This window comes from Anaerobiospirillum succiniciproducens DSM 6400, from assembly GCF_000482845.1.
In the GTDB taxonomy this organism is placed as follows: Bacteria; Pseudomonadota; Gammaproteobacteria; order Enterobacterales; family Succinivibrionaceae; genus Anaerobiospirillum; species Anaerobiospirillum succiniciproducens.
Genome location: NZ_AXWV01000027.1, coordinates 1 through 53174 on the forward strand (window position 1 = coordinate 1; position 53174 = coordinate 53174).

At 43.9% G+C, this 53174-nt stretch carries 36 protein-coding genes, 1 tRNA gene and 1 pseudogene; 19 read left to right on the forward strand and 19 right to left on the reverse strand.

Translation table 11 applies throughout. The annotated features are described in order from the left end of the window. Nucleotides 1-237 precede the first annotated feature (237 nt). Nucleotides 238-327, forward strand: a tRNA-Ser gene (locus H524_RS0104645). Between the two features lie 587 nt (nucleotides 328-914). Here H524_RS0104645 and rbfA read toward each other — a convergent pair. From rbfA to H524_RS0104670, 4 genes are all read right to left on the reverse strand, one after another. Continuing rightward, nucleotides 915-1349 carry a 30S ribosome-binding factor RbfA gene (rbfA, locus tag H524_RS0104655; protein ID WP_027939379.1) on the reverse strand — a complete coding sequence of 145 codons (435 nt, stop codon included), beginning with the start codon at nucleotides 1347-1349 and terminating at the stop codon, nucleotides 915-917. Nucleotides 1350-1772: 423 nt separating this feature from the next. Next, nucleotides 1773-4319 carry a translation initiation factor IF-2 gene (infB, locus tag H524_RS0104660; protein WP_027939380.1) on the reverse strand — a complete coding sequence of 849 codons (2547 nt, stop codon included), beginning with the start codon at nucleotides 4317-4319 and terminating at the stop codon, nucleotides 1773-1775. 18 nt (nucleotides 4320-4337) lie between these two features. Further along, nucleotides 4338-5852, reverse strand: coding sequence for a transcription termination factor NusA (gene nusA, locus H524_RS0104665; protein WP_027939381.1), 1515 nt, complete (start codon nucleotides 5850-5852; stop codon nucleotides 4338-4340). A 37-nt stretch (nucleotides 5853-5889) separates the two neighbouring features. Continuing rightward, entirely contained in the window at nucleotides 5890-6399 is a 510-nt protein-coding gene (locus H524_RS0104670) for a ribosome maturation factor RimP (RefSeq protein WP_156907540.1), read from the reverse strand. A 1916-nt stretch (nucleotides 6400-8315) separates the two neighbouring features. On the opposite strand from H524_RS0104670, the gene H524_RS0104680 reads away from it, so the two are divergent. The 10 genes from H524_RS0104680 to H524_RS0104735 all read left to right on the forward strand — a co-directional run bounded on the left by H524_RS0104680 (nucleotide 8316) and on the right by H524_RS0104735 (nucleotide 22885). After that, nucleotides 8316-9959, forward strand: a complete 1644-nt coding sequence (locus tag H524_RS0104680; protein WP_027939383.1) for a methyl-accepting chemotaxis protein — start codon at nucleotides 8316-8318, stop codon at nucleotides 9957-9959. A gap of 966 nt (nucleotides 9960-10925) precedes the next feature. Then, nucleotides 10926-11837 carry a LysR family transcriptional regulator gene (locus H524_RS0104690; RefSeq protein WP_027939385.1) on the forward strand — a complete coding sequence of 304 codons (912 nt, stop codon included), beginning with the start codon at nucleotides 10926-10928 and terminating at the stop codon, nucleotides 11835-11837. A 439-nt stretch (nucleotides 11838-12276) separates the two neighbouring features. Beyond that, nucleotides 12277-13374 carry a YeiH family protein gene (locus tag H524_RS0104695; RefSeq protein WP_027939386.1) on the forward strand — a complete coding sequence of 366 codons (1098 nt, stop codon included), beginning with the start codon at nucleotides 12277-12279 and terminating at the stop codon, nucleotides 13372-13374. Nucleotides 13375-14767: 1393 nt separating this feature from the next. Continuing rightward, nucleotides 14768-15250: a hypothetical protein gene (locus H524_RS0104700; protein WP_027939387.1), complete on the forward strand. Its 483-nt coding sequence runs from the start codon at nucleotides 14768-14770 to the stop codon at nucleotides 15248-15250. Nucleotides 15251-15410: 160 nt separating this feature from the next. Beyond that, nucleotides 15411-16166, forward strand: a complete 756-nt coding sequence (locus H524_RS0104705; RefSeq protein ID WP_027939388.1) for a hypothetical protein — start codon at nucleotides 15411-15413, stop codon at nucleotides 16164-16166. Nucleotides 16167-16486: 320 nt separating this feature from the next. Beyond that, nucleotides 16487-17887: an asparagine--tRNA ligase gene (asnS, locus tag H524_RS0104710; RefSeq protein ID WP_027939389.1), complete on the forward strand. Its 1401-nt coding sequence runs from the start codon at nucleotides 16487-16489 to the stop codon at nucleotides 17885-17887. Between the two features lie 367 nt (nucleotides 17888-18254). After that, complete coding sequence (locus H524_RS0104720) at nucleotides 18255-19190, forward strand: flagellin N-terminal helical domain-containing protein (RefSeq protein ID WP_027939390.1); 936 nt, start codon at nucleotides 18255-18257, stop codon at nucleotides 19188-19190. Between the two features lie 16 nt (nucleotides 19191-19206). Next, on the forward strand, nucleotides 19207-20166 hold the full coding sequence (locus H524_RS0104725; RefSeq protein WP_027939391.1) for a flagellin N-terminal helical domain-containing protein: 960 nt from the start codon (nucleotides 19207-19209) through the stop codon (nucleotides 20164-20166). Between the two features lie 16 nt (nucleotides 20167-20182). Beyond that, the gene (locus H524_RS0104730; protein ID WP_027939392.1) at nucleotides 20183-21139 is read left to right on the forward strand and encodes a flagellin N-terminal helical domain-containing protein; all 957 of its coding nucleotides are present in this window, start codon (nucleotides 20183-20185) and stop codon (nucleotides 21137-21139) included. 948 nt (nucleotides 21140-22087) lie between these two features. After that, entirely contained in the window at nucleotides 22088-22885 is a 798-nt protein-coding gene (locus H524_RS0104735; RefSeq protein WP_027939393.1) for a GntR family transcriptional regulator, read from the forward strand. 679 nt (nucleotides 22886-23564) lie between these two features. On the opposite strand, the gene H524_RS0104740 is transcribed toward H524_RS0104735, so the two are convergent. The 7 genes from H524_RS0104740 to H524_RS14315 form a co-directional block, all read right to left on the reverse strand. Then, complete coding sequence (locus H524_RS0104740; protein ID WP_027939394.1) at nucleotides 23565-24287, reverse strand: GntR family transcriptional regulator; 723 nt, start codon at nucleotides 24285-24287, stop codon at nucleotides 23565-23567. Between the two features lie 368 nt (nucleotides 24288-24655). Beyond that, nucleotides 24656-25900, reverse strand: a complete 1245-nt coding sequence (gene fabF, locus H524_RS0104745) for a beta-ketoacyl-ACP synthase II (protein WP_027939395.1) — start codon at nucleotides 25898-25900, stop codon at nucleotides 24656-24658. Between the two features lie 546 nt (nucleotides 25901-26446). Further along, the gene (acpP, locus tag H524_RS0104750; RefSeq protein WP_027939396.1) at nucleotides 26447-26689 is read right to left on the reverse strand and encodes an acyl carrier protein; all 243 of its coding nucleotides are present in this window, start codon (nucleotides 26687-26689) and stop codon (nucleotides 26447-26449) included. A gap of 888 nt (nucleotides 26690-27577) precedes the next feature. After that, the gene (gene fabG, locus H524_RS0104760) at nucleotides 27578-28315 is read right to left on the reverse strand and encodes a 3-oxoacyl-ACP reductase FabG (RefSeq protein ID WP_027939397.1); all 738 of its coding nucleotides are present in this window, start codon (nucleotides 28313-28315) and stop codon (nucleotides 27578-27580) included. A gap of 124 nt (nucleotides 28316-28439) precedes the next feature. Beyond that, entirely contained in the window at nucleotides 28440-29381 is a 942-nt protein-coding gene (gene fabD, locus H524_RS0104765) for an ACP S-malonyltransferase (RefSeq protein ID WP_027939398.1), read from the reverse strand. A 466-nt stretch (nucleotides 29382-29847) separates the two neighbouring features. Further along, nucleotides 29848-30804: a beta-ketoacyl-ACP synthase III gene (locus H524_RS0104775; protein ID WP_027939399.1), complete on the reverse strand. Its 957-nt coding sequence runs from the start codon at nucleotides 30802-30804 to the stop codon at nucleotides 29848-29850. Nucleotides 30805-31041: 237 nt separating this feature from the next. After that, nucleotides 31042-32091, reverse strand: coding sequence for a hypothetical protein (locus H524_RS14315; protein ID WP_052338917.1), 1050 nt, complete (start codon nucleotides 32089-32091; stop codon nucleotides 31042-31044). Nucleotides 32092-32382: 291 nt separating this feature from the next. Between H524_RS14315 and H524_RS17285 the strand changes: the two genes are divergently transcribed. Next, complete coding sequence (locus H524_RS17285; RefSeq protein ID WP_156907542.1) at nucleotides 32383-32529, forward strand: hypothetical protein; 147 nt, start codon at nucleotides 32383-32385, stop codon at nucleotides 32527-32529. A 145-nt stretch (nucleotides 32530-32674) separates the two neighbouring features. Here H524_RS17285 and rpmF read toward each other — a convergent pair whose 3' ends face one another. Together rpmF and H524_RS14320 are read right to left on the reverse strand one after the other, a co-directional pair. Then, nucleotides 32675-32845 (reverse strand): 50S ribosomal protein L32, encoded by a 171-nt coding sequence (gene rpmF / locus H524_RS0104790; protein ID WP_027939400.1) that lies wholly within the window; start codon nucleotides 32843-32845, stop codon nucleotides 32675-32677. A 969-nt stretch (nucleotides 32846-33814) separates the two neighbouring features. Next, the gene (locus H524_RS14320) at nucleotides 33815-34366 is read right to left on the reverse strand and encodes a YceD family protein (protein WP_052338918.1); all 552 of its coding nucleotides are present in this window, start codon (nucleotides 34364-34366) and stop codon (nucleotides 33815-33817) included. Between the two features lie 576 nt (nucleotides 34367-34942). Between H524_RS14320 and H524_RS0104805 the strand changes: the two genes are divergently transcribed. The 5 genes from H524_RS0104805 (at nucleotide 34943) to uxaC (ending at nucleotide 42281) form a co-directional block, all read left to right on the forward strand. Beyond that, a complete protein-coding gene (locus tag H524_RS0104805) occupies nucleotides 34943-35704 on the forward strand; it encodes a hypothetical protein (protein WP_027939401.1) in 762 nt (253 codons plus the stop codon). A gap of 1428 nt (nucleotides 35705-37132) precedes the next feature. Beyond that, nucleotides 37133-38131, forward strand: coding sequence for a TRAP transporter substrate-binding protein (locus H524_RS0104815; RefSeq protein ID WP_027939402.1), 999 nt, complete (start codon nucleotides 37133-37135; stop codon nucleotides 38129-38131). 322 nt (nucleotides 38132-38453) lie between these two features. Beyond that, on the forward strand, nucleotides 38454-38966 hold the full coding sequence (locus H524_RS14325; RefSeq protein WP_044121513.1) for a TRAP transporter small permease: 513 nt from the start codon (nucleotides 38454-38456) through the stop codon (nucleotides 38964-38966). Nucleotides 38967-38976: 10 nt separating this feature from the next. Next, nucleotides 38977-40290, forward strand: a complete 1314-nt coding sequence (locus tag H524_RS0104825; RefSeq protein WP_027939403.1) for a TRAP transporter large permease — start codon at nucleotides 38977-38979, stop codon at nucleotides 40288-40290. 584 nt (nucleotides 40291-40874) lie between these two features. Further along, complete coding sequence (gene uxaC / locus H524_RS0104835; protein WP_027939404.1) at nucleotides 40875-42281, forward strand: glucuronate isomerase; 1407 nt, start codon at nucleotides 40875-40877, stop codon at nucleotides 42279-42281. 494 nt (nucleotides 42282-42775) lie between these two features. Here the strand turns inward: uxaC and H524_RS14330 are convergent, their stop codons facing one another. Together H524_RS14330 and rluB are read right to left on the reverse strand one after the other, a co-directional pair. Further along, a complete protein-coding gene (locus tag H524_RS14330) occupies nucleotides 42776-44536 on the reverse strand; it encodes a TerC family protein (protein WP_052338919.1) in 1761 nt (586 codons plus the stop codon). A 705-nt stretch (nucleotides 44537-45241) separates the two neighbouring features. After that, nucleotides 45242-46558 (reverse strand): 23S rRNA pseudouridine(2605) synthase RluB, encoded by a 1317-nt coding sequence (gene rluB / locus H524_RS0104850; RefSeq protein WP_156907543.1) that lies wholly within the window; start codon nucleotides 46556-46558, stop codon nucleotides 45242-45244. 883 nt (nucleotides 46559-47441) lie between these two features. Here rluB and H524_RS0104855 point away from each other — a divergent pair. Continuing rightward, nucleotides 47442-47744, forward strand: a complete 303-nt coding sequence (locus H524_RS0104855) for a cell division protein ZapA (protein ID WP_027939406.1) — start codon at nucleotides 47442-47444, stop codon at nucleotides 47742-47744. 431 nt (nucleotides 47745-48175) lie between these two features. Further along, nucleotides 48176-48778, forward strand: a complete 603-nt coding sequence (locus H524_RS0104865; RefSeq protein WP_027939408.1) for a 5-formyltetrahydrofolate cyclo-ligase — start codon at nucleotides 48176-48178, stop codon at nucleotides 48776-48778. Between the two features lie 492 nt (nucleotides 48779-49270). Here the strand turns inward: H524_RS0104865 and secG are convergent. The 4 genes and pseudogenes from secG to H524_RS0104885 all read right to left on the reverse strand — a co-directional run. Beyond that, nucleotides 49271-49585: pseudogene (gene secG / locus H524_RS17725) on the reverse strand (preprotein translocase subunit SecG); the annotation flags it as partial. A 403-nt stretch (nucleotides 49586-49988) separates the two neighbouring features. Continuing rightward, nucleotides 49989-51341 carry a phosphoglucosamine mutase gene (glmM, locus tag H524_RS0104875; RefSeq protein ID WP_027939409.1) on the reverse strand — a complete coding sequence of 451 codons (1353 nt, stop codon included), beginning with the start codon at nucleotides 51339-51341 and terminating at the stop codon, nucleotides 49989-49991. A gap of 329 nt (nucleotides 51342-51670) precedes the next feature. After that, nucleotides 51671-52534, reverse strand: a complete 864-nt coding sequence (locus H524_RS0104880) for a dihydropteroate synthase (protein WP_044121514.1) — start codon at nucleotides 52532-52534, stop codon at nucleotides 51671-51673. 317 nt (nucleotides 52535-52851) lie between these two features. Then, a partial coding sequence (locus tag H524_RS0104885; protein ID WP_027939411.1) for a flagellin occupies nucleotides 52852-53174 on the reverse strand: 323 nt, incomplete at its 5' end.

Sequence of the window (53174 nt, forward strand, 5' to 3'; positions counted from 1 at the left end):
TGCATATGATCTTATGAAGCGATCATGAGCAGCAAAATTCCTAGCCAATCATGAGCGCTTTTTTAATTATTTTTAGCTTAAAAACCATTGTTTAGCAGCATTAGACAAAAAGTTAATGCATTAGAAATTGGCTTATATAAGGCATTTGAGCGCCTGTAGCGCACTTCTTTGCAAAATGTTGTAGCTTTAGGCTTGCACAGTGTAAAAATATCGGTATAATGTGCGCACAACCTATGCGGATGGATGGCAGAGCGGTTGAATGCAACGGTCTTGAAAACCGTCGAGGATTTGCGTCCTCCGTGAGTTCGAATCTCACTCCATCCGCCATCAGGTACTCAAGCGGCTTTAAGGCCGTTTTTTTGTACCTAAATTCATAGATACAACATTTCTTTACAAGCTTCCCTCACTGCATACCATCAAGGTTAGCTAAGCTTCATCAGCTTTTTGAGCTGTAACGCCCTGCATTCTTAAAACCTAGAACCATATTTTTACAGCCTTTACCTTATCTAAGGCTGTTGCTGCAGTCCTATATCCAGCCTGTTGCCTACTTGCCTCATAGAAAGTCATTCTCTGAATATTCATAGAAGGTCATGCTCTGAATATTCTCAATCTGTAGCTTGTAGCTTATGCGTTGCTGCTCCATTAAAGAAGTCTTACATAGTTCACTCTTACCGGTGTTGCTAAGCGGTGAAGAGCGAGATCATATCGATGCTCTTACAAAACAAAAGCCCCGTTGCACAGGATTAATTGTGCAACAGGGCTTATGAATAATACTAAAAAGAGTCAGCTACTTAGAGCTATAAGATCATAGCTAGCTTTAATATCTAGCTGATGGGTGCAGCTTGAGTAGCTTTAGATAGCATGCCAGAGCGTTAGAGCCATTTTCTGGCTACCTAGCGCTTAAGCAAGCTGTGCTAGTTCTTGTCTGAGTCACGCTCGTCTTCGTAGTCCTCTTCATTGTCGTAATCGACATCGGACATACGTGCCTCATCATCCTTTGGGCCTAAGCCTTTAGCAATGAGGGCGTCGAGCTTCATGCTGTCTTTAACGAGGCTATCAAACTCAAACTCAATGTTTGGCATGTAGCGCATCTTAAGACGTGCTGCCATGGTTGAACGCACAAAGCCAGCAGCCTTATTTAAGACCTGCATAGCCTCTTTTACAGTGGTCTCATCGTCGTCTAAGAAAGAGACGAAGATGGTGGCGTTACGTAAGTCAGGAGCCACATTAACTTCGGTTACTGTAGCCAGCTTGACTCGCGGATCCTTAATCTCGGATGCAAGAATACGGGCTGCTTCACGACGAAGCGATGCAGCGATTCTTTCATTACGGCCATAACTTTTTGGCATAGTATTACCTTTAATAAATAAACCGACGTACACCTACGTTGGTTAGTGCTATAAGCTCAGCTAACTCAAGAAATTATCTTGGATTAGCGACTAGCCCATAGTACTAAGTTAAAAAACAGAAAAAGCTCTGTCTTAATCTACAAGATCTATAAGACTAGAGCTTTTTGCTACAACAAAGATTTGTATAAGCATGCCCCATGCATGGAGCAAGCTTATCTTTATTGTGACTGCCTAAGTGTCTTTTACGTGCTGAGCGATGCCTATAGATGCGATGCCTATATAGGCTTTTGCTATAGATGCGATGCCTATAAATGCTCTTGCTATAAACGCTCTCGCTCAAAAGCACTGGCTATAAACGCAGTTGCTAGAGGCGCACTTTTTTAAAAAGATCCTTAGGCAGCTTTGGCTATGAGCACATCCTTATTATAAGGTGCGCTTAACCTCAACGTTCTCGAAGACTTCGATCTGATCGCCAACACGAACGTCCTGGTAGTTCTTAACGCAGATACCGCACTCGTTGCCGTTCTTAACCTCGGATACGTCATCCTTGAAGCGACGTAAGGAGTCAAGCTCGCCTTCGTAGATAACAACGTTATCACGCAGCACGCGGATTGGGGCAGAACGCTTAACGGTACCTTCGGTAACCATACAGCCTGCAATTGAGCCGTACTTAGGATGCTTGAAGACATCACGTACTTCAGCCATACCGATAATGCGCTGCTGAACTTCAGCCTTGAGAAGACCAGACATAGCCTTCTTAACGTCATCGATAAGATCGTAAATAACGCTGTAGTAGTGCAGATCCACACCCTCAGTCTCGATAACGCGACGAGCAGGAGCGTCAGCACGTACGTTGAAGCCAACGATAATAGCTGAAGAAGCGGTAGCTAAGGTTGCGTCAGTTTCGGTAATACCACCTACACCTGAACCGATGATATTAACCTTAACCTCATCAGTTGCCAGCTTGTACAGAGCATCAGAGATAGCCTCAACAGAACCCTGAGTGTCGGCCTTAAGCACAACATTAAGCTCTGAAGCCTGGTTATCCTTGAACATGTTCTCAAGCTTAGCCTTCTGCTGCTTAGCGATCTTAAGCTCACGGAACTTGCCTTGTCTAAACAGAGCAACTTCACGTGCCTTCTTTTCATCACGTACAACAGTAACTTCGTCACCAGCATCTGGTACACCAGATAAGCCGAAGATCTCAACAGGGATAGAAGGACCTGCTTCTTCTAAGTTCTGGCCCTTTTCGTTACGTAAGGAACGAACACGACCATACTCAAGACCACAGAGAACTACGTCACCTTTGTGCAGAGTACCCTCACGTACTAATACGGAGGCAACCGGACCACGGCCCTTATCAAGACGAGACTCGATAACAACACCAGAGGCCATACCATCAGCCACAGCGGTTAACTCGAGAACTTCAGACTGCAGTAACACAGCCTCTAAGAGCTCTTCAACGCCCTGACCAGTCTTAGCGGAAACTTCAACAAACTGAACTTCACCACCCATAGACTCAGGAATAACACCGTGCTGGATGAGTTCGTTAGTTACGCGCATAGGATCTGCACCTGGCTTATCAATCTTGTTGATAGCAACGATGAGAGGAACCTTAGCAGCGTTAGCGTGTTGAATAGCTTCTAAAGTCTGAGGCATTACACCGTCATCGGCAGCAACTACCAGAATAACGATATCAGTTACCTGAGCACCACGAGCACGCATTGCAGTAAAGGCAGCGTGACCTGGGGTATCAAGGAAAGTAATACCTGAACCACGAGTATCAACGTGGTAAGCACCGATACGCTGAGTAATACCACCAGCTTCACCTGCTGCAACCTTGGACTTACGGATGAAGTCGAGTAAGGAAGTCTTACCGTGGTCAACGTGACCCATGATGGTAACAACAGGAGCACGTGGCAGAGCCTTAGCAGCGTCTGACTGACGATCAGCTAAGATTGCCTCTTCAAGCTCATTCTCCTTACGCAGAATGGCCTTGTGACCCATTTCCTCAACTACGATCTGAGCAGTAGCCTGATCGATAACCTGGTTGATGGTAACCATCTCACCAAGCTTCATTAAGCATTTAATAACCTCAGCGCCCTTAACAGCCATCTTCTGAGCAAGCTCGGCTACAGTGATGGTCTCACCAATTACTACTTCACGAGAAACTGGTGCTACAGGACGGTTAAAGCCGTGCTGCTGATTGCCCTTAGCTTGAGCGCCACGGCCATTACGTTGTGGCTGCTTCTTGTTGCCACGGCCACGTACGAAGGTGTTTTCAGACTCTTCACGCTTCTTAGCAGCAACCTTACCGCCACGCTCGTTAGTACGGTGACGACCACGATTCTCTTCTTCGCGATCACGTGCAGCTTCTGCCTCACGAACGAATGCAGAGGACTCCTCGATGCCATCGGACTCTTCTAAGCGACGACGCTCTTCTTCCTCAGCAGCCCAACGAGCCTCATTCTCCTCAGCTAAGCGACGAGCCTCTTCGGCCTGACGGCTAGCTTCAAGAGCGATCTTCTTAGCCTGTGCTTCTTCTTGAGCAGCTTTAAGCTTTTCAGCCTCCTCAGCCTCAGCCTTCTTTTCAGCAATCTTAGCAGGCTTTTCTGCAGCAGCCTTATCAGCTGCAGCCTTCTTAGCAGCATCAGCGGCCTTCTTCTTAGCTTCAGCTTCAGCCTTACGCTTAGCCTCTGCCTCAGCACGCTCTTTTGCCTCAGCCTCGGCCTTAGCCTTTGCTTCAGCTTCAGCCTTTGCCTTAGCCTCTGCCTCAGCCTTAGCACGTGCCTCAGCCTCTAAACGCTCTTTTTCAGCAAGCTTAGGATCGAACTTAATGGTCTTCTTACGAACAACCTGTACAACCTTAGGCTTACCAGTTGAGTCCTGCACCTTCACAGAAGCGTGGGCGGAACGGTTTAAGGACATGCGCTTTGGAGCCTTGTCCTCGGTCTTTATTTCATCAGCCATGTTGTTTCACCCCTCTTATTATTGCTCTGCATCAGATGCACTAGAATCACCCTGAGCGTTTTCTTCCTTGAACCAAGTCAGATTACGGGCGCCCATAATAATATCGCCAGCACGCTGTGCGTCGATATTTAAATCAGTGAGATCATCGATAGCCTGCTCAGCTAACTCTTCAAGGGTCTTAATGCCTTTCTTAGCCATAGCTAAAGCAAGCTCGGTGTCTACACCTTCAACCTTCATAAGCTCATCAGCACCTTCGGCTTTGAGCTTCTCCTCGTTAGCAGCGATTGCAGCACGAGCATTCTCTTGAAGAGCCTTCACGAGCTCATCATCTAAGCCCTCAATGTCAGAGAACTCTTCAGCTGGAACGTAGGCAACTTCTTCTAAAGTCTGGAAGCCGGCATCAGATAATACGCGAGCAAAGTCCTCATCGATATCGAGGTTCTCAGTAAAGAACTTAACGATTTGAGCACTCTCAGCGGCAAGCTCCTGATCCATCTCAGTCTCAGCCTTAACCTGTAAAGACCAGTTTAAAACCTGAGAGGCAAGGCGTACGTTTTGACCATTGCGACCAATAGCTAAAGCTAAGTTCTCGTCGGCAACAGCAACGTCAATGCTGTGGTTTTCATCATTGATAACAATGCGTGAAACCTCAGCAGGTTCCATAGCGTTGGTTACGTACTGAGCAAGGTTCTCATCCCAAAGAACGATATCAATACGCTCACCAGCAAGCTCATTGGACACAGCCATAACACGTGCGCCACGCATACCAATACATGCGCCACGTGGATCAATACGCTTATCCTTAGAACGTACAGCGATCTTAGCGCGGGAGCCTGCATCACGAGCCACGCCCATGATCTCGATAACACCCTCACCAATCTCTGGTACTTCAATACGGAAGAGCTCAGCTAAGAACTCAGGAGCGGTACGGGAACACATGATCTGTGGGCCCTTGTTCTCCTCGCGGATTTCAGTTAAGAGCACGCGAATACGATCGCCACGGGAGTAGTTCTCACGAGGAATCATATTGTCACGGCGTAACAGACCTTCAGCACCGTTGCCAAGGTCAATGATTAAGCCTTCGCGGTTGACACGCTTAACAGTAGCATTGACTACGTGTCCTAAACGACCACGCTGATCTTCAATTAACTGCTCGCGCTCGGCATTGCGTACGCGCTGTGATAAAACCTGCTTAGCAGTTTGGATGGTAATACGGTCAAAAGATACAGATGGAATCTCATCTTCAACGATATCACCAGCACTAATCTCTGGATACTCTTCGCGAGCAGCTGCAAGAGAAATCTCTTGTACTGGATTGTCCAGTGGTCCATCAGTATCTACTACAACCCAACGACGGTAGGTAGTATATGAACCCTCTTTACGGTCGATCTCAACACGGCAGTCGATATCAACAGAGTACTTCTTCTTAGTTGCACTGGCCAAAGCCACTTCCAAAGCTTCGAAAATCTTCTCCTTTGGAATAGCTCGCTCATTGGAGAGCGCCTCGGCTATCGCAATGATTTCCTTACCCATTTGGTCTAACCTCTTGTGGATGCCTCGGGCATCTCTCCTATAGTAATGCTGAATAATCAGGCACGATGCGGGCTACAGAAACGTTCTCAAACGCTACTGTAACTTCTGCATTTAAGCTCTTGTCGTGCACTACAAAAGAACCATCTTCTTGTGCACTAACGAGCTTGCCTTCAAGCTTGCGACGTCCATCAGTTGCCATCTTTAAAGCAACGCTGATCTCTTGACCGACGCTCTTTTGTAACTGCTCAACAGTAAAAAGAATACGATCAAGGCCAGGGGATGAAACCTCAAGGATATATGCTGGATCAATCAGATCTGCTGTATCAAGCAATGGGGATAAAGCTGTTGTGATATCACCACAGGCGTCTGCATTAACGCCACCATCTCCCTCGACAAACACCTGCAGATGTGCCGTATTGCGTCCGACACGGTAACGCAAGCCCCACAGTTCCATCCCGAAAGACTGAACTACTGGCTCAATGAGCTCATGAAGCTTTTGTTCAAGAGATCCCGTCATTAACACCTCATAAGTTGAATTGTTTCGCAAGCTGATACCTGAAAAGCTTTAAAGTATCAAACCTATTGACTGCCTAAACAACCTTATCCACACCATAGCTATATCTGACAATGTTCACAGATAAAGCACGTAAACCCCTCATAACCATGGTCATAACAGCGCTTATAAAACACCACAAAAATGCGCTTGCGCCTGTTGCTAAGGTAAATTTTAGGCATAAAAAAAGCCCCGATGTTGGGGCTTCTTGTAAAAGTTGCACCTATTCGCAAGGGCAACCTTGCAATCTGAAGTAGAGATAGCACTTGCTATCTTTGAGTATAAAGCCAAGCTAAGCTTGCTACTTACTCAAACGAGAGGCTATAAAAGTGCAAAATTTTGCAAACAATTTAGGCATAAGCCCAGAGGCTCTCGCAGATACAACAGATTGTTCAAATCGTTCTTGCACGTCATCGGGTGATGACGTAGTAGAAAAACTACCATGCTTTGACATTTACTCAGGTCGGAAAATACTCTAAGTAAAAGAGTCATCACAACAATGACTACACAAAGCGATGCTATTTATACCTAAAAACTAACGAAATTGCAAGCTTAATCGGCCTTTTTATCGAGTTAGCACCCTCAAACCATTCCCCTTTACATCCTCATAATTAACAAGCAGGCACCCTTAACATCGACATAGTCACTTAAATGCCCTCTTTAACCGTGCTTATCAACTGCAAAACGAAGAGTGAACTTGTAACAACTTAATTAGCATACTCATGTGAGCATCAAAAAAGATCATCACAAATGCATTCGCTATCAAGCTATTAGTAATATGCCATTGCCTGCACTTAAGCTCTTAGCAAACAAGCTCTATTCACAGCTCCAGCTCCATCCACCATCTTTCTAAGAAAGACCATTGCTACAAATCGCAAAGGGCGCTCTCCAATCTTATACAAGTAAGCCTAAGCGTATGAGTGGAGAGCCTACTGGACGCTTGGTGTTTGTCCAAGAAAGTGTACAGGTGTGTGCCACATCAAAATCATAAAAAACAAAGTAATGTAACAGCCACTGCGTAAACATCACTGCAATGCTTTAAGTCTTAACCAATCGATTCTTTTGTTAGCTAAAGTAAGAGTTTAGATGCATCAAACCAGTCTAAAGTGAAGGCAAAAAGTTGAGGATTTTACACAAATGGGCACTAATTGTATTACAAGTCAAAGCTTAGCTTTGATCACAGAAACACACTTTAAAAAGGAGCGCATTTTGATCCAAGATTTCTGTAACTATGGAATATACATGACAAGTCTTGCCTCATAACTAAGAGCGTATACTCATTAGAACTTTTCTCAAAGAGCTTGCCTAATCTGAAATTAATGTAATGTGTTAAGATCTTCTGATGACCTTAGATAAGGTGAGCTTTACACAAAAGTGCTTGTTGCTCTTTTTGTCTTAGCCATTTTTACTCTAAAGTTAGCTATGTAGTCATAACATTTTTTGAAGTGCTATATAGCCGCTACGACCGTCCCCATCATGTCAGGTCGACAACTCAATACTGTGTGGTTTTGAAAGTTAATTTAAATCTTTCGATTTCATCTTAATCTTTGCACCTAGTTTTGTGTATCCGTTTTATATCCACAAATAGCTTTGCACTCTTGACTATATCAAGATCCAGTATGGTGCTTTGTTGTCCGTAAGTGACCACTTTTTTCATGTTTTGGGAATCGTATGCACATCAGTGCGTTTGCAATCTAATATAGAGAGGCAATTGTTATATCTATGATATTAAGTACTTAAGAGAACATCTTTAATACTTAGTATCAGCTACCTACAATCCCATATATCACTTGCGCTACTGTATAGAAAGTTTTCTCAATCAATGTGGTTGTCTATTTGGCCACTTTGGTTTGTCTTAGCAACATATGCCTTAAAAAACATAGAAGTTGTCCTGAACAGGAGTTATTTGGATGAAGAAACTAGGCATTATTCAAAGCGTTTACGCAGGTTTCGGCCTGTTTATTGGCTTGATGTTTGTCCTTGCTGTTATCACCTTATTTAAGGTTATCAGCATGGATTCAGCTTTAACCGCAGTTAATGAAGACTATGCTCCGAAGCAACGTCATGCCATTGATATGCGTGGTGCATTGCACGACAGCGCAATTGCTATCCGTGATGCCGTGTTATCTAAGGACAGTGGCTCTAGACAAAGACACTTTGATGTTGCTACCAACCTGATGCAAGACTATGCTCGTGCTGACTCAGACTTAGATCAAGCCATCGCCATCGATAAAGATATTAGCGCTGAAGAGGCAAGATTGCATCAGCAATTAAAGTCTATTGCCTCAGAAGGCAGCAAGTATATGTCTGATGTACGCAATCAAATTACCAGCGGTAATTTAGAACAAGCACGCGACATCATCGTTTCTGACTTTGGCAAGTCTTCTCAGGCATGGCTTGATGCTATCAACGCCTATATTGATTATGTTGAGGCTGCAGCTGCTAAAGAAATTACCCACGTTAATAACATTACTCAGCTGCTGTTAATCATGATGATTCTTGCAACCGTCCTTTCTGTGGTTGCTGGTATTGTCATCGCTATGGGTATTATCAATAAGATCAAGCACGTTATTGGTGGTAATCCAGAAGATGCTGTGCTTATTATCAATAAGATCTCCAAGGGTGATATGACCATCCGTGCTGAGACCAACTATAAAGACTCCATCTTAGACTCCATCAACAACCTCTCTAGCGAGTTCTCTGCAATCATCAAGAGCATCTCCGACACTACTAATGGTTTAGCTCGCTCATCATCTGCATTAAGCCGTCTTGCTCAAGACAACTCTCAGATTACTATGCAGCAGCAAGAGCAAACCCGCAACGGTACTAGCAATATTCAGCACGTAACTGAGGCTGCAAGCAACGTTGCTCATAAGGCATCTGAGGCTTTAGATGTTGCTCGTAAGTCAGAAGAAGAGGCTGATCGTGGTAATCGCGAAGTTGATACCACTATCGACAGCATTAACGATCTTGCTAAGCAGCTTGCATCTGTATCAGCTTTAACCACCCGTCTTAACGACGACTCCCAAGAGATCGGTAAGGTAATTCAGATCATTGCTGACATCGCAGAGCAAACTAACCTCCTCGCTCTGAACGCTGCTATTGAGGCAGCGCGTGCTGGCGAACATGGTCGTGGCTTTGCCGTGGTAGCAGATGAAGTTCGTGCTCTTGCAGGACGAACCAAAGAATCCACCAACGGCATTATTCACCTCATTGAGTCCAACAAAGAACATACTGCCCATGCTGCAGAGGCTATGAATCTGTGCAATGAGCAGGTTGAAAAATCAGTTGCTCAATCCCGTAGCGCTGGTGATTCTCTTACCTCCTTAAACAACACTGCTCAAAGCTTAGCTACGATGTCAAATAATATTGCAGGCGCTGCTCAAGATCAGATTAGTCTCCTGCAGGACGTAAGCTCAAGCTTTAGCGTGATTAACGATATGGCAGAAAAGGCCTCTAATGACTCCCACGAGATGGCCTCGCTTGCTGCTGATCTTTCCGAGCAAGCAAACTCTCTGCAACAGAAGATCAATCGCTTTAAGATCATGCACTAATCAACATAAGCTGCACGCATACGTAATCTAGGTGCAGCTACAAAATTCAGCTAGCCTTATCAATTAAAGTAAGGCTCTTCAAGCCCCGCCATGAGATCTTGCCAAGTGCATTTATCATGAGCGGGGCTTTTTCATGGGGCACAACCTATCCAACTAAACCTTAGCAGCAGGCAGCACTATACCCCACTAATTAGCACTGTGCTTACCCAGTACACTTCACTACCCAGTACACTGTACGTCCCCTGTATCCTGCACTTACGCAGTACAATGCACTTACCCTGTACTATGTAAAAGCTACGTGCACTTCACAAACGCAGGCATCAGCTAAAGATAAGCGCAAAACTCTCGCACCTCACTAGCGCATCGAGATCAACTCTAATCACCAAGATCACTAACCCACATAAAATAGCAGGATCACCGCTCCTACCAAGATCAGGTGCTACTGCCAAGATCACCAACCCGTATGAAATAACTAAGATCACCAGCAACCCAAGCTTAAGCGCAATTGCCAGGATCATTAGCCAAAACAAAGCATCTGTCTTGGTCATGCGGACTAGCTTTGGCTGGCAGCACCGGTGGCTCTAGCATCAGCATGTTAAGATTTGAACACTATGCGAAACAGCGCCCGCTCAGAGCAATGGTAAGTTTGTTGATCCTTTTAGAACTGCCATTGGCCGTGATTGATGCTTGCATGAAAAGATTAAAGCGATACCTTAAGTAATTAATTGACTTGCATGCCATATGAAAAAGGACACACTCATATCGCTTATGAGCAGCTTGTTGTATAAGCTTATTAATCGATCTTGCTTGATTGATAGCATGCAGTAGCTGTACTAAGATACGGTTAGGCTTGATTGCTCTATAAATATGGGCCTTGAGTGAGTGGCTAAACCTGTGGCCTACACTAGGAACCCCACATTTGCGTACATCTTCAACTGTAGTTCTACTCTTCACAGAGGTGTTCTTATGCAAGATTTCCGTCTTAAGGTTTTTTATGCAGCCGCAAAGAACCTCTCTTTTACTCTTGCAGCTCAAGAACTGTATATATCTCAGCCTGCTGTTACTAGGCATATCAAAATTCTAGAAGATGAATACCAAGTCATGCTTTTTGAGCGCAATGGCAATAGCCTTGAGCTTACATATGCAGGCAAACTTATGCTGCAGCATGTTGAGCGTATCTTGCATGAGTACCATAAACTTGAGTATGACATGCATCTTTTGAACAACGTGCATGTTGGACAGCTACGCTTAGGCGCAAGTACCACTATCTCTCAGTATGTGCTACCACCATATCTAGCCAAATTTATTGAGAGCTTTCCTCAGGCAGATATCTCGCTTATTAATGGCAACTCACGCTTTATTGAGCATTCATTAGACGAGCATAATATCGACTTAGGATTGATTGAAGGTGTTACCCGTCTGCCTATGCTTACCTACACCCCATTTTTAGAAGATGAGCTCATCATCCTTACTGGTAGCAATAACTCCATTGCTAAGAAAGGCAAGTTAAGTGTAGAAGAATTTAAGCGCTTGCCTATTGTGTTACGTGAGCGTGGTAGTGGCACCTTAGACTACATAGAAAAAGACTTACAAGCATTGAATATTAAGTTTTCTGAACTCAATATCCGTATGTACTTAGGTAGTACCGAAGCTATCAAGCTTTTTATGCAGAACTCAGAATGTCTCTGCATCTTGTCAAAATCCGCTGTAAAGCGAGAGCTAGAACAAGGCATTCTTACTCATTTGACTGTTGATAATCTTACTTTTAAGCGCACCTTCTGTTTTGTCCGTACCCAAGGGCCACAAAGCCCACTAGTCGATCGCTTTATCACCTTCATTCAGCAGAGTATGAGCAATCAAAAAGCCGCATCCAACTAGCAAAGAAGCTTAACTCAAGAACCAATTGCCAACTTATTCAAGACTTACATACACAGCCACTAATCACTACTACAGCCGTCTATAAAGGCAAGTGGGCTTGTTAAAAGTTAAACAACACCTTTAACAAAGCACCAATCATCCCATTAAATCCCCATAGCTTCCTCATAACAAGCATTTATAGGAAACTTAATGCATGCCAGACCAATACGTGCAACTTCTTTGTTGTGGTTATAACATTTGGTTATAACTTATACAAAAATGATAGTGGCGTGTTAGAGGTACTGAGAGTATCTTATAAGCCGTTGAACAGAGCAATGCATACAAAACAATAATGTACATGGTTATCTTGCTCCATGCCGTTCTTGTCAGTTTACTGCATAACGAAAATTAATCGTAATACTCTGCTTATTGATTTTGGTCAACTTAGTATCGAGACAGCATGTTTACAAAAGCAAATAGAGCCAATACTTCTCATGGCCTCTTACTCATCATCTTATTCTCCATGGCAGCCTTCTACCTCTCAGAACTTGAGTGGGTCAAGAGCATGAGATTAAGTCCACTCATCGTAGGTATCATCTTAGGCACCATCTACGCAAACTCTTTACGTAAAAAACTCCCAGAAGATTGGGTTCCTGGCATTCGTTTTTGTACTAAGCAGATTCTTCGCACTGGCATTGTTCTGTACGGCTTCCGTCTTACTTTATCTGACGTATATGCTGTAGGCCTTCCTGCCGTAATCGTTGATGCCATCATTGTAGTAGTCACCTTAAGCCTTGGTATATTCCTCGGCAAAATCTTAAAAATGGACTCGCAGACTGCTCTTATGACAGCAACTGGTAGCTCTATTTGTGGTGCAGCCGCAGTATTAGGCGCAGAGTCTGTAGTTAAGTGCCCAAGCCATAAAACAGCAGTCGCCGTCTCAACTGTGGTGATCTTTGGCACTATTGCTATGTTCCTATATCCAATTATGTATCGTTACGGTTTACTCGATAACTTAGGCGATATGGGTACAGCTATCTACACTGGCGCTACTTTACATGAGGTTGCCCACGTAGCTGCAGCTGGTAACGCAATGGATCCAAATGACTCTCTTGGCATTGCTGCCACAGCTACCATCACTAAGATGATTCGTGTGATGATGCTTGCCCCAGTACTCATTGTGTTCTCAATCTTGCTCTCTTATGCAGCTAAGAAAAAAGCACAAAGCTCTAACGGTTTAGCAACACAAAACCATGAGCGCGGCAAAATCACTATCCCATACTTTGCAATTGGCTTTATTGCTGTAATCGCCTTAAACACCATGCTCCAGCAGTTCACTGGTGCCCCAACAGTTAAGGATATTCCTTTAAACGGCACCATTGAGTATATCGATACCTTTTTACTTACCATGGCAATGACTGCCCTAGGTACCGATACTAGTCTCGATAAGTTTAAGCAGGCAGGTGCTAAGCCATTCTTACTTGCCTCACTACTCTTTGTTTGGCTTTTAGTTGGAGGTTACTTCTTATCTCTGTATATCCCACAGATATTAGCCTAGCCATCCACACGCAACTTTAGGGTATTTAGACCAAATACCTAAAACTACATCATATTTGTTAGCGTCTCAGTTTGCGCATATCCATCAGCTTTAAAGAGATTGTTACAAAATTTTTAAACAAAACTCTTAACAGCAAGATGCACTGAGACGTTAATAAGTGAGTCGAGCACTGAGCCCAAATAACTCTATTTTTCTAAATACAAAGCGCTCACAGACTCTCAAGCAACAGTTCCTATCTGAGTCTAAAGCACTACAGCGACAAAACTATCCAAGTCCTAATGAGCTACTCAATAAGAACTAAATAAGTGCCATCGCCAAGAAAATGCCTAGCCGCATCTTCTACGCCATCGCGCACTAAGAAGTCATAAATATTTTTCCAATTCCATGTACTGTATGCCGTTGTGTTTGACAGCGGCTTTCCTAGTGCCTCATCCCTTCAAAAGTCCAATCCACACCGCTCCTAACAAACAAGCCCTCCCGAGCAAACAAGCCATCCCAAGCAAACGGCTTTTTCAAAGCAAAAATCTTAAGCGCAACTTCCTCTACTCATCTACACATGATTGCAATATCAAAAGATCAAAAGCTCACAAGATCTGATCAGCTAAAGAGCTGAGGATCTAAGGATCATAGCCACACATTCAGCGCCTACAAATCACCATACTTGCGTAAACCGTTTCACGAACTATTGAAAAAACACAGCCTTAAGCATCGACTAATGCACTACTGTAGTGAAAAGCACTTTGACTTAAGAACCATCATCTAAAAAATATAGACTTGAGCCATTAGATTAATAACTACGTGTAATGCTTACTTATTGTACTCAAAGATAGATTTGACCTTGCTCACGCTTGACACTGCAAGCTCCGCTCTATTGCGTAAACTATTAGCAATAATGCTAAAATGTAAGCTCGAACCGTATACCTTAAGGTGGTTGCGTTGATAGCAGATAACAGCTCCGCAGCCGTGGGATAGACTTTAAGGATACGGTTCTACTTTTTTTAGCCATCCCAAAATGCATACTCTTAAGGTGCTTACAAAAAGCTTTTGTACAGCACGACAGCACGCCCTACCTTGCTCTAACTTTTTAGCATCAACTTAGCATGCACCCATCAACAGAGCTCTTTTCTCTGCTAATTGCTCTTAAATTATTGAAAGTCCCTGCATTTATCGTTAACAATAAGCCAACCATCCCCTGAAAATCAGCTTATGTAGCTTAAAGCTCATCCAAAGATTGCAAGCATCTTCTCACTTATTGCATCAGATAAGCTAAGAGGATTCGACAAAATCGCAATTGATTGTATTATGTGTCTTTCATTAGCTTATAACCAGGCTAAGTATTTTCGTATAAGCTAAACACGTTCTAGTACTTTTACTTATTTCGTCTTAAAAAAATATGAAGAAGCTCTTCTCTCTTTTTAATGTCTGTCTGTTTGCCGCTGCTGCGCTGTTTAACTCTGCATGTAACTCACTGCCAGAGGGCGCAACTGCACCTAAACTTAAGATTGAAAGTCTAGCCTTAAGTCGCCAGGACAATAATCCAGTTTTCATCATTGCCTATACTCTGCAGCATGCCTCACCAGAGCCACTGCCAATTATTGGAATCAGCGCTGATGTGTTCATCAAAGAAGATAAGGTAGCTACCTTACATGAGGAGTATAAGAATAAGACCTTAGAACCTAATAAGCTTGAGCGTTTTGAGCTCGTTGTTCCTGCAAACTTAATGGGCTCTGCAGGCGCTGATTCTCTTGTAAACAATACCTTAATCATGCTGCAAGGTTCATGCGCTCTTACTGTCAGCGTAACCGATGATACTGAACTCAACTCTTTCAACCCAGTATCCTCATACCAAGGCCTTGTTAAGGTAATCAAAGAGTAATTAGCAACTCCTTAATCAGGTTTAAAAAATGACAAGTCCAACTTAGTCATTTTGAGCAAGATACTCGAGTTTTTGTGTGTTCATGAGTAGACTTAGCATGTGTTCATCTGCTGAGCCTCATGCTACTTTGTACTGTGAACCAAACTAAGGAATCCAGATAATGGCTTTCACTTTCACTCAGTCCTTTGATCCACGCATTGGCACAATGCAGAAGATCTTTGGCGTGATCTATGTTCTTATCACCCTAGTTGCTATTTCACTAGCTTTCTATGTTCGTTCTCTAGGCCAGGATGGTTATTTACAGTTCTTCATGGCAGCCTTATTTGGCATTATGGCCCTGAAGTCTTTTTACATCTCCAACCGCGTCAAGAACCTCTTAAAAAATGGCGTTTACTTTAAGGCTAAGGTAGATTCAGTTGAGGCTGTTCGCGGCATCACCGTAATCAAGGGTATTGTTGAGATCCCTGACTTTGGTCCTATCTATATCGAGTCACGTTTAGCTGGCGAAACTCCTGCCCGTGAATTACAGCGTTACTTAGATGAGCGCAAGCAAGAGTTCTTACCTGCTTTAGTAGTTGGTGCTCAAGGCAAACATCCACGTGGCATGTTCACCATCAAGTGCAAGAATGGTCATCTTGATGAGTCTAGCGCCGAGCTTCAAGATGAGAACGCTCAAAAGTCAGCTGATGCTGCCACCACTCAAGCTACTGAAACCTCCCAAACCCCATCAGCCGAAACTGCACAGGCAGCTGATAATGAGCCAGCAAACTCCGATGCTGAGCCAAAGGCAGAATCAGAAAATAACGCATCTGAGCAAAAGACTGAGTCTGAGACAAAGACTGACGCCGAAGATAGCGTATCTGAGCCAAAGCTAGAGGCTAAGGCACAAGATAGCGAGCAACCAAAGAAAGACTAAATCACGGTTGCAAGCTCTAAACTACAGCAGATATTAAGAGCCTACTAAATTGTCCTGCACTTAGCTTTTGCCTCTAGATGTGCACTGTATAGGTTCTTATATTGCTTATAAAACATCATTACCCATGATAAGCGAACCCTATGGTTCGCTTTTTACTTGCATAGTTGCACTTGCTTGCATATCATGGATGCTTATATTTTTGGGGTTTTCCTTAGAAATACTATATAGAGGCTCAGGCTTTAGCTGTCTAGCGCTAAGACAACGCTAGCACTTAGTATCTGCCTTAATAGCCTTCGTGAATTTTACTTAGGAGCACATCAATGTCTCTTGTCTCTATCAAAGAGGTCTTGAACCATCAATGCACCATCGGTAGCACCATTACCGTTGGTGGCTGGATCCGTACCCGTCGTGATTCTAAAGCTGGCTTTTCATTCTTAGCAGTAAATGATGGCTCCTGCTTCAATAATCTTCAGGTCGTAGCTCCTGCAGATTTAGACAACTACGAATCTGAAATCTTAAAGCTCACTACCTCATGCTCAGTTATCGTTGAGGGTGAGTTAGTTGAGTCTCAAGGCCAAGGTCAGTCTGTTGAAGTTAAGGCAACTAAGGTTCAGGTATTAGGCTTCGTTGAGGATCCTGACACCTATCCTATGTCTGCTAAGCGCCACTCTGTTGAGTACTTACGTGAGTATGCACACTTACGTCCTCGTACCAACTTAATGGGCGCTGTAATGCGTATCCGTAACTCTCTTGCTTATGCACTGCACTCATTCTTCCAAGAGCGCGGCTTTATGTGGGTTTCAACTCCACTCATTACCGCCTCTGACTGTGAAGGTGCAGGTGAGATGTTCACCGTTACTAACTTCGACCTCGATAACCTGCCAAAGAACGATCAAGGTAAAGTTGATTACTCACAGGACTTCTTCGGTAAGCACTCTTACTTAACTGTATCTGGTCAGTTAAACGTTGAAACCTATGCTTGCGCATTTAGCAAGGTATACACCTTCGGCCCAACTTTCCGTGCAGAGGACTCTAACACCTCACGTCACTTAGCCGAGTTCTGGATGCTTGAGCCTGAAATGGCCTTTACCGATTTAGACGATTGCGCCAAGGTAGCTGAGGACATGCTCAAGTACGTCTTCAAGCGCATCTTAACTGAGCGTGCCGATGACATGGCTTTCATTGCTGAGCGTGTCGACAAGGACGCTATCAACCGCTTAGAGAAGTTCATCAATGCTGACTTTGCTCAGGTTGATTACACCGACGCTGTTGAGATCTTAAAGACCTGCGGTAAGAAGTTTGAGTACCCTGTAGAGTGGGGTATCGATCTGCAATCCGAGCACGAGCGTTACCTTGCTGAAGAGCACTTTAAGTCCCCTGTAGTTGTTAAGAACTATCCTAAGGACATCAAGGCTTTCTACATGCGTCAGAACGACGATGGCAAGACCGTAGCTGCAATGGACGTTTTAGCCCCTGGCATCGGCGAGATCATCGGTGGTTCTCAGCGTGAAGACCGCTTAGAGCTGTTAGATAAGCGTATGGAAGAGATGGGCCTTAGCAAGGAGTCTTACTACTGGTACCGCGACCTGCGTCGTTATGGTTCCGTACCACACTCAGGCTTCGGCTTAGGCTTCGAGCGCTTAATCGTATACATCACTGGTGTTGGTAACGTACGTGACGCAATTCCATTCCCACGTACTCCACGCAACGCTGACTTCTAATTTATAGAAATCAATTTTTCTAGAGCATAAGCAGCCTCATCGCTGCTAAATTCCTTAAGGCCCTGCAGCTTTTGCTTCAGGGCCTTTTTCACTCCTAGCTACAAAGCCCAAAATACTGTAAACGTAACTGTCTATAAAACATAAGTAATGCACGAGCATAAATCAGTAAAAACAGATAAATAAGCCCTCATAACTAACAAACATTCATCACCAAAATTAATGTTCGTTTAGTACTAAGGCTACACAGTGCCCAGCCCGTTAGAATGGTTAGAAGAGCTCGATTCAAGCTCCACCAGAATTTATATGCCACGTGCCAATACTTCACAGGTATGAGTGCTCGTAGCAGTACTTAGTTGAGGTAGATAAAATGGCAGTATATGTAAATACAAACTACAGCGCCCTTCAGGGTCAGCGCTACTTAGGCAACGTCCAGAACCAGCTGACTACCACATACCAAAGATTATCCAGCGGTATGCGTATTAACAGCGCTAAAGATGACGCTGCCGGCCTCCAGATCGCCGATCGTTTAACCAGCCAAATCAACGGCCTCAACCAGGGTAACCGCAACGCCTCCGACGGTATTGCATTAGCTCAGACTGCTGAGGCAGGCATGGACGAGATCTCAGGCATGCTCCAAAAGATCCGTACCTTAGCTGTTCAGGCTGCTAACGGCACCAACACAGCTGACGACAAGGCAGCTCTTTCAAAAGAAGCAAGTGCTTTAGCTAATGAGATTACTCGTATTGCTAATCAGACAACATTTGCAGGCAAGAAGATCTTAGCAGGTCAGCAAGAAAACACCGACACCATCTTCTCTAAGGCTGCAACTGCAGATAAGAGCAAAGCAGGTACAATAACTCTGCAAGTGGGCTCCAATAAGGGCGATACCATTGCGTTCCAAATCGACAACATGAAGTTCTCAATTGCATCTAATCGAGCAGACGGTAACTTTAAGCTTGATGGTCAAAACAACGCAGTTGTTGAGATTAAGAATAACAATATTGCTTTCCTCTTCTCTAAGGCTGACGCATCATTAGTAATCTCTCACATGGATAAAATGATTGCTGATGTAGATGGATTACGTGCCAACTTAGGTGCCATCCAAAATCGTCTTGAGAGCTCTATCCGCAACCAGTCTAACGTCGCTGCTAACGAGGCTGATGCTCGCTCACGTATTCGTGACGCTGACTTTGCTGAAGAGTCTGCTAACCTTTCACAGCAGTCAATCATTCAGCAGGCAGCTGCTTCCATGCTGATGCAGGCTAACACCCGTCCTCAGCTTGGCCTGAGCTTATTAGGTTAATCGGAGGATCAGTACAATGGCAGTATATGTAAATACAAACTACAGCGCACTTCAGGGACAACGCTACCTCGGCAATGTCCAGAACCAGCTCACTACCACATACCAAAGATTATCCAGCGGTATGCGTATCAACAGCGCTAAAGATGACGCTGCAGGCCTCCAGATCGCCGATCGTTTAACCTCCCAGATCAACGGCCTCAACCAGGGTAACCGCAACGCTTCTGACGGTATTGCGCTTGCTCAGACTGCTGAAGCAGGTATGGACGAGATCTCTAGCATGTTGCAGAAGATCCGTACCTTAGCAGTTCAGGCCAACAACGGTACAAATACAAATGCTGATAAGCAAGCTCTTGCTAAAGAAGCCTCTTCATTAGCAACAGAGATTACTCGTATCGCTAAGCAAACAACTTTTGCAGGCAAGACCATCTTAAACGGTAAACAAGACAACTCAATTGACCCATTTGTGCAAGGTGCTGGTGCAGCTGGTGCTAAAGGTGATGATATGAGCATCACTTTACAAGTAGGCTCAAATAAGGGCGATACTATCAGTTTCGGCCTTGTAAACCTTCAGTTCTCTGCTGCTGCACAAAAGGCTGGTATTGCAGCAGGTGAGTTTGTAGATCAAGCTGCTGCTGATAAGGCTTTCGTAAAGGCTGCTAACGGCGATACTATTAAGGTAAACTTCACTGGCGCTGGCATGGCAGCTAATATTATTGAGCATATGGATAAGATGATTGGCTACGTTGATAGCCAGCGTGCCGATTTAGGTGCCATCCAAAATCGTCTTGAGAGCTCTATCCGCAACCAGTCTAATGTTGCTGCTAACGAAGCTGATGCACGCTCACGTATCCGTGATGCTGACTTTGCCGAAGAGTCTGCCAACCTGTCACAGCAGTCCATCATCCAGCAGGCAGCTGCTTCCATGCTGATGCAGGCTAACACCCGTCCTCAGCTTGGCCTGAGCTTATTAGGTTAATCGGAGGATCAGTACAATGGCCGTATATGTAAATACAAACTACAGCGCTCTTCAGGGACAACGCTACTTAGGTAATGTCCAGAATTCCCTGACCACCACATACCAAAGATTATCCAGCGGTATGCGTATTAACAGCGCTAAAGATGACGCTGCAGGCCTCCAGATCGCCGATCGTTTAACCAGCCAAATCAACGGCCTCAACCAAGGTAACCGCAACGCCTCTGACGGCATCGCGCTTGCTCAGACTGCTGAAGCAGGTTTAGATGAAGTTTCTGGCATGCTCCAGAAGATCCGTACCCTTGCAGTACAAGCAAACAACGGTACAAACACTTTAGACGACCGTAAAGCTCTTGCAAAAGAAGCATCTTCTTTAGCAACAGAGATCAGTCGAATAGCAATGAAGACTACTTTTGCTGGTAAGACAATTCTTAACGGTAAGCAGGCTAACTCTATTGATCCACTCCCAGGTGGTCAGGCTCCTGGTGGTGCCGCAGCTGGTGCAGCTCAAACCATTACTTTACAGGTTGGTTCAAATAAGGGCGATGTTATTTCATTCAATCTTGTTAACTTCCAGTTCTCAGCTGCTGCTGAAAATGCAGGCGTAGCTAAAGATGAGTTTGTAGATGCAGCAGCCGATAAATCATTTGTTAAAGGTACAGGTGGTGCAATCACTGTAAACTTTAGTACCATTGCTTCTGTAAATAACATCATTGGCTTCATGGATCAAATGATTGGCTACGTAGATAGTCAGCGTGCCGATTTAGGTGCCATCCAAAACCGACTTGAGTCATCTATCCGCAACCAGTCTAACGTTGCTGCTAACGAGGCTGATGCTCGCTCACGTATCCGTGATGCTGACTTTGCTGAAGAGTCTGCTAACCTTTCACAGCAGTCCATCATTCAGCAGGCTGCTGCTTCCATGCTGATGCAGGCTAACACCCGTCCTCAGCTTGGTTTAAGCCTCTTAGGCTAGTCAATTCTTTTTTACGACTAATTAGTTAGTCAAAAGCCCCAGAACCTTGACAGGTACTGGGGCTTTTTCGTTTTTGCGCAGTATTTAATATGCCAAGAATGGCGTACATGGTCTGCTCAACTTTTCACATGCTTAGTGAAGAGCTATTTAGCATGCAAAGAACTATTTACTACCTGAGCTTTTGGTCTTGTGTCACGAGCTTGGTGGAGGGATTTAGCATGCAAAGAATTGCTTACTACATGATCCTTTTGAAGGTGAAAGGCCTTTAACACTGTATTTCTTTGCAAAGAATTACGTACTACGTGTGCTCTTTAGGTTGGGGCACATGGTTTGCGGAGCGATTTAATTGCATTGATTGGCGTAGTACTTGGCTTGGGTGATGGGGACTGTTGCTACCGATTTAATATGCAAAGAATGTTGAGACGCTGATAAGTTGTAGTTAGGCTACGGTATGGGTATGTAGCTTTAGGGAAGAGTGGTGGTTTTTTGGATTTTTGCGAGAGGCGTTTCACAATATGCTAATATACTTGTGTAAAATATCTTAACTAAAAACTAGGATACTAGTATTCAAGTATTGTGCTATGTACGCTGTTATTTAGGGTTTACTCAGATGGCTCCTGGTTACGATAATGTCGTAATAGGCTTAATTGCGTGATTTTGCTATAATTGATAAAGTTTGTTGATGTACTAAAGAGAACTGCTTTTAATTACATTGATTGTGGTTATGTAAAAGTAAGTGAATAATCAGCTTAACTAGTAACTAGTATACTAGGCGACAGGTGTCGACATGTCGGCTTGATTCACTTTGGTAGTGTGCCATCTTCAGTTGTGGAAGCCTTTGAGATCTTAGTATTTTGAAAGGTATATAGACCTTTGTTGTACTTACTATTTGATCTTTGGCTTTGCTACACATGGTAGCTATCACTAGTAATACAAAGAGGTTTTGTAATGTCAGTTGCAGGAGTTCACAATCTTCCAAAGCTTAGACTATCGCCAAAGAAAGTCATTAGCCCACAAATTCACGACTTCCTGCGTAAGCAGATTACTGAAACCAATTTAAAGCCTGGCACCATTCTGTCTGAAAACTCTCTTTCAGAGCACTTCAACGTCTCCCGTCAGCCAGTACGTGAAGCCTTAATGCGTCTTAGCTATGAAGGCTTATTATCTGTACTGCCACAGCGCGGTTCTATTGTTGAGCACATCTGCATTAAAGAGCTCTACCAAACTGTATTTGTTCGTTGCGCTATCGAAAAAGAGTGCGTACGCAACTTTGCAAATCTTACTGATGCCGAGAAGAAGAGCCACTTAGAGACTTTAAACAAAGTCCTGAACATGCAGCGCAATGTCGTTAAAGACAGCAAGTTAAAGTCTGAGTACTTGCGTTTAGACGACCTTTTCCACAAGAAGCTTTGCTCTATCTCAGGTGCTGATATGGCCTGGGAGACTGTACAGGGCATCAAGGGGCAGATGGATCGTATTCGCTTCTTATCCTTTGACCTACGTGGCCACACTGATGGGATTACTAACGAGCATCAAGAAATCTATGATGAACTCGCTAATGACAATCTTGATAAGGCCATTGAGCTGTTACATATCCACCTGCATAAGATCTTAGATACCCACAAAGATATAATGCGCAACTTCAGCGATTGGTTTACTCCAGAGTCTATCGCTTTAGTAACTGGTGGCGCTGATTTTGAAGATGACAATACCTACGTATCTGTTGACGAGGAAGACGATATCTAGGCACTTTCGCAGCATGGACATGATACTCAAGTTAAAGTCTATGCCCTATTTATCCAAAGCCCCAGCCTCATAACCTAGTCTTTTTGGACATTCGTGCCATCATGTTGGTGGGGCTATATCTCTGCTGCGTCTCTTTGTAGCACCTCTTCGCTGCATCTCTTTACCGCATATCTTTGTATTTCTGACCATGCTATGCACTGTCATCTTTGATGCATAGCATTGGCTTTTATCCTAGCAAGTACCCTGTGCTCTTATCTTCTTGCATGCCTTAACTTCTTGCCGGTCTTATGTTCTTTGCGTTCTTTTATTCTTAAGGCTCTTATCTTCTTAGTGACATACTCTGCAATGGCGTATGACTTTCATATTTATGTCTTACTTTAGCGTTCGCATAGCGCATCATAGAGTGCGCGTATAGCGCTCTCTATTAATTTAGCTGTCAATGTACGTAAATGCTTTAACAATCGCTGTATGAGCGTCTAGGCAATATCTATGATTGTTTGACGCGAGTGTGGGCGTTTTAGTTTATTGGGGTTTTGGTGGGCATTTGTTGTTGTTTTTTGTTGTGCGTGTAAAGACAGCAAAGCCTGCTCTATGATGGCAGGCTTGGTGGCTAAGCGCTAGTGCTTGAGCGTTAGTGCTTAAGCATTTGGCTTAGGATTTGTGTTTAGCTTGATTGAGCTTAGTTTTCTGGCTCGAACCACTCTGAATACTGCTGACGAATTGAGACATGGGTTTGCATGATCTCGTGCAGGTGATAGCGTAACAGGCGCTTAGCCTCTTCAATATCACCTTTATCAATGGCCTTAACTACCTCTTCATGTTCGGCAATAAGCTTCTCAATTGGCGAGATCGGGTGATCTGAGCCCATAGCTAAATAACGAATACGATCAAGCTGTCCTTTAATCGATTGAATGGCATCCCAAGTCATAGAGCAATCAGAGAAAGAGCAGATGATTTCATGGAACTTATCATCAATAGGCAAAAATGATGAGGCTAAGTTACACGGATCTACTTTCCTACGCTGATCATCGAGGTTGTTGTGCAGTTTTCTTAAGGCTTTAGACAACTTAGCTGGTGGCAGATTGCTGATGTTATCCAAAGATGCACACTCTAAAGCTTCACGAATAAAGACTACGCTCTTGAGATTGGCTACAGAAATACGCTTAACCACAGTACCTTTTTGCGGAATGATGGTGATAAGTCCGTCATGCTCTAAAGTGGTTAAAGCCTCTCGAACTGGCTGGCGTGAAACATTGAAGTGTTTAGACAGCTCATTTTCAGAAATGCTAGTACCAGGAGAGATCGAAGCTGTAGTAATGATATGTCTCAAGAAAGTATAGATCTGTCTTGAGATAGTTACTTTGTTGTTGATCTTTAAAGAAGGAAGCTCAAGATTGCTCATTTGATTGTCCTAATAGGCTAGGCCATAGTGAATGTGCCGTACTAGGCAACACAAACCGTAAATTAAAGTTAACCTTAAAGAGCGTCTAATCCTAGGCTCTAGTACTGATTCTTAGCCCTTTCTCACAATAAAGACTCAAATAACCTTACTTTTAGCTTGATGAACATGTGTCATTAACAACTATATAGCGCTGAGCGCAAATGTTACTTTGCTAAGAAAAAAAAAGGTGGCAAAGAGCCTGATACGGGCATGGTTAAATCTTGCTGACTTAAAAACAACAAGCCCCCGATAAGTTTTTATCAGGGGCCTGTAAGTCGTAATGACTATAGGCTTGAGAAGCTTTGAATTAGCTTACTCAAACTAGTACATTAAACGCGCTTGAACAGCAGAGAGCCGTTAGTACCACCAAAGCCAAAGCTGTTGGAGATTGCATAGTTAATCTCGTGGTCGATAGCCTTGTTTGGAACTAAATTGAACTGGCCTACTTCCTCAGCTGGGTTCTCTAAGTTGATAGTAGGTGGGCACTTCTGATCACGTACAGCAAGCACAGTGATAATTGCCTCAATAGCACCTGCAGCGCCTAATAAGTGACCAGTCATAGACTTGGTTGAGCTCATTACAGTCTTAGCAGGGGCCTCACCGAAGATAGCCTTAGCTGCACGCAGCTCAGAAATATCACCAACGTGAGTTGAAGTACCGTGAGCGTTGATGTAACCAATCTCTTCTGGCTTAACATCAGCATCGCGTAGAGCGTTAAGCATAGCGCGACGTGCACCCTCACCATCTTCTGGGGTAGCGGTCATGTGGTAAGCATCGCCAGACATGCCAAAGCCAACTAACTCAGCATAGATCTTAGCGCCACGTGCCTTAGCGTGCTCGTACTCTTCTAATACGAGAACACCAGCACCATCACCTAATACGAAGCCGTCACGGCCCTCATCCCAAGGACGGGATGCCTTTTCTGGCTCATCGTTACGGGTGGATAATGCCTTTAAGGCAGAGAAGCCACCAATACCCATTGGGGTTGAAGCCTTCTCAGCACCACCAGCTAACATTACATCAGCATCACCGCAAGCAATCAGACGAGCTGACAGACCGATAGCGTGAGTACCGGATGCACAAGCAGTTACAGAGGCCAGGTTAGGACCCTTTAAGCCCTTAAGAATAGATAAGTGGCCAGAAACCATGTTGATGATGGTTGATGGAACGAAGAATGGGGAGATACCCTTAATGCCCTTCTGAGCTAAACCATTAATGTTCTGCTCAATTAAACCTAAACCACCAATACCTGAGCCAATCATTACGCCCATGCGCTCGGCATTTTCAGGAGTAACCTCAAGCTTAGAATCTTCAAAAGCCATCAGACCAGCAGCGATACCATACTGGATGAAAGGATCCATCTTACGCTCGTCTTTACGAGTAATTCCGAAATCCTCTGGATTGAAGTTCTTAACCAGGCCGGCGATCTTTACCGAAAAGGCGCTGGTGTCGAAATGCTCAATGGTTGAGATGCCACTCTTTCCTGCGAGTAAATTCTGCCAAGATTCTTCTGCAGTGTTACCCACCGGGCTTAACATGCCAAGACCGGTCACTACTACCCTGCGCTTTTGCACCGTTAATGCCTCCAAAATAGTAATTGCTAAATTGTTAGATTGCAGCGCTCCGGCCACGTCTACCAATTACGAATTGGTAGGATACCGAAGAATACAGGTTTTAGGCGCTGCCTAAAGAACCTATTTCTTTGTACAAGCAACTTGCAATGCTCTATGTTAAGACTGAAGCTTACAATCTTATAAAAGCTCTTACAGTCATAGGACATAGAATTGTACTTTGAGCAGTCAATATTGACTGCAAACATCACACATTACCACACAATGGCCTTATGCTCAATTACTTAGAGTAATGATAATACGATATCTATGCGTCAAAGGCGTATACAGCGCGTTTAATTTTGTAGAGGTAATAGACTAATCGAACAAAACCAACACATGCTGTGATTTTTAATGTGTAGCAACTTATGTATAGTTATGGTGTTGCCTTATATTTGCAAGGCCTATAAACAAAACAAGCAAGCCGAGGCTTGCTGTTTGTATGAGTAACAGACGGTACAGCTAGGCTGTACCGCTGCTAATACTTAAGCTGCTAGAGCAGCGCAAGTATTACTCCTGGTGTGACTTGATGTAGTCGATAGCTGCTTGAACAGTGTTGATCTGCTCAGCTTCCTCATCAGGAATCTCGGTCTCGAACTCTTCTTCCAGAGCCATTACGAGCTCTACAGTATCTAAAGAGTCAGCGCCCAGATCATTGACGAATGATGCCTCAGGAACGACATCCTCGGCCTTTACGCCTAACATGTCAACAATAATCTTCTTTACGCGTTCTTCAATGTTGTTATCGCTCATTTTTTCCCGTCAGAGTGCTTAGCACTTCTGTCCTTAGTAAGTGTCATCCAACACAATGTTGGAGAAAGAAATCTGACTGTAGTAGGCATAGGCTCTAAAGCCTAGCTACTCTATCACATAGGTGGTATCAAGAGCCATCAATAAAGACGGCCAAGATGTAAATCCGCTCTAGACAGTCAGAACCTAGCCAAACTGTTCTCAACACCGGTTACCGACTGGCTGGCCCGTACCGGTAATACCGGATGTTGGGCTGACACAACTGCAGCTCGACAAACAAGGCGGTTGAGTAGTTGCACTCTTAACTGAATAAAACCATAGATTCTTTTCAGTCAAGAAATCGCAAGAACTGTTCGATGCTGATTATATACAAGAACATACCGCTTGAATAGTGTAAAGCCCTGAAAAATCGGCTATTTTTGCTTAATATGCCGTTGTTCACACTAACAAATGGGTGTAGCTAAGGTCCTAGCGCTAACTAAAACCTAGACTGACACTTCTTATCAGACATCTATCAAACGCTTAAAGTATGACCACTTTAAGAATTGTCTTTCAGACTTGCTATTAGATCTGCTGTTAATTGCTCTAAAGCTTGATAGCACTACCGTATGAGTGCTCATATTGAGCAATATCTTACGGTTTATACTAAGCCTAATCACAATAATTTGGCTAAATTTGTATAGAACTATGCGAGCTTTGACTCAATTACAAAGACAAAACTTAGCAAAATCTCTAAATCATGATCTTGATCAGTGACTAAAGCATTTTGCTTTGCATACAGACACATAAATAAAAACTTAATTAGCTAATATACTGTGCCCTTGAATTTTCCTTGCAGTCCCAAAGTTAAGGGGCTGCATTGCCATAGTAATGTCAATCAGGCTTAAAAAATTAGACGCAGTACATACCGCCGTTTACATCAATGGTAGTACCAGTGATGTACTTAGCACCATCAGAGGCTAAGAAAACAACAGCATCAGCAATGTCGTCAGCGGTGCCCATAGCACCAAGAGGAACAGCCTTTAATAACTGCTCCTTGATCTCGTCTGATAAAACAGCAGTCATGTCAGTGGTAATAAAGCCTGGAGCAACGCAGTTAACAGTTACGTTACGGGCAGCTAATTCCTTGGCCAGAGACTTAGAGAAGCCAATGAGACCTGCCTTAGCAGCAGCGTAGTTACACTGACCAACATTACCAGTCTCACCAACAACAGAGGTGATGTTGATGATGCGGCCATTGCGCTTCTTCATCATGCCACGCATGCACAGCTGGCAAAGCTTGGAAACGGCAGTCAGGTTGCAAGAGATAACCTGATCCCACTCCTCATCCTTCATACGCATGAAGAGGTTGTCACGAGTAATACCAGCGTTGTTAACTAAGATATCAACAGTGCCGCCAGCCTTCTCTTCAACAGCCTTAACAAAGTCTGCAAAAGTAGCAGGCTCTAAAGAGTTTAAGACCATACCGTGGCCCTTGCCGCCTAAGTACTCAGTGATTGCCTGAGCACCAGACTCTGAGGTAGCGGTACCAATAACAGTTGCGTTTAATGCTGCAAATGCACTTGCAATGGCCTTACCGATACCACGGCTAGCGCCAGTTACTAGAACAACCTTACCTGCAAAATCCAGATTAATCATGTTCAATGTCTCGTGAATGAAAATTTGAATCTTAAAGCATCTTTGCCTTAACTAAGCCTAGGTTAAAGCCTAGGCCGTATTAGATTTTTGCCCAGATGCTTATGTGAACCTTAACTTAGGAGTTGAGGCTCTCAATAACCTTGGCAATCTCTTCAGCGCTTGCGATGTTGCCAGTAACAAAGCTCTTGTCGATCTTACGGTTAAGACCGGTTAATACCTTGCCTGGACCAACTTCAATTAATGCCTCGATGCCGTCTGCCTTCATCTTCTGAACAGACTCAACCCAACGAACAGAGCCGATGAGCTGCTTGATGAGGCTATCAACGATGTCAGCCTTAGTAGTAATGGCTGAAGCTAATACGTTTGCATATACAGGGATGGAAGCATCTTTAAGATCAAGCTTAGCTAAAGCATCAGCAAGCTTGTCTGCAGCGGACTGCATCATTGGGCAGTGTGATGGAACAGAAACTGGAAGAGCTACACAACGACGTGCGCCCTTAGCAGCAAAAGCCTCACCTGCGCGAGCAACTGCATCCTTAGCGCCGGAGATTACAACCTGACCAGGAGTATTGAAGTTAGCTGCCCAAACTGCGTCACCGTCCTTTGAAACCTCAGCACAGGTTGAAACGATAACGTCGTCTTCTAAACCTAAAACAGCCATCATAGCGCCAACACCAGCAGGAACAGCCTCCTGCATAGCCTGACCACGCAGACGAACTAAACGAACAGCATCAGCAAAGTCTAATGCACCTGCAGCAACTAAGGCACTGTACTCACCTAAGGAGTGACCAGCACATGCCTTAGGAGCAGCGTCGCCTAAAGCGGCCTTGAAAGCGCGGAATGCTGCTACAGAGGCAGTTAAGATTGCTGGCTGAGTAATTTCAGTCTTGTTGAGCTCAGTATCTGGACCTTCAAGAACGATCTTCTTTAAGTCGTAACCAAGAGCCTCGTTAGCCTCTTCAAAGGTTTTAGCCACGATAGCATCTGACATGAATGACTCAAGCATGCCAACTGACTGAGAACCTTGACCTGGGAAAACAACTGCAAATGACTTCATAGTAACAATTAGTGAACTCTCAGGAAAAAAACCTAATTGCCCACCTGACTCCTGTCAAATTGATGGAAAAGCATTACTCAATGTATAAACACCATGTCTCGCGACATCGACCGCTTTGCAAAAGGTAAGGTTTGCAAAAATGCAGCTTCTACACTGAGCCAACCCTTAAACATACCATATAAAGACATCATTGAATGCGATGCAAACAACACTTATAAAGATGAGTCAAATGGGAATGATAAGAGAAGGGAAAATGTTTACTGATATGTTAAACAACGCAGCTTAAACGCCTATTAAGTTATTAAGTATCGCCAATGGCACATTAACTTATAAGCTCTACAACTTTATGCATTGAGCCAAAGATGTCCTTATTTAAAAGAAAGCTGCGTTTTAATATCTTACGTCAGATGACGTAATGAAATCTTGGATGTATCGGGCCTATAAGGCAGATACTTAGCCACTTTGATTAGTAGCGAACTAAGGCTGAGCCCCAAACAAAACCACCGCCAAATGACTCAAGCAGTAAGTTTTGTCCACGCTGAATACGGCCTGAACGAATACCCTCATCTAAAGCTAAAGGTACGGAGGCTGCTGAGGTATTGCCATGCTTATCTAAGGTTACGATAACCTGAGACATATCAAGCTTGAGCTTACGAGCAGTGGCGCTAATGATACGTAAGTTGGCCTGATGAGGAACGAGGAAATCGAGATCTTCTTCCTTAAGACCACCCATATCTAAAGTCTCTTTAACGAGATTAGAGAGCATAGTAACAGCGTGCTTGAATACATCGTTGCCCTTCATAAACAGATAGGCATCGGTATTTGGACAAGTGCCGCGCTTGGCATATGGCAAACGTAATAAGTCGCCACGAGTTGGATCTGAGGAGAGCTTAACAGCAAGAGTGCCTGGCTCTTCAGACTGACCAAGAATAACAGCGCCCGCGCCATCGCCAAAGAGGATGATGGTACCGCGATCAGTTGGATCGCAAGCGCGGGATAAGCAGTCAGAACCAACTACTAAAACATTCTTTGCCTGACCGCATAAGATCATGTTGTGAGCAACGCTATAGGCATAGCTAAAGCCAGCACATGCTGCAGCTACGTCAAAAGCGGGAATATCTTTGATGCCTAAAGCTAAGGCAATCTCACAAGCAGTTGATGGGAAGGCATTTTGCGATGAGGTAGTGGCGCAAACCACTGCATCAATGGCGCTAGCTTCTAAACCTGCAGCTTCCAAAGCTTTGAGGGCAGCTTGGGAACCCATATAAGAAGCAGTCTCTGTATCAGAGGCAACTCTTCTTTCATGGATACCGGTACGCTCAACAATCCACGTATCGGATGTTTCAACCATCTGCTCTAAATCAGCATTTGTTCTAACCTGCGCAGGCAAATAGCCGCCGGTACCTAAAATCTTGGTATACAAATGTCTCACCACTCTCGGTTGGCAACAAAAACTTCGACTGAAACCGTACATTGTGCCATTTTTCGTAAGAATTTAATAGCCCAAAAGGAAAAAACTCAGCTACTTTTCGCCACAAGGCCTTATAAAAACTAGCAACTTAAATAGCTTATGCAATTGTAATACAGCAACATAAGCTGTCCGTAGTTAACTAGATTAACTAAAAACGCACATATCCTAATTGCAATATATAAATTTTCTCTATCCTTTAGCTAAGGCTTCAGCCATGGATGTACTAAGATTCTTTTGTGCAGCGCGTGCAGCCTCAACTACCGCTACAGCTAAAGCTTCCTTGCCTGCAGATCCATGAGACTTGATAACTGGAGCATTAACGCCAAGTAATACCGAGCCATTGTATTGCCATGGCAAGAGCCAATCAGGTCGTGACATCTTGCTAAAGAATCGCTTAAAGCCGCCGGAGGAAGAATACAGATCAGCCACACCCTCAGCAGCCTTTAGAGCAACGTTACCGGTAAAGCCATCAGTAATAATGACATCGGCATCATTACGAAAGATTCGATTAGCTTCAATAAATCCGGTGAAGTTTATCGAACGGTCTTGCTCTAAGATACTCTTAGCATCTTGTACTAATGGACTGCCTTTACCAAGCTCGGTTCCAATATTTAAGAAAGCTACACGTGGAGAGCTAATTTCCAAAGAAATCGATGCGCAAGCTTTTCCAAGATTGGCAAAGTCATACAAATCTGCCGGCGAGCAAGTAGCATTAGCGCCTAAATCCATCATCAGCGCAAAACGTCCCTTGCCCACAGGTATGCGTGCAGCAAAACAAGGACGCACTTTACCACCACGCCCCTCATAGCCTAAACGCTCTTTAAGACGAATAGCTTTGTCATTGAGCTTTTGCACCCCCAAAAGGTGGCGTGCAATCGTTACTAAAGGCCCTGTTCCACCACCAGAGATCATGGCACCTGCCTCACCTGACTTAACACACTCCATAGCCTTATACATGGCAGAGTTTTTGTAGTTTAGTAACACAGAGCGAGGTGGTTCATCTTGCGTAATGCATTGAGCAGCCGACCTAAACTCGTAACGGTTAGTTTCCTTGATGGCGAGTTTTAGCTTTTCTTCTAGCTCGGAGCTGCCAAAGACGATGAGATATAAGCTTGGGCACATAGCAAGAGCAAAGCGCACTGCATCAACAACATGACGCGTATCTTTGTTATCGCCACCAGTACCATCTAAGGCAACGCAAGGCTGAGCTTTGCTATCGTCGTCTGTTTTGAAGAACATAAATGAAACCATCCACGTCTAGGAAAACGCTGCATTATTACAAGCATTACGTATCTAAGTAATCACACTAAGCTTAGGAAGGCAAGCAAGCTAATACCAATACCATGATCCATCAGCACAGCTAAAAGCCCCAAGCTAGGTGCAATTAGCTTAGCAAATGAATTATCAACTTTGATTAAGTTTTTACTTAAAGACGCAAGAAAAAATCATAATTGCTCAAATCTCAATTAACGTCTTAGCAACTAGCCCCAGCAAGTAAGCAAAACCAAAAACTTTGAAAACAGCAAAGCTATGGCTAATAAAGATTTATTTGTGCTTGTGTTTGCTCATGAGCATGAGCTTGAGATTGTGTTTGAACTTGAGGTTGGGATTGGGATTTTGTTTGAGCTTGATAAGGCAAAACTGAGGAGCAAGAACTGCCAAAAGACAAGAGGGTAGAAGTTTAAGCAAGAGGCTCGGATGGGGAGGGATAAGAAAATGGATAGCCCAAAAACGACAGACGGGGCATCAAGCCCCGTCGTGCAGTCTGAACTGCTATGCTTTAGCGCTATAAAGCATGCCTTTTCAGGCTATTGAAGGAATCTTACTTGAAGATAACCTTCTTGCCACGGTAGAAACCCTGCTCGGTTACGTGGTGACGGATGTGGGTCTCGCCGGTCTGTGGATCTACAGATAACTGACGAGCGGTTAATGCATCGTGAGTACGACGCTTGTCACGACGTGAACGGGACTGGTGGTTCTGTGGAACGGCCATTATAGTCTCCTAAAATACCTTTCATTGCTCATAACAGCCGCTTGCTATTACAGGTTTAAACCTTTGCAAAATGAGGCTTTGAGCTGCTTTTTTTGATCAAAAAATAAAATCTCATGACCAATAGACTTTCCCAAGCCATGATCACGGACGCGCTATTATAGGCACTTTCAGCGGAATTTTCAACAATTCTTGATCTACACCACAAATATATTTCACAAAACGCAGCAAACCCCACCTCCAGCGCCCGATCAAAAGATCTTAGCAAACACCATAACTAAGCCATTTAGCGCTAACAATGACCATACATCAACAGTGCTTTTTGAGCTTATAAAAAGCTAAAAAAGATCACGCAAGATCACCACGATTTATCCAAGATCACCGCAACAAAACTCACGCAACAAACTCAGATCGCCGAAGCTAAAGATCATTTTGTGCCTGATAAGATCATATAAAGGTACAGCTAAAAAGATCAGAGGCTAAGCTTGTTACTAAACCAAAGATCATAGCAAGAACAGGATCACGGCCCACAACGTATAAGGTTGCCACAGCTACATTAGCTAGGTTAAGTGCCATAAATACAGATCACTGATTTTAGTTGCACTATAGTTCCTAACATTTATATGTACGTAGCTTAGCTGATAGCTCTATTCAAAGCAGGCAAAAGCCCCAGCTGCAGCTGATGAGCGTACTGAAAAAAGCTAAGAGCAAGTTTTGTTTAAAGAGCCGGCTATAGAAAAACAAATAAGCAGGATCGCAGACCTTAACTGCAGTTAAGGTCGCTAGAAGTGAGCAGTGATAAGGTCGCTGATGTTAGAGGCTAAAGATAAGAAAGATGGGATCTTAGAATTTAGAAAGGATAGTGCTTAGACGATAGAGCCTCATCAAATGAGGCTCGTGAAAGGATGAATAACAGGGCTCTTGTGCCTTGTTACGCAGGAACCCCATGGTCTTGCCCATGGGAGTTGGTCATTACTTTTTGTCTTTGCTCATAGAGTCTTTTAATGCAGCTAAGGCGGCAAATGGGCTAACGCTAGCTTCTTTATCAAGCTCGCCGTAAGACCAGGAACTACCGTGACGGCTGCAGTTCTCATCATCCTCATCATGACGTGGGATGGACGGGATTTCTAAGAGAAGACCGTCTTCAATCAAATTGTACAGATCAAGCTTGCCATCTTCAGTAAAGTCGATGAACTCGTACTTATTTTCGAGATTGCAGGCCTTGGCACGCTCGTAATCCGGAGTGAACTCAAAGTCAAAAGATAAGTGCTGTACATACTCATTGCCGCAGCGCTGGCAAACGAGAATAACATCTGCCTCCACTTCACCTTTGACAACACGCAGTCCATTGATGTCATTTTCAAAGGACACACAGCACAGGACGTCGCCTTGCACCTTGTCACATGCTGAGCTAAAGCGCTCAAGCTGGCTAAGCTCTAGACGTGCTCCCTTAAATTGGGTGTTCAGGGCAATGCACTTATCGAGATCAACCTCATTAGGCAATACAACGTTGGTACTTTCCATTAAGCTGTCCTTTAATTAAAGATAAGGAGGACTAAAAGTAAGCTTAGCTATACATTCAGCAAATACTGAACGTATAGCAAAGCTTATCTAATAAAGCCTCTATGTAAGACATTATTCCATAAGAAGAGGCTCTTGTCTCTTGCTTAATCACAAAAGCACTGTAAACCTTACTTACAATGCGCTCAATTAAGATAAGTACGGCCATCTCACAATCAGATAGATGCTGTTTGCAATGCATCATACTGGCGCTACAATGGTTTTAACGCTATCAGATATGCAAAGATTGCTCACGCTACACTTTAAAAGCCCTCTCTTTGCTAGAATCTAACTTAAGTCAGTATGCTTTATGCATATACTCAGCTGCTGTGTCGCATATGTTTTGTCATATGCTTAACTTAATGCTGTTGTGCTCTTAAGCGTTGTATCTTAAAGATGCTATTACACCGCTTTTAGCGCAATCTAGTAACTGTAACTACCGCCAGATTGCATATAACTTTGCTCATTTATGGTAGTTGGGTCGAAATTTGGCGCACGAACTCTTGTGCCTGAATGCAGGCCAGATATTAAGGATTTCTTATGAAGATAAATAAGCTTTCAACTGTTATGCGCTCTTTAGTAGCAGCTAGTGCTCTCATCGGCCTTACTGCCTTTTCAACTACTGCTCAGGCATACCATCTTAAGACTGTCTTTAAGACCGAACACTTTGCAGTAAATCAGGTAGTTTTAGATGCAGGTGAGGAGCTTGATGCTCCAACTAGATCAGCAATTACTGGTGATGTTCAGGCTAAAAACCGCCTTGAAAAGCTCTCACAGTCCTCTACCGTAATCTTCCCAGAGGGCTCAGCTGGCCTTACCGGTAAGATCAATACTCCGATTTTAGGTGTACTGACCATTGCAAACTTTGATACTGGCAAAGATCGTATCTACTTTAACAACAAAGTTAAGTACTCAACCGATGCTGGTGTCTACGTCTCTTTCAAGCAGCTTTTAGAGATGCTCAATCAAAATGCTTTAAGAGGCTATGTACCAGAGCTTAAGAAGCTGCCTGTTATCTTTACTGATGTTCAAGTAACTCACGTTGGTGTTGATCCAACCATCAATGGTTTCTTTGTGACCTCAGCCAATGAGGCCTTCATTATGGATCTGCGTATCGATGACTCTGTCTTCTATGACAAGGCTACCCGCAACACCATCCGTCCAGGCTGTACTATAAATGTGCTTACCTTTATCGACCGTATGATCGACAACAACTTCCCTCTGTTTATCTCAGGTCGTGCAGCACTTAACTACATGGACTGCTCCAAGGCTCCAGCACCTCAAAAGGCTGCAGCTAAATAACAAAGCCCAGAGCTATTCTCATCTTGGCCACATGGCCTCACATCAAGCTGCTGCAGATGCATATTTAGCTGCAGCAGCTTATAGCCTCCCAAAACCTCACTTGCTTTTTGACCACCAATACCATCCTTGATTTTTGACCACCAAGACCTACCTTGCTTGTTGCCACTCTTTAACTACAGCTGTACTTACTTTTATCCAGACCATCATTCTAGCTGTCATTTCTTTTCAGCCAAGCTTGATTAGAAAGCGCTTATCGAGGCGATCGCTATTGCCACTGCCCCATCAAGCAGTCATGCTTCTCGTGCCTCTCTAAACTTGAACCAAGTTCTCTAGTCTCGATATCTGAATCTTTATACCCATTACAACAAGCCTAGCTCTGAACCGATGCCATGGCCTAGAACTTCACTTGTAATTTGGCCATGTCAGATGCACGCATAACAGCCGAGGTAGCTTAAACATCCACTTGAGGACTGCGGATCATTCAATCTAGCTTATAAAAAGATCGGCTCCTCTTGAAAATCGCCCTTTAAGATCGCCATTCACTCTCAAAGTTAGCGCCTTTATGTAGCATGTTTTATTGCATCAGTTCTTAGCTAAACAAACGCCTAGTTAGCTTATGAGCTTTGTATAAGGTGAAGATCTTTAAATAGTCGTGGATTGCTACCGAAAAAAGCGTAGCAATGGCGAAACAAAGCGTTTTTAAATATTAATGCGACTGTATTACAGCTGACGATTGGCGTGCAGTATCTTTTGAGTAGATAGCGATCTTTTGCTAAGGAAATCATGCAAGTTTTTAGATACTTACAATTAGCAAGTTTACGTTAGTAAAAACTTACAAAAAGTGGTCTGAAAATTTACCAAATCCAATTGAAACATAGTGTTGCGCATAGTGATTTTTTACACACTAAACATAGCAATTGGCTACTAGGACACTAGTATCCAAGATTGGCGTTTTCCCTTTTTATATCTTGTTTTGTGATGTTGTTAACGTTTTGAAATCAAGCATTTTTGTGTTCTTATAAGATGGTCTTACAATACTCTTGTGACCAAAATTATCACATCAAAGATAATGATAAATCACCTTCACCTAAATCAAATTTAAGCACTCACGCGAATATACTAAACTGATCATCTCACTCAACTTTTTTCTAGCAATTTCAAAGCAGTAATTAAGTTAGTGAGTTCACAGTAGCCTGAGAGCTTAAAAGTAGCGTTCTACTGAAGGTCTGTTAAGTAGAAATTGCACATGAAGCAATAATCTTGATGCAACTAAACAAGTACATCACGGCTTATAGTTTCATTTGACGCTACAATAGGACGTACAAGCCAAGGCTTTCAAGCTTACGGTTTGAGGTTAATTTAAAGTACGGAGGAAGTATCGACCTAAAAAGACGTAATGTTTTTTCAGGTAGATATGGAGTAGTAAATATGAAGAAAATCTTAGGTTCAGCTGTTGCTTTAGCTCTTAGTGCACTGTTAATGACTGGTTGCGGTGGCGAGTCCAAACAAGTTGTACGTCTGTCTCACTCACAGATTGAAACTCACCCAGACCACATCGGTGCAGTAGCTTTCAAGGACACTGTTGAAAAGAAGTTAGGCGACAAGTTTGAAGTTCAGATCTTCCCTAATGCAACCTTAGGTGCTAACGAGAAAGTTTTAGAGTTAATCAAGCAGGGTTCTGTTCAGTACCTGGTTGTTTCAACCGCTAACGTTGAGTCATTCGACAAGTTATTCTCCATCTTCTCAATTCCATACCTCTTCACCTCCGAAGAAGCATACGAGAAGTTCATTACTGATCCTGAGATCTTAGGCAAGTTATCTGTAAACAGCGAGAAGACTGGCTTTGCTCCAGTTGCAGCCTTCACAGCTGGTACCCGTAACTTCTACTCAAAGACCCCAATTAAGTCAGTTACTGACTTACAGGGCAAGAAGTTCCGCGTACAGGCTGGCCCTGTTAACGTAGCTATGATGCAGGCTTTCGGTGCTGCAGCTACCCCAATGAGCTTTGGTGAAGTTTACTCTGCTCTGCAGCAGTCTGTTATCGACGGTGCTGAGAACAACGAGCTTGCTTTAACTGACCAGAAGCACGGTGAAATCACCAAGTACTTCTCTTACGACATGCACCAGATGTGCCCTGACGTATTAGTTGCTTCTAACGCTTTCTTAAAGAAGTTATCCCCAGAAGAGCGTGCAGTATTTGATGAGGCTGCAAAGGCTGCCCAGGAAGCTGAGTTCGCTGCATGGAAGGGCTCTATCGCTGAGGCCAAGGAAAAGGCTATTGCTATGGGCGTTCAGTTCATCGAGGTTGATGTTAACGAGTTCCGTAACAAGGTTTTACCTCTGCACGAGCAGCTCTTAAAGGACACTCCTGAGATCAAGGCTTTATACGACGAGGCTTCCGCTGCTAACGCTGAAGCTAACAAGTAATACTTGCCCATCTTTGAAAAAAAACGGCACAGCTTGTTCTTAAGCTGTGTCTTAAGACGCACTCAAGTACTAAAGCTACTTGAGTGCATCTAAACAAGCCTCATCAAATTACACAACGATACATACACAAGTATTTCGTTGTCGGCACAGATTAAATCACCAAATCCATACAAACAGCATACACAAGCGGTTTTATGGACATTGTTTTGCGTGTGCCATACTACGCAAAATGCACAGTGCACGTAACTAGTGCCTCATTGTTTTTACAATTTTCTTCGTGCCCATGAGTGCACTCAAGTTCACGGTTTAACGGAGTCATCTTATGCAAGTCCTTAGAAAAGTTCTTGATAAGTGCATTATGTCCTTTTGCGTCTTGCTTTTTATGGCAATGACCTGCATCGGTACTTATCAGATCGTCACCCGTTACTTCTTTAACTCTCCAAGTACTATTTCTGAGGAGTTAATTACTTATAGCTTCACCTGGCTCTCAATTCTGTCAGCAGCCTATGTATTCGGTCAGCGTGGTCACCTTGCCATGGCTTTCGTTTATAACAAGTTCACTGGTGCTAAGCGCGTTTACTTGGACATGTTCTCCGAGATCTTGGTAATCCTTACTGCTGCACTGTTATTAGTTTACGGCGGCTATGTAATGGCTGCTGAAAACATGAATCAGCTTACCGCGTCTTTAGGCGTAAATATGGGTCTGATGTACGCAGTACTGCCATTATCTGGCGTCATCATTCTCATTTACGGTGTTCTTAACATGATTGATATGGTTAAGAAGCTTAAGGACCCTAATCTCGCTTCATATGGCGTAGAGCAAGAGAACGAGTAAGGAGAGGATCATGACTATTACTGTTGGTTTAACCATGGCTCTGGTGCTCGTAGGATTGCTCATCTTAGGTGTACCAATTTGTATTTCCATTGCCATTTCATCTGTATTAGCTGGTGCAGCTGCACTGGACTTTAATATGATGCTGCAGACTGGCGCTCAGCGTACTTTCTCTGGTATCTCCGTATTCACCCTTATCGCTATCCCATTCTTCATCCTCGCTGGCAATATCATGAATCGAGGAGGAATTGCGATAAGACTGATGAACTTTGCCCGTCTTTTAGTAGGTAAGGCTCCTGGTTCTTTTGCCCACACCAACACCATGGCTAATATGATGTTCGGTGCTATCTCTGGCTCTGGTGTAGCTGCTGCCTCTGCAATGGGTACTATCATTGGCCCAATTGCTGAAAAAGAAGGCTATTCTAAAAACTACATGGCCACTGTAAATATCGCATCAGCTCCTACTGGCCTGTTGATTCCACCATCAAACGTTTTAATTACCTACTCCTTAGTATCAGGCGGTACCTCTGTAGCAGCCTTATTCTTAGCTGGCTATATTCCAGGTATGCTCTGGGGCCTTGGCTGTATGATCGTAGGTTGCATTGCAGCTAAGCGTTTAGGCTACAAGGGCGACTCTCAGAAGATCACTCTGCCTCTTGCTATGAAGATTACTGTTGATGCTCTGCCAAGCTTACTTCTCATCGTAGTGGTAATCGGCGGTATTGTTAACGGTGCTTTCACCGCCACCGAAGGTGCTGTGGTAGCTGTAGTGTACTCACTCATTTTGTCATTCCTCTACCGCTCCATTACCTTTGCTGACTTAAAGAAGATTTACGCAGAATCTGCCATTATGACCGGCATTATTGTGTTATTGATTGGCGTATCTTCCATCATGTCTTGGGTTATTTCCTTTGTGAATATCCCAGCTGCTGTAGGCGATCTGTTAAACGGTATTTCCTCTAACAAGATTGTTATTCTGCTCATCATTAATATCTTCTTACTGTTCGTGGGCACTTTCTTAGATACCACTCCAGCAATTCTGATCTTTACTCCGATCTTCCTGCCAATTGCTATGCAGTGCGGTTTATCCCCTGTTGAGTTCGGTATCGTGATTGTATTCAACCTCTGTATTGGTACCATCACCCCACCAGTTGGCAACATCTTATTCGTAGGTGTTAAGGTTGCTAAGACCTCCATCGAGAGCGTTATCAAGCCACTGCTCCCATACTATGCAGTAATCTTGGCCGTGCTCATGCTGTGTACTTACTTCCCAGCCGTATCAAGCTTCATTCCAGAGCTTGCTGGCTATGATGCCACCTTAAAGTAAGTATTTATCCCACATAACCAAAGATGCTGCCCAGAATCAGCAGCATCTTAAAACGCAGCCTAAGCGCTGCATAAATTCAGATGCAGCCAAGGTGCTGCATATAGTTAAGATGCAGCCTAGGAGCTGCACATAATTAAGGTGCAGCGCCTCGCTGCATCAGTAAAGGCTGTGCAGCATTAAGCTGCATCAGTAAAGGCTGCGCAGCATTATGTTGCACAGCCTTACAATAAACTAAAGATACTTTTGACCATAGCCATCAAACACTTGTACTCAAAAGATCAATCCTTATCTTTGAGCACAGCTGTTTGCTGACTAAGCTTTCAGCATTAAAGATCAAAATACTAGCCATCAAAGCTGCATCTGAGCAGCCCAAACTAGAGTCAAGCAAGCTAGCCTACACTAAGGCATGGCAACAGCTTTGTTCTTAGTACGGCCTAGGTCATTGCAACAGCTTGTGCTGTGGCACCGCCTTAATGCTTGTCCCCATCTAGTTTTGGCTCTTAGGCTAAGGCTTATCGATAGGCGCATCTAAATTACTATTCCTAGCTAAGCGCGTTAATGCTTGGCCTAGTCGAGGTGTTCACATGAAACCATTTATGGACAAGGACTTCTTATTACAGACCGATACTGCTAAAGAGTTATTCCATGATCACGCGAGTAAGATGCCGGTAATCGATTACCACTGCCATATCAACCCAGCTGAGATCGCTTTAAACCATCAGTTTAAGAACATCACTGAAGCATGGCTTGGTGGCGATCACTACAAGTGGCGTATGATTCGCTCCAATGGCGTACCTGAGCGCCTCATTACTGGCAGCGACAGCACCGACTTTGAGAAGTTCGAGCAGTTTGCTAAGACTCTGCCTCGTGCTATTGGCAACCCTCTGTACCACTGGACTCACTTAGAGCTGCAGCGTTATTTTGGCATTGATAAGCCACTTAACGAGAAGACCTGCAAGGAAATCTGGGAAGAGTGTAATAGCAAGCTTGCTACCGATGAGTTCCGTGTGCAATCCATCATCAAGCGCTCCAACGTTAAGTTAATCGCTACTACTGATGATCCAGGTGACTCTTTAGAGTGGCACGCAAAGATTGCTAAGACTCCATTTGAGACCAAGGTGCTCCCAGCATGGCGTCCAGACAAGGCCATGAAGATCGAGAAGGAAAACTTCAAGGACTACGTAGAGCACATTGCCTCTTTAACTTCTCGTACCATTAAGACCTGCGCTGAGTTCTTTGACGCTTTAGATGTGCGTATGGAGTTCTTCAATCAGATGGGCTGTAAGGCCTCTGATCACGGTCTTGATTACGCTTACTGCCGCATTGTAGATGAGGGCACCTTAGAGAAGATCTTTGTTAAGGGCTTAAACAATGAGACCTTAACTGATGAGGAAATCGAAGCCTACAAGACCATGGTTTTAATCCATATGGCTAAGGGCTACACCAAGTACGGTTGGGTCATGCAGATGCACTACGGCGCTATCCGTGATCCTAACAGCCGCATGTTCCAAACCTTAGGTGCTGATACCGGCTTTGACTGCATCGACAATCGTGCCTGTGCTCGTGGCATCACCACCATGATGAATGCACTCTTAGAGCGTGATTCACTGCCTAAGATGATTTGGTATTCATTAAACCCATCTGACAATGCTGCGATTGGCTCTGCTATCGGCTCTTTCCAAGGCCCTGAGGCTCAAGGCAAGATCCAGCAAGGCTCTGCATGGTGGTTTAATGATACCTATCATGGCATGGTAGATCAGATGACCTCGCTTGCCTCACTGTCTGTACTTGGCAATTTTGTTGGCATGCTCACTGACTCAAGATCATTCCTCTCCTACACCCGCCATGAATACTTCCGCCGCATTATGTGTAACTTAATCGGCAACTTGGTTGAAAATGGCATGTATCCAAAGGATATGGAGTTCTTAGGCAAGATTGTTGAGGATATCTCCTTTAACAACACTAACCGCTACTTTAACTTCAACGTCTAAGTTAAAGCACTTATACATGTCCATCTAGCGCCCGCACATGGATCTTCAATGAAGTAAAAATTAACATGGAGCGCTAGATTAAAAGCATAAACAAAAACTCAAGTTTTGGCGCGTACGCGCTGGTGCTACTCAAAGGCAGCTGTATAGCTGCCTTTCTTTTTTTCACCCCACCACGTCGCTACCATCAGTCTATAAGACCAGCTCTCCCATCTAGCCATACATACAAGCAATGCCGCCCATACAAGCAGTGCCGCTTAAATGCCACTATTAGTGCCACTATGGCTCACCTAAAACAGAGAACCACGCATAGAGTCTAAACTCACAAGCTTCGTTTGCAGCTACTCAAATACAAAGGCCAAGTACAGATAAACTTGACATAGGCGATGAGGTTTGAGCATGAGGCTGGTGGTACTTAATTTGTTTCCTCCAAAAATGACAAAAGGCCATGGGTTTTATCCCATGGCCTTGTGCAAAAGCTTAAGGTGAGTTAACGCTTATTCGGCGTTAGTTACACCAGGAGTTGTAGTCTTGGTCTTAGCCTTTTCGCCTTCCTTAGCTTTTACAATATTAGTGAGCATAACTGACTCAATGGTGTTCTCTTCAACCTTTAAGATATCGAGCTTCCACTTAGTCATGGAGATCACTTCGCCAGCTTGTGGTACACGCTGTAGGTAATCAAGAATGAAGCCTGCAATGGTGTGATAGCTTTCTGAGGCTGGAACAGTAAAGCCAGTTAAACGAGAGATATCCTTTAAGATGGCATTACCCTCAATACGGAAGGTGCCTGGGCCAACACGTACTAACTCTGGAACTTCAGTCTGATCTGGCAGCTCACCTGCAATCTCTTCCATGATGTCATGTAAGGTAACGATACCCTCAAAGTTACCAAACTCATCAAAGACAAATGCAAAGTTCTTCTTAGACTTACGGAACTCTTCTAAAGCCTTAATCACTGAGACAGTTTCAGGCAGATACAGAGGTGTACGCACCTGGCACTCAAGTAAGAGCTCAGAGCTAATCTCTGCTTGTTTATTCTCGCTAATTAAAGCTGCAACTTTCTTTCCTGCATCCTTAGCACTATCTGTAGCATTAGGATTGTTTGGCAGCTCGATCTTACCGTTGTCGATACTCATCTTAACGGTGAGGATCTCATCACGCTTGATATAGCCAAGCGGAATCTCACGCTGAGAGTCTTTGTAAGCAACTAAACGAGAAGAACGATTGTCCTTAATGTCAGTTAAGATCTCTTCCATGCTCTCAGAGATATCAACCTGATTTACATCAGTACGGGCAGTCATCACAGCCTTAACAGGTAAGGAGCTTAGCTGCAGAACACGAGATACCATCTCTTTTTCAGTGTTGTTGAACACTTGAGATCCGGTACCCGATACGATAGCCTCTTTTAAGGTATGAACCTGATTTTGATTAGAACCTAAGAGTCTAAGTACTAAGTTAGCAGCTACTTCACGGCTTTGCAGACCAACCTTGCCACCTGTCTCACCGAGCTTTAAGGTATTCTTACGAGCAATCTGATTGAAGATCTCCATTAAGATGGAGAAGCCAATAGCTGCATAGAGGTAGCCCTTAGGTACATGGAAGCCTAAAGCCTCAACAATCAAGCTAAAGCCGATTAAGAGTAAGAAGCCTAAGCACAGAATAACTAAGGTTGGGTGGTGAGCCACGAACTCAGTAATGAAGCGGGATGCTAAGGTCATTACAGTCATAGCGATGATCACAGCAAACATCATGATGAAGACGTGATCAACCATACCTACTGCAGTAATGATAGAGTCGATGGAGAAGACGGCATCAAGTACCATAATCTGCAGGATTACCAAATACATAGCAGAACCAGCAGCCTTAGATACTGACAATTCCTCATCAAATCCCTCAAGTTTAGAATGCAACTCATGCACGGCTTTATATAAGAGGAAAACACCACCTACCATTAAGATGAGATCTCGACCTGTGATACCTTTTGAACCGATGTAGAACAGAGGCTCAATCATATTGACCACAAGCGAGATACTTGCAAGTAAGACCAGACGAATAGCCAGCGCACCTGCTAAACCAATATAGCGGGCCATATCGCGCTGCTTTTCTGGCAGCTTGGCTGAAAGAATCGCAATGAACACCAGGTTATCGATACCAAGAACAATCTCGATAACCACCAAGGTAGCAAGACCTAACCATGCTGTAGGATCAGACACCCAAGCCATATCGAACATGACTTGATGCACTGCCGTGGGATCCATAATATTTTTACCTTACTTACAATTAAAAAAACGGCCTTTACAAGAGTAGACACTATACTTGCACCAAGTGCCAAGCAAAATGCCTTGATCTAAGCTTTAGCCAATTGCAGCTCCCACACTCTAAAAAGAGTAGTTACCTGCAAAACAAGATTCCATGAAATAATTAAAACTACACGAGCCTCTTTGTCACATGTAATCTCCACGTACACCATCAATAACGGCTTATAAAGATCACTTACAAAGCAGCTCTTTAACCACAAGCGTAGCTTGAGATCTATATGTAGCAAGTATATGATTTTTGTCTCAGCCTTAAATTAGGCTAAAAGTATGATAGTACTCAAATCTGCTTAGCAATCCAAGCATGCTAACCGACTTATCTAAGCTCTCGCACAAAAAACGTAAGTATGACTATTAGTTTTGCACTATTAATAACATAGACCAAAGCTAAACAAACACAGTCCCAATAAGTATCAAGACCATACATACTCTTAAGTCGCCATGTCTAGTCATGGACAGCCTCAAGCCGCCCTGCCCATGGCCTAAGCAACAATGACTTTCCATGTACAGACATAGACAGCCTCAAGCTGCCCTACCCATATGCTTAGCCTAAGTACTAGCTTTGGATAAAAGTAAAGGATGAGACATTAGCTGCCTCATCCTTAATTAAAATGAGCCTTGAGCTTGCGCTGTTAGGCTTAAATAACTTTAGCGGCCGGAGCGACCACGAGTAAATGATTTGCCAGCACGTGCTGAAGCTGCGCCCTTACGACCCTGTTCACGAGATGAGCCTGAACGCTTGTCTGAGCTGTAGCTAAGCTTAAAAGACTTACCCTTCACATCACGGCCACGACCATAGCTCTTGCCTACGCGCATATCGCCTTCACGTGCATTGTTAGCAGATGCACCATTGTCAACTTGTGCCTTTGGCTTAGCAGAAACATTCTTACGCTGACGGTTTAAAGATGCAGAGATACGCAGTGGAGTAGTTGCATACTCTTCAGGCTTTAATGCAGCTAACTGAGCCTTAGAACGAAGCTTGTTAACCTCTGCTAAAGTAAGCTCACGGTACTGACCAGACTTCATACGTGGGTCAAGATCGAAGCCTGCATAGGAAATACGAATCAGACGGCTAACCTGCAGACCAACTGCTTCCCACAGACGACGTACTTCGCGGTTACGGCCTTCACGTAAGGATACGTGGAACCAGTGGTTACGATTGTCACCACCACGGTACTCGATAGCATCAAACTTGCCGATACCATCTTCAAGTAACACGCCTTCACGCAGCTGCTCTAACTGCTCTTCAGTTACGTCACCATAAACACGAACGGCGTAGACACGCTCAATACCATAGCGTGGGTGCATCAGCGCATGGGCAAGATCACCGTCAGTGGTAAATAAAAGCAAACCGGAGGTATTTAAGTCTAAGCGGCCAACGTTAATCCACTTACCAATCTCAAGTCGAGGTAAGTGATCGAAAACGGTTGGGCGATTTTGTGGATCGGATAAAGATGAGATCTCGCCTTCTGGCTTATAGTACATGAGGCAGCGATTCTCAAGCTTACGAGTCTTTGGAGAATAAACAATGCGGCCGTCAATCTTAACGGTGATGTCTTCATCCTCAGTACGGAAACCTAAGTTTACCTTCTTGCCGTTAACCTCTACACGACCAGACTCAATCATGCTCTCTAAGAAACGACGAGAGCCGATACCAGCATTGGCGAGTAATTTGTGCAGTTTTACACCGCTAACACGCTCTTCACTCTTGCCTTTAACTACTGCATTTACTGCAGCTTTTACATTACGCTTAGCAGCCTCAGCACGCTTTAAAGTCTTTTGCTCAGCAAAAGCACGGCCTTGGTTATTTGAACGTGTGCGACCGTCAAAGCTTAAGCCCTTGCGATCGTCGCGGGAGGAACGTGCTGGACCATCGCTCATACGACGTTGACCTTGAGATCTGCCGCCTTTAAAGCCATCATGTCCGCCTTTAAAAGAACGCTCCATACCTGCCCTTTTCTGCATCTTAAAGAATCCCTTCTTGAGTAATGTGCATTATGAATAAAACCTCGATGTTTGCTAATAAAAGCAGCATAGAACTTCATAACCGCTTTGAGAATACATATACTTATCGAGATAATACCGCCTTAAGAAAATACTTAAGGTTCAAAAGCTCGTGATAAGTATTTAGCAAACTAAGCTTACGACTAGAACACGACACTGAGCAGTAAATTACTCATTAGCCTTGCTCGTAGCATCTACAAAAATGCCTTGTGATGCTCGTAAACTGCAAGATGTGATCTTAGTTATGTTGCATAAGCAACAATGTAAGCTAAACTGATACCCATAGAATGGTTCTGAGAGCTTGCGTTATTAACCATGCCCCTGAATAATGCAGCATGCCATGAGAAACAATATCGCACTATGCGATAAGCATAGTGTGTACAAGGCACTGAATGGTGCATACAAATCGCTTTTGCATGCATTCTATGAGTATGATAATGAGGTGTAATAAGCTCAACATTATGCCATACCATTACCATAAAAATCGCATCGAGCGAAAATATTGGTACAATAGAGCATAATACTGTGCGTTTGCTACGTTTTGTGCAACTAAACGTGATCAATCTGAGCCAAAGCTTAAAGCTTACAAAGCCTAATAACTACATGGCTTTGAAAAGAACTGCCCATGAATCTTAGGCTAGAAACGCAAATAAACTATATTCATTGTGCCCTTAGACTCATATTTAAGACAAAGGATTTGTCTTGAGTACGATGTGGCAACAGCATTACGATACTCTGCACAGCAATCTAAGCACTACGGATACTAACGATTTGGTTAGGGATCCGCTTAAATAATTAAGATTGCCTCTTGCAGGACTGTAAGAACGAATCGGATCAAAGAGTTATGAATCAGGATGATATCAAGACCGTTACAGTCTCACTTCTAGGTGAAAGTTTCGCCCTGCGCTGCCATAAAAGTCAGGCAGCTTCACTACAAAGAGCTGTAGGCAAGACTCAGGAAATCACCGCTAAGATTCTGCGTGATAATCCAAGTCTGACCCCACAGCAAGCGGCTATCATTGCAGCTATTGAAAGCCAAAGCCAACTGCAGCGCTACTTAGACACCTCTACTCCTTTCCAGGAGCAGGCTATGGCGCTTATTCATCGCATCAAGCGCAATCTCAACAATATCGACGCAGATCAGTAGCATCAAGGCCAAGCTAATTGGCCGCACCTCTCCTGCCTCAATTGTGAGGCAGTCTCCCCTCATTAAAGATAGTACGCCCCATCTCAAGAGCTCCAGCATCATATAGCGACGCACTAATAGCGCTACCAAGTAACCTTCTTACGCCATAATGCTTACTCAGCCAAGATCTTAAGTTCCTAAAAACCTGCACTTTAGCATCATCAAAGACTTTAACATCAGCTAAGACTATGGCCACAGCCCTGACTTTAGAATCAACCAAGACCTCACATCAGACCTCAGCATCAGCTAAAGCTATGGCGTTAGCCCTGACTTATGCATGCGATAAAGACTTTTTGCCCTCTTGCATAATTACACCATGCTACGGCCGTATAATGTTCACGCAAACAAGATAAGCTATTAAAAGCTATAGATTAATTGAGTGAGGTTTTGCCGTGATAGTCAGTGCTTATAAGGAATGGCGCAAGAATGCCCGTAATGAGATTAGACAGAAGCGCAAAGCCCTGCATGAAGATGAGGTAGCTAAGTGCTCAGAGCTCGTACGACGTGTTGTGCTTGAGCATGAGTTCTTAAAACAAAACCGCTGTATTGCCTCATACCACAGCTTCTCTGGCGAGATTGATACTGTAGAGATCAACAAGGCTCTACGCCTTGCAGGTCACCATATGGCTCTGCCTGTGATTCATCCTGAAGAGAAAGGTCTAATGGACTTCTACTCTTATGAAAAACCAGAAGATCTCATCTTAAACCGCTTTAAGATCCCAGAGCCTGTAGTCAGTGAAGAGAATCTAGTACAACCTCATAACCTTGAAGTAGTCATCGTGCCTTTAGTTGGCTTTAATGAAAAAGGTGAGCGCCTTGGCATGGGCGGTGGCTATTATGACCGTATGTTAAAAAAGATAAGCTGTGAGTGCTTAACCTTAGGCCTTGCCTATGACTTTCAACTCATACCTGAGATCAAAAGCCAGCCTTGGGACATGCCTCTAGATGAGGTCATTACTCCAACTAAGCACTATATCTTCAACAAAAAGTACTAAGCTAACTTTGAGCATACAGATGCTCGTTATTTACAAGGCAGTATGGCCCACCGTAGGCCTATAGTGCATACCATCGCTTGGGCCAATACTACAAGCCATAACATAAGCCTATATAACTTACCTAACCTAGAGTAAACCTATAAAACTTAGCTACCCTTGCTACAGGCAAAAAGAAAGGGAGGTGCCATCTTTGGCATCTCCCTTCTTTTTTAGACTATGGCAGGCTGTGCTTGATACGCTACGTACTTAGCCTGCCTGACGTCTTAATTATTTTGACTCTTCTGGCTCGTTGTTAGACTCTTCGATAGCAGCCTTGATTTCGGCGTCTTCTTTGGTCTCAGGCTCAGCTGCGGCCTCTGCCTCAGCGGCAGTATCAGTCTCTACAGCAGCAGCGTCAGTCTCAGCAGTAGCATCAGACTCTACTACTGGAACATCAGAATTCATCTCGGAGGTCATTTCCTCAGTAGAAACTGCAGGAACATCACCGTCGATAGTAGGAACGTCAGCAGGAGCTGGAGCAGCTTGCTCAGCTACTGGAGCTGCGTCGATATTGGTGAAATCGCCAGTCTTAGTATTGTCTTGCTTCTGCAGGTAGCCGATTAAGAGGCAGATACCGAAGAAGATAATTGCTAAAGTCCAGGTGGAGCGAGTTAAGAAGTTACCAGAACCAGCTGAACCGAAAACGGTATTAGATGCACCTGCACCGAAGGAGGCGCCCATACCTGCACCCTTACCCTGCTGAACCAGGATTAAGGCAACAATGGCAATTGAAACTAAAAGCAGAAATACAATAACAATCTCGTACATAGCACAACCGTAAAAAAATGGATATTTTGGGCTGTGCAATGATACCGTTCAATGTCACTTTTATCAAGTCATAAAGCTTGCTAAGCCGCAAAAATAACACTCTCGTATCCAACAAGATCAGCATTATTTGCCCATATTTACCCACTAAATGGCCGATTGTAGGCTACATAAGAGCTTGCCCTTGTATAAAGCAAAAACCCGATATGATCACTCATATCGGGTCTTAATTGCACCATAAAATGGTCTTTAAACAATAATTTAACTATTTAAGCCATATAGTTTTGCTCAAAAGGCAAGGTCAATTCTTAAGCTCTGAGATACAGCGCACGAAGAAATAGCCAATGGCCCAAGCAAATATCTTTAGTTTAAAGAACCATATAGAAGCTAAAGAAAGTCAGCTCTCTTATGAGCCTTCAGCCTGCTTGCGGATGACATCGGCGATACGTACGGCCATATTGTGTACAACCTCGCGATCTTCACCTTCAACCATAACGCGGATTAATGGCTCAGTACCGCTCTTGCGTAGCAGTACACGTCCTTTATCCTGCAGCTCATTTTCAACAGCCTTAACCTCAGCCTTTACCTTTTCATCGTTAAGCGCGTCAAAGCCAGCAGTCAGTCGAATGTTGATAAGCTCCTGTGGGAACATGACTAAGTCAGCGGTAAGCTCATCTAAGCTCTTGCCAGTACGGATCATGGCCTTGAGCACCTGCAGTGCAGAGATAATACCGTCACCTGTTGAGGTGTGGTCTAAGCAGATGATGTGACCTGAGTTTTCACCGCCTAAGATCCAATCGCGCTTTAAGAGCTCTTCCATAACATAGCGATCACCAACTGCTGAACGGGTAAACTCAATATTGTGCTTCTTTAATGCCAGCTCAAAGCCTAGATTAGACATCTGAGTACCAACTACACCACCCTTGAGCTTGCCACGGCTAGCTCTGTCCATAGCGATGATGTATAAAAGTGCATCACCGTCTAAGACACGGCCATTCTTATTGACCATCATGACACGGTCACCATCGCCGTCAAAAGCTATACCTAAATCAGCCTTTGCTGAAAGTACACGCTCGCTTAAAGTATCTATGTGAGTAGAGCCAACACCGTCGTTAATGTTAATACCGTTTGGATCAACACCAACTAGTCTTACCTCAGCACCTAACTCTCTAAATACGAGTGGAGCAACATGATAAGTAGCACCGTTGGCGCAATCTAAAACAATGTGCTTACCTTCAAGACTCATACGTGAGTCAAAGGATGACTTACAGAACTCAACATAACGACCTGGAGCGTCAGACTGACGGTATGCACGACCAAACTCAGAAGGCTTAGCCATTTCAAGTTCAGACTCTAAAGCTTCTTCAATAGCCAGCTCAACATCATCAGGCAGCTTGGTACCCTCTGAAGAGAAGAACTTAATACCATTGTCATAAAAAGGATTATGAGAGGCAGAGATAACAACACCTAAGTCAGCGCGGAATGCTTTTGTCAGATAAGAAACCGCTGGAGTTGGCATTGGGCCTAAGAGTACAGTTGAAACACCAGCAGCGCTAAAACCAGCCTCTAAGGCAGCTTCTAACATATAGCCAGACAGACGGGTATCTTTACCGATAATTACACGGCCCTGATTGTTCTTCATCAGAACCTTACCTGCTGCCATACCTAACTTCATGACGAAGTCTGGAGTAATAGGAAACTGACCTACACGACCACGAACACCGTCAGTTCCAAAAAACTTGCGCTTTTTAGCTTGCATCGCTTCCCCTTAACCACACTGACATCCATAAACACTGCCTCATCGACGACAAAGGCTTAAAGGCATCAGCATAGTTTCCGACAGCAAAACTGTCATATCCTTTAACACATAAGGATCCTTACGATCCCACAACACAGTCAATGATTTTAACTCATGCTATAGGCAAAATCTGTATCACAAGACTAAAAAGCAACAAGCCACTTACCATTGCCCAATATTGAGCATTAGTAAGTGGCTTGTATATACCAAAAAGTTCAAATAAGTAGAGTGTTCATTACGCCTACGCACATCAAGTGAGTGCTATGCACATTTATAATCAATAAACACGACTACTTGTTCTCGTTTTTCTTCAGGCGGCCTAATGCCAGCTCCTTAAGACGGCGACCGATAGCGCGTGAGAGCTTAAATGGTCGAGCACTATGATTGAGTGCATGCCAGCTGTTAATTACCAAGGCGATGTCATAAACGCGATTAGTACGAATCATACGCACGCCCTGTTGCTCAGCAAAGATCGCCACAGTAGCAACGATGGACATAGACTGATTGACATTGTCCTTTTCAGCCACCATACGAGGCAGTGCACAGCTAATTGGTAGACCAAAGCTATTGAAGGTATTGAGACGACCAAACATCTTCAGACGGAAGTCAACTGAAGTGTCAATGCTAATCATTGGATCTAAGACAATACGCTGACGGTCAATGTGTGCATTGATACATGCATCTAAGCGCTCATAGAAGAACTCAGATACAGTAGCGCAAGGATCGCAGCAATCATCTTCAGTGAAGTTAACACTCTGATCCATGAGCATACATACGGCACACTTAATCTCAGCGACAGCCTCAAGTGCACCAGGCTGCGTTAACGCGAGCGGGTCTACAATCATCTGAGCACCACACTCAACTACCTTGCGCATGATAACAGGATCACTGGTGTACACCGCAGGGATAAGCTCAATATCTTTGATGGTCTCTAATGCTGCACATAGCATGTCAATCTCTGCATCTTGAGAGCAAGCATCCCTCTTGTGCTTATTAACACTGAGCTCAACAAAGGTAGCACCGCTTGCAGCATAGCCAGAGGCGATTTCGGCGATCTCGTCAAGGTCAAGTGGGTCATCAGTATTGAGATCGATGATGCCCATGATAAGTAGGCCTGATAACTCAACAGTGCTGTTTACTAACTTCAGTTCCACAATGAGATCCCCCAGTCTAAGGACGCCAAACAGAGTATCTTGATAATTAACATATTAGGACATCTTGAGCCTCAGACGTAAGCTAAGTTATTTAGTTGCGAGCATAGTCAAACTTTGAGTAACAAATGCCACTCCAAATCCTACTTAACTAAAAGCTCAAGCCTTATAAAACCTAACAAAATCGCCCCTCAACAAGACTAAACACCGAAACAGATACAGCGCACTAAAAGTTATCAAGCCACCAAAACTAAAAAGGCAGCCAATGGCTGCCCTTGTTTAGAAAAACAGTACTGCTCTACACGAGCATAATAAAAAACTTAGCCTAAGAGGCTTAAACCAAGCTGAGGACGGGTATTAGCCTGCATCAGCATGGAAGCAGCTGCCTGCTGAATAATGGACTGCTGAGATAAGTTAGCAGACTCTTCAGCAAAGTCAGCATCACGAATACGGCTGCGTGCATCAGCCTCGTTAGCAGCAACATTAGACTGATTGCGGATAGATGACTCAAGACGATTTTGCAAAGCGCCAAGATCAGCACGTGCGCCGTCAACCTTGGAGATCATAGAATCCATCAGTTCAACAATTGCAGCAATGGATGTAGCAGAAGTATCTGTAGCTGCTTTGGTAAGGGTTACAGTTA

Bases quoted from the DNA above. Each gene is read 5' to 3' on its own strand.
- rbfA (WP_027939379.1), bottom strand. From the start codon at position 1,349: ATGCCAAAAAGTTATGGCCGTAATGAAAGAATCGCTGCATCGCTTCGT.
- infB (WP_027939380.1), bottom strand. From the start codon at position 4,319: ATGGCTGATGAAATAAAGACCGAGGACAAGGCTCCAAAGCGCATGTCC.
- nusA (WP_027939381.1), bottom strand. From the start codon at position 5,852: ATGGGTAAGGAAATCATTGCGATAGCCGAGGCGCTCTCCAATGAGCGA.
- H524_RS0104680 (WP_027939383.1), top strand. From the start codon at position 8,316: ATGAAGAAACTAGGCATTATTCAAAGCGTTTACGCAGGTTTCGGCCTG.
- H524_RS0104690 (WP_027939385.1), top strand. From the start codon at position 10,926: ATGCAAGATTTCCGTCTTAAGGTTTTTTATGCAGCCGCAAAGAACCTC.
- H524_RS0104695 (WP_027939386.1), top strand. From the start codon at position 12,277: ATGTTTACAAAAGCAAATAGAGCCAATACTTCTCATGGCCTCTTACTC.
- H524_RS0104700 (WP_027939387.1), top strand. From the start codon at position 14,768: ATGAAGAAGCTCTTCTCTCTTTTTAATGTCTGTCTGTTTGCCGCTGCT.
- H524_RS0104705 (WP_027939388.1), top strand. From the start codon at position 15,411: ATGGCTTTCACTTTCACTCAGTCCTTTGATCCACGCATTGGCACAATG.
- asnS (WP_027939389.1), top strand. From the start codon at position 16,487: ATGTCTCTTGTCTCTATCAAAGAGGTCTTGAACCATCAATGCACCATC.
- H524_RS0104720 (WP_027939390.1), top strand. From the start codon at position 18,255: ATGGCAGTATATGTAAATACAAACTACAGCGCCCTTCAGGGTCAGCGC.
- H524_RS0104725 (WP_027939391.1), top strand. From the start codon at position 19,207: ATGGCAGTATATGTAAATACAAACTACAGCGCACTTCAGGGACAACGC.
- H524_RS0104730 (WP_027939392.1), top strand. From the start codon at position 20,183: ATGGCCGTATATGTAAATACAAACTACAGCGCTCTTCAGGGACAACGC.
- H524_RS0104735 (WP_027939393.1), top strand. From the start codon at position 22,088: ATGTCAGTTGCAGGAGTTCACAATCTTCCAAAGCTTAGACTATCGCCA.
- H524_RS0104740 (WP_027939394.1), bottom strand. From the start codon at position 24,287: ATGAGCAATCTTGAGCTTCCTTCTTTAAAGATCAACAACAAAGTAACT.
- acpP (WP_027939396.1), bottom strand. From the start codon at position 26,689: ATGAGCGATAACAACATTGAAGAACGCGTAAAGAAGATTATTGTTGAC.
- fabD (WP_027939398.1), bottom strand. From the start codon at position 29,381: ATGAAGTCATTTGCAGTTGTTTTCCCAGGTCAAGGTTCTCAGTCAGTT.
- H524_RS14315 (WP_052338917.1), bottom strand. From the start codon at position 32,091: ATGTTCTTCAAAACAGACGACGATAGCAAAGCTCAGCCTTGCGTTGCC.
- H524_RS17285 (WP_156907542.1), top strand. From the start codon at position 32,383: ATGGCTAATAAAGATTTATTTGTGCTTGTGTTTGCTCATGAGCATGAG.
- rpmF (WP_027939400.1), bottom strand. From the start codon at position 32,845: ATGGCCGTTCCACAGAACCACCAGTCCCGTTCACGTCGTGACAAGCGT.
- H524_RS14320 (WP_052338918.1), bottom strand. From the start codon at position 34,366: ATGGAAAGTACCAACGTTGTATTGCCTAATGAGGTTGATCTCGATAAG.
- H524_RS0104805 (WP_027939401.1), top strand. From the start codon at position 34,943: ATGAAGATAAATAAGCTTTCAACTGTTATGCGCTCTTTAGTAGCAGCT.
- H524_RS0104815 (WP_027939402.1), top strand. From the start codon at position 37,133: ATGAAGAAAATCTTAGGTTCAGCTGTTGCTTTAGCTCTTAGTGCACTG.
- H524_RS14325 (WP_044121513.1), top strand. From the start codon at position 38,454: ATGCAAGTCCTTAGAAAAGTTCTTGATAAGTGCATTATGTCCTTTTGC.
- H524_RS0104825 (WP_027939403.1), top strand. From the start codon at position 38,977: ATGACTATTACTGTTGGTTTAACCATGGCTCTGGTGCTCGTAGGATTG.
- uxaC (WP_027939404.1), top strand. From the start codon at position 40,875: ATGAAACCATTTATGGACAAGGACTTCTTATTACAGACCGATACTGCT.
- H524_RS14330 (WP_052338919.1), bottom strand. From the start codon at position 44,536: ATGGATCCCACGGCAGTGCATCAAGTCATGTTCGATATGGCTTGGGTG.
- rluB (WP_156907543.1), bottom strand. From the start codon at position 46,558: ATGCAGAAAAGGGCAGGTATGGAGCGTTCTTTTAAAGGCGGACATGAT.
- H524_RS0104855 (WP_027939406.1), top strand. From the start codon at position 47,442: ATGAATCAGGATGATATCAAGACCGTTACAGTCTCACTTCTAGGTGAA.
- glmM (WP_027939409.1), bottom strand. From the start codon at position 51,341: ATGCAAGCTAAAAAGCGCAAGTTTTTTGGAACTGACGGTGTTCGTGGT.